The organism is Methylothermus subterraneus (assembly GCF_054656915.1).
The window spans coordinates 1-56,456 of the sequence record NZ_BAAHXK010000005.1; the positions used below are offsets into that span (position 1 = coordinate 1).

The window sequence follows — 56,456 nt, forward strand, 5'->3', positions numbered from 1 at the left end:
GACAGAATCAGAGAACTTCAGGCTAGAAGAGTTAACCACCGCAGCCACCGCCCTATACGCATTTACCTTGCCAAACCCATAGCGGTCATTGCGTCCTAACACATAAGGAGAAGGCCCGATCTTGTCGGCTGTATCGCGTAGGATCTGTCGCACCTGAGCCTGAGTCAGATTTGGATTGGCTGCAAGCATTAGCCCCACGATTCCGGAGACTAAAGGTGCGGATGAAGAGGTACCACTGAACTGATCACTATAATCTAAGATCGTATACCCCATTGAACCCGTACGGTCGGTCGTGAAAATCGCGCGGTTTAAAAGTCCTCCCCAACTGGGCTCAAAATCCAACTCGGGTCCAAACTGGCTGTAGTACGCGCGGCAGTTGGCATCGGAACTGGCTCCTACAGCGATAGCCTCCTCAAACGCAGCCGGGTAATTCACTCCGGCTGGGACCTGTAGAACCCCAGATTGAAACGGCCCAAATCGATCGAACGTTCCATCGTTGTTCAAATCGATGAATAACTGAAGGCCATCAAAATCCTGTTCTGAGGAAACCCAGGTAAAGTAATAAAGATCCCCTGCCGGGACGGTTTTCACGATCTCCACCCAAGTAGATTGGCCATGCAATATCGTGCCTGCTTTTAACGCATGGGTAAAACACGCCCCTTCATCCGCATGCGCAGGATCGTTTACGACCGTCCAGAGGGCATCGCCGCCGGTCCGCCATTGCCAAGCCCCCGCCTCAAAGCTCTCCACCTGTCCCCCAGGAAACCAAACCCATCCCAACCAAGCTGTATCCTCTCCAGCACTAGCGATAAAATCCTTGCTGTACACCCATCGAAAACGATGGGTACCGGCAGGCAGATCACGAACAGATTGAAGTTGATAACCCGAGGCAGAGTTACCTGCCGCAAACACCACCACGCTCCCCTTGCCGCCGCGCCCAAAGTTTGCCGCATATTGGATCGCCGAGTGGATAACTGAACTTGGGGCGCCTCCACCCCAACTGTTGTTCAAAATATCGGCAAGGCTTGATGCATAGCGGATCGCATTGGCTGCCTTGACGTCGGTAAAGAACAAGTCAAACCCGATCCGGACCGGGAGAATCCGGCAAAAAGGACAAACACCCGACACGCCTAAGCTGTTGTTCCCTCGAGCGGCGGCCACCCCAGCCACAGCGGTTCCGTGATTGTCAAACAAAAAAGAAGGATTGGGGTCGTTATCGCCTGCCAAAAAATCCCAACCCCAAAGATCATCGGTCAGACCATTGCCATCGTCGTCTTGGCCGTTTAAAGATTCGCGCAGGTTACGGAAAATATTGTCTCTAAGATCTGGGTGGTTAAGCTCCACCCCATCGTCGATAACCGCAATGACGACGTTTGCGTTTCCTCTTTCTATATCCCAGGCTTGCGGGGCATCGACGTCGGCTTGAGGAGACGCTTGATTGTCTAGGTGCCACTGAAAAGGAAACAAGGGATCGTTGGGAACAAACGATTTTTTGACATCTTGGGCAAAATCTGGCTCGGCCCACTCTACGAGATCACTGGTAGGTTAGCTTTAAGGACGTACTCGTCATCGGCGGCATAGATCTTCTCCTCAACCTTTATCTTCCAAGAGGCATAGTGTTCGAGAAGCTCCTCGATTTTTTGCCCCGGTTTGAGCTTAACTACAATCTTCCCAGTTGGGAACAGGTGGGTTTTTGTCTTAGGGTCGAAAAACAGCGGGGAGACAAACTCCACCTCGGGAACAGTCGCAAGCTGGGCTATCGTTTCTTCGATGCGCGAGGAACCTTGCGCCTGCGCTTTCTGAGCAGAAGTAGCTTTTGCTGCTTGTAAATTGAGGATGGCAAATCTTTCTCCCTGAAATTCAAGTTCTTTTTCCATCGCTAAGGATTCAGGCACCCTAGCAAAGGGGCTTGTCAGATCCGCTTTGCTTACCCAAGCATGAAACTTCACCACACAACGAGTTGTGGAGCGGTGCAGCGCAATTTTTTGCCCTTGAAAGTAGTAAAAGTCGTTTGCAAAGTAATATTTGTCAGCTTTGGCACTGAACGACAAGAAACAGAAAAGCAATGGGACCACAATACCTATTCTCAGCCTGTCAACCATAAGTCAACCTCAAGTTCGTTACCTTGCCGAAGACTGACCAAGTTTCAAATACCTATGTCCCCGGATCGATGGCAAGAAAGGTTCGGCTTCGATTTTAATATCCGCCCGTGATTTCCTCGGTTTACGCAGGTCCGGATAAGCCGCTGCGTGCTTAGGCAGCGCTTCCCCAGGATCGAGCGGAATTAAAATCGCAAGCGGCGCGCTGATCATCTTGCGCGTGACCACCTTATCCTGACCGCTGCCTTGAATCCAGCACACGTTGGCTTTGATATGGGGTTTTAAGTCCTGAACGATGGCGATCGGTTCGTCTGCGCGCAGACCAGATAGCGCTTCAAGCTGTTTCTGCAAGCCGAGGCTTGGCGAATCCCCGGCGATCTCGACCAGCCTTCGGTAGGCTTCCTGACGGCTGATTTTGACAATCGATCGGGTTGCTCCCCAAGTAAAACGGATCGAATCCGGTTTCTTTAATAAGATCGGCAAATGCCGGTAGATGTGCTTAAAGTGGATGCGAGAAAACCCTTGGCTTTTTAAAATACGGCGCGCGGCTTCAGGATCGTTTTGGTTGACTTCGAGAACCGCTTGCTTGAACGCCTCTTTAGCGGCGTTGAGATCGGCCGCAAGGCGAAGAAGTTTTGGGCTGGCCCCGATGATTCCAGGGCAAATTTCGGTTTCGCGACCGTCGCGACCGTCTTGGTATTCCAGTTGCTCTAGCACTTTGCTTAAGCGCTGGCGCGCTTCCTTGGCATAATAATTTTGCTTGTTCAGGTCGAATACCCAAGCCGCAAGGCTTTCTCGGTTAAGTTGCGCGAGAAAGCGATCAAGCGCCTTTCGAAACTGGGAAAATCTGCGTACACACGCGCTTTCGGGGAGCATAGTTTGATAAAGTAATCTTGGGGTTGATTGTATTGTGTACTGATATTTAACGGCATAAGTTTTTCCTTTTCTAGAGCTTACCGTTTGGAGAAACAGTCTACATGCGGGCGACCGGTCTGGAAGTTACCTGTAAAAATTGCGGCTTTGGCTCCATCTGCCTGCCGCGCGGCCTAACGCAGAAGGAAATCGAGCAATTGGAAGATGTGGTTCAGCGCCGCAAGGTGCTGCACAAAGGAGATTTTCTCTTTCGCAGCGGGGAGGCCTTCCACGGCCTGATCGCGATCAAATCCGGGATGGCCAAGCTGATTTTCCAAGATGAGCACGGCCAGGAACACATTCTGGCCGTCCTCCTACCTGGGGAACTGGTCGGACTCGACGCCCTCTCCCACTACACCTACCGCTGCTCTGCGGTCGCTCTGGACACGTTGAGCTACTGCGAGCTCCCTGGCAAAGAAATTTCCCGCATCTGCGCCAAGATTCCAGCCCTTTTTCAGGAAATGCTTCGCCACGCCAGCGATGCCATCGGCACGCAAAGGGAACAGATGCTGTTCATCAAACGCCCGGCCAGCCAGCGTCTGGCAGCGTTCATTTTGGATCTGTCCCAACGTCTAGAGACCCGGGGATTTGCCGGCGACGAATTTTCCTTGGGGCTGTCCCGCCAGGAACTTGGCAGTCACCTGCACCTTGCTCTAGCCACGGTCAGCCGCACCCTAAAACAATTCGAAAGAGCAGGCTGGATCGAGCTTCGTTCCCGATCGGTCAAGATCCTCAACCGGCAAGCGCTCGCCGATCTTCTAACCAGCCAAGATTAGGCTTTGAGGCCGATCCCACGGCTCAACACGAACCAAGCGCCTACCCCGAGCAGCGCGATCAATCCCCCAACGAGCGCAAACGCCACGCGCACATCCACGTCCGCGCTTCCCAGGAAGCCAAAGCGGAAAGCCTCGACCATATACAGGATGGGATTGCTTAAGGAGACCGTCGCCCACGGTTCAGGCAGCATCGCCACGGAATAAAACACCCCGCCCAAATAGACCAGCGGGGTCAAAACGAAATTCGGGATGATCGAGATATCGTCAAAGCTGTTTGCGAACACGGCGTTGATCAAGCCGGCCAACGAGAACAACACCGAGGTTAAAAAAGCCATCGCCACCGCCAGGATCGGATGGGCAAGATTAAGATCGGTAAACAGCGCCGCGATCGCCAATACGATCCCCCCGATCACCATTCCCCGGGCCACGCCGGCGGTGACGTAACCGGCCAGTACGACCCAGCTCGGCATGGGGGCGATGAGCATTTCTTCGATGTGCCGCTGAAACTTGGCGGAAAAAAATGAGGAGACCACATTGGCATAGGAATGATTGATGACCGCCATCAGCACAATGCCAGGGACGATGTAGTCGATGTAGTTCACTCCGGCCACAGGGCCAATCTTTGGCCCCATTAGGGCTCCGAAAATTAAAAAGTACAACGAGGTCGTCACCACCGGCGGCAGCAACGTCTGCGGCCAGATCCGAACAAAGCGGTGGATTTCCCGCCGCGCCAGGGTACGGTAAGCGATAAAACGGCGGCCCATCAGGCGGCTTCTTGCACCTTACGCCGTCTAGTTACGCGCTGCCAAAACAACTGCTCCAGCCTCCCCTCCTGCGGGCGAATTCCGATGACTTCCACGCCCGCTGCCGTCAATCCCGCAAACAAGGGGTTGAATCCCAGCGCCCGCGGAACCTCGACCTGCAGCGTGCGCGCGTCGATTTTCGCGATCTTAAAACCGGGCACTTTGGGGGCTTGGGCAATCGGATGGCGCAGATCCAAACAAAAAGCATGAGAGTCCAACTTTTCCTGCAAGGCGCTCATGGAAGTGGACTCGATGATCTGTCCGCCGTCGATGATGGCCACGTTGCGGCATAGCTGTTCGGCTTCTTCCAGATAATGGGTGGTCAAAATGATGGTGGTGCCCTCTTGATTGAGGCGACGCAGGAATTCCCACATGGAACGGCGAACCTCGATGTCCACCCCGGCCGTGGGTTCATCCAGAATCAAAAGTTTGGGCGAATGGATCAGAGCGCGGGCGATCATCAGGCGCCGCTTCATCCCGCCCGACAGGCGGCGCGAGACCTGATCGCGGCGATCCCATAGATCGAGCTGTTTGAGCAGCTTCTCTAGCCTCAATTGCGCCTGACGGCGCGGCACCCCGTAGAAACCTGCCTGATTGAGAACGATCTGCCCTACTTTCTCGAACTGGTTAAAGTTGATCTCCTGCGGCACCAAGCCGATGCAGCTCCGCGCTCGTTCCCAGTCTTTATCCAGATCGTACCCACACACTTCCACCGTGCCCGAAGTTTTGGTGAGCAGCGAAGTGACGATGCCGATAGTGGTGGACTTGCCCGCGCCGTTAGGGCCGAGCAGAGCAAAAAAATCGCCCTCTTCCACTTCCAGATTGATCCCGCGTAGGGCTTCAAAGCCGTTGTCGTAAACTTTGCGCAGGTTTTGCAGTCTTAATGCCGCCATCTCCGTGCTTACGATGGAATAAATTTTGGCATTGTAGCAGAATAAAACTAAATTACTCCAAGAGCACTTAAACCCTAAACCGTAAGGAAACTTTGCATGAGACCGATCTTTCGCAGCACCCGGCTAAATTGGCTGTTGCTTGCCTCGCTTTGGTCAGCGCAAGCCTTGGCCATCAACTTCCCTTGGCTTGAACAAGAGCAAAAAGCGCAAGAGACGACGCCCGCTGAGACGACAACGCCTGCGCCGAGCACAGCGCAACCTCCAGCCCCTACTCTGGCGCCTATGCTGGCCCGGGTCCTTCCCGGGGTGGTCAACATCGCCACCTCAGGCAAGGTAATCATCGAGGACAACCCGCTGCTCAACGATCCGATCTTCCGCTACTTCTTCCGCGACGTTCCTTCGATTCCGCGGGAGCGGCGCACCCAAAGCATCGGCTCGGGAGTGATCGTGGACGCAGACAAAGGCTACGTTTTAACTAACCATCACGTGATCAAAAACGCCGACGTCATCTACGTCACTCTGCAGGACAAGCGACGCCTGAAAGCCAAGTTGATCGGCTCGGATCCGGAAACCGACATCGCCGTCCTCCAAGTCGAGAAAGACCGCTTGACCGCCCTGCCGCTTGGGGATTCAGACAAGCTGCAGGTAGGCGATTTTGTGGTCGCCATCGGCAACCCGTTTGGCCTAGGTCAGACCGTAACTTTGGGAATCGTAAGCGCCTTGGGCAGGACCGGCTTGGGGATCGAGGGGTACGAGAACTTCATCCAGACCGATGCCTCGATCAACCCCGGCAACTCCGGCGGCGCTCTGGTCGACTGGTACGGCAACCTGGTCGGGATCAACACCGCCATCGTTGGACCGACCGGCGGCAACGTGGGGATAGGCTTTGCCATCCCTATCAACATGGCTCGCCAAGTCATGGATCAAATCGTCAAGTACGGTGGCGTCAAGCGCGGCCTGCTCGGGGTCCAGGTGCAAGATCTAACGCCGGAGCTGGCCAAGGCCATGGGCCTTGGGGTCACGGAAGGGGCCTTGGTCTCCGGCCTGACCAAAGGCAGCGCCGCGGATAAAGCCGGGATCCAAGCCGGCGATGTGATCGTCCGCTTTGATAATCAGCCGGTCAAAGACTCCGCCTCGCTCCGCAACATGGTCGGTTTGAAGCGGGTCGGCGAGACTGCCACCTTGGAAATCATCCGCGACGGCAAGCCTATGACCGTAACCGTGACGATAGGCAAACCGCAAGCCGCCGAAGCCTCCTCCGGAGAGGTGCCCTTACTCGAAGGGGCTAAGTTTGCCAATATTCCCCAGGACCATCCTCTGTACAAGCAGGTCCACGGCGTGATCGTGACCGCAGTCGAGGTCAACAGCCCCGCATGGCAGGCCGGACTACGCGAAGGGGATATCGTGCTGTCGGTCAACCGGCAGCCGGTGCGCAACGTGGACGAGTTCCTAAAACTTGCCGCGCGCTCCCCCAACCGGCTGCTGCTGCGCATCCAGCGGGGGGATTTCTCGCTGTTTTTGGTGCTGGAAAGATAAAGGGCAAAACGCGGCGGAACCGGGCGGTTCCGCCGCCTAGCCTGTCGGTTTTTTTACACTCTTCAAGAAGAAGCACGCATCCGTAAAGATAGGGCGCACCGAGACCCGCTTCGCTTCTACTTGCCCGCGCCTGAGCCGTCTTCAAGAAGGTCGCCTTGTTCCTCCGATGTTCCAGAAAAACGTCAGAATTTTTTACAAATTTTGCGAGATTTTGTTTTACCTCTCATTCTCTGATTATTTTTTGCAATAATTTCAAATACATAAAAAAGATAGCATAAAATATGCTGCATAAAAAAAATACGAAGACATCTATCTTTAGGAAGACATTTTTAGCTCGAACAGCCACCTTATGGCTCTTGGCCGCACCGGCGGCATTCGCTGTTCCCGTCTTGCAAGTAGGAGCCCCTGCGGGCTCAGGAGACACCGGAACGTATGCCGATTACCAATTAAGCTTGACCAATCCCACAGAACAAGATACCGCCCGCACGACCGGTAACGTTATTTACGTGGCAGGTGTCTATCAGAACCAAAATGTACTCAAGCTCGGGGGCAAATATTCCGGTGGGCAAGACTGGTCAGAGGTAAACTCAGCCTACGCGCCTTTTACTTTTAATGGCAAAGGCGCAATCCTCTTGGTCGCCGTCCCTGACGGTCAAACCGGAACGTTAACTATCCAAGTAGACGGAGGCCCCTCAATTGGAGCTTTTTATACAAATCCCACTTTAAGTGGGCTATTCCCCAACAATCACGATCCGCTCAAAGACCAGATCGCCGATTTTCTGTTCTTCGACATCGGCGATTTTGCTAAAAATTCCAATACGGTGCCCGATTTTGCAAGCGAAACCGGAGCAGCAGACGGCCAGATTAAAACTATCACTTTTTCAAGCAATGGTTTTGACTGGCTGCACTTTGACGTGCTTGCCTTAGAGACAAAGGAGCAAGGAGGAGGGAATCATGTCCAAATTGTTACCACCATAGAAAATAATCCAGGCTCGCACGACGTAACCGCTTTTCCTCCTCAAGTTCCGCCTCCTCCGCCCCAACCCGCCCCCGAACCGGGTATCCTCTGGCTTCTGGCAAGCGGGCTTTTAGGGATGCGGTTCTGGTTGCGAAAAGTGTAAAAAAACAGACAAGGCAAAAACGCCGGCTCTAGGCCGGCGTTTTTTATCGCCTACGTCACTTGATCACAGAGACCGTTTGGCTGGCGCCATTGCCGGAAGTATCGACCGCATCCGCCCGGATCGTATGGGTGCCAGGACTTACCGAGCGTGTGTTCCAATTGTAGCTTAGAGAGCTTGTGTTGGTCGAGGCGACGAGTTTGCCGTCGATCAAGAGCTGTAAGCTCGCCACTCCCACGTTATCGCTGGCCGAGGCTTTGATCGTCACCTTGGTTCCGACCTTGGAACCGTCGGGTGGGGAAGAAATCGCAACACGCGGCGGAACAGTGTCCTGGACTGCGGCTTGGGTCGTCGCCTGCGCGATGTTCGAGAAAGCCGAATCCCCCACCCCGTTGTAGGCGCGCACGCGGTAATAATACGTCGTACTCGCGGTAAGACCGGTGTCTATAAAGCTCGTCGCGTTTTCCCCTAAGGTGGCGATCTGCGCGAAGCTTTGCCCGTCGAGTGAGCGCTCGATCTTGAAGCCGCTCTCGTTGCTCGCGTTGTCGATCCAGGTAAGCTGGATGCTTTCGGACTGCGCGCTCGCCGAAAGGTTGCTCGGCGCGTTGGGCGCGCTCGTGGCCTGGGCGGGGCGGAAGCTCGCTACGGTTGGCGCGGTGTTGTTCATGGAACGGGCGGTGTCTTGGTAGTTTTCCACCCCGGTGGCGTAGCCGTTGTAGTAGACGTTGGGGTTGGAGAAGTATTGGATTTGCTTCTCCCCGCTGCAGTTGTAGGACATCACGTCGCGGAACACGTTGCACACCCGATAGCCGTAAGAATAAGGATACGCCCCCGGGTAAGCCGAATTGTCCGGGTCGTGCATGTTGCCCTGGTTGTGGCCGAACTCGTGCGCCAGGGTGGTGTTGCCCAAGCAGTTGTAGCGCGAGTCGTCGTGCGAGACGGCAAAGGCGTAAGGGGCAAACGAGGTGCTCACGTTCTGCATGACAAAGCCTATGCCGCAGTAGTTGCTGTCGGCAGAGATCAGCGCCACGAGATCTGCGCCGTACTGGTCGCGCCAGGAGTGTACCACATCCATCTTGCCGTCGCTGGTTCCCTGGAGGGCATACAGCGCATCGGTCATGTTGCCGATCTCGGTGTAGCTGACCTCGGCTGTATGCACCAGGTTGAGTTGCATGTTGATCTGGCTGTTGAGATAGGCCTGATTGGTGCGCGCGATCGCATTGGCGATCTTGGCGTTGATCCCATCCACACCGCCGGCGTTGGCCCTGGCCTTGGGCGTATAGACCACCATCACGTCGACGACCGTGCTGCTCGCGGCGGCGCTGGTCTGAGGCGTTCCCGAACTTGTTTGATTGTCGGCGGCGGTACCCTGGAGGTCGGCTTCGGGAACCGGGATAGGGTCGACATGAGGCGCCACTTTATTCGGATCGATCTGGCGCACGACGTGGGTATCGCCTCCGGCATACACGATTTCGTAAGCCTGGTTTCCGCCGACCTCACCGCGCTGGACGGTTCCCATCATGGCTTTGCCGCGTACGGCCAGCACCACCTCGCTGTCGGGTTCGCCTTCGATATGGCCGATCCACACGCGGCTGCCCTTGACAATTTCGATCCGGTCACGCACCGCGGTGAGCACCGTATCGTCGAACAGATTGAGCGCCAGGTTGTCGGCATCGATCGCCGCCGGATCGAGCTGCACGCTGCGGCTGCGTCCGGGAATAACCTTGGGTGCGGATTTCAGCGGAGTCGGGACGTCGGCGGTGCTCGGATGGAAAATCCAGGGTGGTGCAGCCATCGCTGGAGTCGCTACCACTGCCAAACCCAGTCCCAGCGCGAGGCAGTACAAGACTTGTCTTTTCATCGGTTGTCCCCTTTTGCGGTTTTCGCCAAGACTCGAAGCTAAAAGTAGCAGTCAGGCGCAGGGTGGGTTGTGAAGCGCCTCACAGATCGAGAAAACTTACCGTGGGGAGAAAAGCTCAGAGTAAAAGGCAAGCTGAGTCGTTAAGCTCAGCAACGCCTGGCAAGAGTCGGCTTGGCTTCAGGCGCGCTTGAGCAATCTCAGCAACTCGCGCAAAGGGCGGGTGTTGACGATCTGGTCTTTGCTCAGCCACCCTCTTCGGGCTTGGGCGACCCCGTAGCGCATGAGATTCAATCCCAAGGCGCTGTGGGCGTCGGTGGAGATCGCCAGCTTTACCCCGATCTCGCGCGCCATCAGGCAATGCTCGCCGTTTAGGTCCAGACGCTCGGGCTGGGCGTTGATCTCTAAGATACACCCTCTTTCTCTGGCCCCTTGCATGATCCGCTCCAGGTCGATTTCGTAAGCTTGGCGCTGGTTGATCAGGCGTCCGGTGGGATGGGCGAGAATGTTGAAGTAGGGATTGTCCATCGCCCTAAGGATGCGCTCGGTTTGTTTTTTCGCGGACAAATGGAACTGGTAGTGCACGGAACAGACGGTCAGGTCCAGGTCTTTCAGGACGCGCTCGGGGAGGTCTAGGCTGCCGTCTTCCAGGATGTCCACCTCGATCGCTTTGAGCAGCCGGATCCCTTGCAGCTTTTCGTTCAAGGCGTCGATCTGCTCCATCTGCCGGCGCAAGCGCTGTTCATCCAACCCACGAGCCACCGTCAGACGCTTGGAGTGATCGGTGATCGCCAGGTATTCATAGCCCAAAGCTTTGGCGGCTTCGGCCATAGCCTCCAACGCGTCCTGACCGTCGGTCGCGTCGGTGTGGCAGTGAAGGTCGCCTCGGAGATCAGCCAGTTCGATCAGCTTAGGCAGGCGATTTTCCAAAGCAGCCTCGATTTCTCCCCGACCTTCTCTAAGTTCGGGAGCGATCCAGGGCAGCCCCAAGCTGGCATAGACTTCCTCTTCAGTCGCTCCGGCCAAGCGCTCGCCCGCGCGGAAAACGCCGTATTCGTTGATCTTTAACCCCTGCTTGACCGCCAGCGTGCGCAGGGCGATGTTGTGGGCCTTGGAACCGGTGAAATACTGGAGCGCGGCCCCAAACGATTCGGTAGGCACGACTCTAAGATCCACCTGCAGTCCGTTCTTGAGCCGGACGCTGGAACGGGTCGGCCCGTGAGAGAGAACTTCCTCGACTCCTTCGTAGGCGAGAAAGCGCGCCATTACCTCCCCGCCATCGCGAACCGTCGCCAGAATGTCCAGGTCCCCCACGGTCTCCTTCCAGCGCCTGAAGCTTCCGGCGACTTCGATCCGATCCAGCCCAGGACAGCCTTTAAGGTGAGCCAAAATCGCCTCGGCGACGCTTTCGGCTTCAAAGCGCAAAAAGCGCTTTTCCTGCAGGGCGTGTTTTTGTAAATGATTCAAGATCAGTTCCTCAGTCTTCGGACCGAACCCCGGCAGCTCCCTGATCCTGCCGCTGCGCGCGGCGCGCTCTAAGTCCTCCAGGGTTTTGATTTTGAGCAGGTAAAACAAGGTCTTGACCCGTTTGGGCCCCAACCCTTCGATCCGAAGCAGTTCTAGCAGGCTTTTGGGCGTGCGCTTTAGGACCTGTTCGAGCTGTGGCAGGCGGCCGGTCCGGACGATGGTTTCGATCTTCTTGGCGATCGCTTCTCCGATGCCGGGAAGCTCTGTCAGGTCTTCGTCTGCAGCCACCATCTCGGCCAAGCTTTTGGGATAACTTCGGATGGTGCGGGCGGCGTTGTGATAAGCGCGCACCCTAAATGGATTTTCGCCCTCAATGTCCAAAAGCTCGGCGAGCTGGTCGAAAAGATCGGCGATCTCGCTGTTACTCAGCGCCATAACTCCCCTTTCGTCTGTTACAATACAGGGCAGATCTCTCCTCTCCAGCAAGCTCATGAATCTCCCAGCGATAAGAAACCAAAGCCTCTTCCAGCGCTTGGGGAAATTGGTTCTAGCCCGTTGCCAACGCCTCTATTATCGCCTGGCCGAATCGGCGGTCGGTTCCCACAAGCGCGATTTTTTGGTCTCCGAAGTGGAAGAAGCGCGCGCCAGCCTGGAGGATACCCGAGATCAATTTCAAACCGCGCTCGACAAGTTTACGGCTTTAATTCGCTTTGACGGCGGGAATCTCGCCGCGTTCTATCGGGAACTAAAGCGGGAATTTGATCGCTGCGAACAGAAAGCCGAGAAGGTCAAAAGCCACATCTCGACCATCGAGGATCTGGCCCAGGCCCTATTTGACGAATGGGAATGGGAACTCGAGCAGTACAAGAGCCGAACCCTGCGCAACAAGAGCCGTCAAAAATTGAAATTAACCCAACATCATTGCCGGCAACTAATCCAGGCGATGCACAAAGCCGAAAGCAAGATCGACCCGGTTTTAGACGCCTTCCGCGATCAGGTGCTGTTTTTAAAGCACAACCTGAACGCGCAGGCAGTCGCCGCCTTGCAGCACGAATTGAACGTGGTCAGCGCGGACATCGCGGCGATGATCGCCGTGATGGAGCATTCGATTCGGCAAGCGGATCAATTCATGCAAGCTCTAGCGCCTGCTTCCCTACCCTCTCCCAACCGCGACGGTTCTTGAAAAAATCATGGCTGAAAGCGCCTTGCTGCTGGAATTCATCGAACAACTTCATGCGGCTCAGCAGGCCCTGCTTGCGACCCTCCCCGAGTCGAGCGAGACGGCTCGGCGGCTGGTCAATCTCACACCGTCTTTGGTCTTGGCGAGAGCGGCCTTGGAAAAGCAGCGCCTCAAAGCGGCCCATCCCGACTTGGCCTTGCAGATCGCGGTGGTCGGCCCCACCCAGTCGGGCAAGAGCAGCCTGGTGAACCTGATCTTAGGCGAGGACGCCGCCGGGGTCAGTCCGCTCGCCGGGTTCACCGTGCACCCACAGGCGTTTTTATGCGGGTTTTCCGAGACCGGTTGGCTGGATCATTTTTTCCCTGGTTTGGAACGCTTTGCGGTCGCGGATTTACCCAGTAGGGGCGACGCGCCACGTCGCCCATACTACGACTGCTACGGCGTCCGATGCATTGAAAAAAGACCGTTCGATAAGCCGTGCGCGGTTTGGGACACGCCCGATTTCGACTCGGTGCGCGCTAGAGTTTATCTTCATGGGTTGCTGCGGGTGGTGGCGCTTGCCGACGTACTGGTGCTGGTGGTGAGCAAGGACAAGTACGCCGACGAGGCCGTCTGGGATTTTCTGGCGCGGATCGAACCCCTCTGTCTCCCTACTTTGGTTTGCCTGAACAAAGTTCGCCCGGCGGATCGGGAAACGCTGATCCGCTCGTTTGCGGAAAAATGGCGCAGTAAGAGAACCGATCCTTGCCCCAAGGTCCTGACTTTAGACTACGCGGCAAGCAACGCGGAGCTTAAATTGGCCTCGGCGCCGATCCTTAGCGCGATCAAGGAGCTTCTTAGCGCTGCGGTCCGGAGACGGCCAAAGGAGGCAGAGCATACCAAAGCGCTCTTTCGCTCCTGCTTTTCCGCCTGGACCGCGCCGATCCGAGCCGAACTTGCCGCGCAGGAACGCTTTGAGCAGCTGATCGACAAAGCGCTGGATCAAGCGGTTGCGATCTACCGCGCCGACTTTTTGGATCGGTCGGTGTCTGCAACCACTACGCGCATTTTGGCCGAGCTTTTGACTCTGCTTGAAATTCCCGGAATCGCCCGCCCCATGCTCACCCTCAGGCGTTTTCTGACCTGGCCGGTCAAGACGCTGCTTAAAAAACACCACGCGCCTGAAAATACAGTCCAAGAACTCGTGGTCCTGCGCCGCGGCGTAGAACACGCCTTGCTGCAGCTTATGCTCGCCGTGCGCGAGCAGATTCAGGATCAAGACGCCTGCTTGTACTGGTGGCAGGCTCTAGACCAAAATTTGCGGGCGGCTTATCCTCGCTTGCTGCGCTTTTTCGAAGCCAACGCTTTAAGCTATTACCAAGCGTTCGAACCGCAGGTGGAAGCGGCTGCGCTTCGCCTTTACCAGCGCCTTCAACACATGCCGGCGGCCCTCAACAGCTTGCGGGCGGCGCGGGCAAGCGCCGATGCCGCCGGGCTGGTGTTATTGCTTCAAACCGGTGGGATTGGACCACACGATCTGGTGCTGGCCCCGGCGATGCTCTCGCTCACTTCGCTGCTCGCCGAAGGCGCGCTGGGCAAGTACGTGGACAAGGTGATCGCCGAGCTAAAAACGGCCCAGCTCGAGGCCGTCAAAGCGCTGATTGCCGGTCTAGGCGAGGAAATCGAAAAAGTCGCCGCTTACAATCTCGGACTGAACTTCCCTAAGAGCCTTCTGAGCGAGGTGGAAGCTTTGTTGAACAAGCGATCTTCCTATGGACTTAAACTCTTTTCTCCCGCTACTGCAGGAAAGCGCTGAAAATTTCGAGCGCCTGCGTCGGTGGATCGGGCGTTTGGTTGAAGAAGGCGCGCTGACCCAAAGTGAAGTGGAAAGCCTTGACTTAGACCCGACTCCCTCCGCCGACGATCTGTTCGATGCCCCAATCCGACCGTTGGTTGTGGCCTTTTTTGGCGGCACCGGGGTCGGCAAAAGCACCTTGCTCAACCGCCTCGCTGGGGAAGAGATCGCTCAAACCGGCATCGAACGGCCTACCTCGCGCGAGGCAACGCTTTATTTGCCCGCTCAAGGAAAATTTAAACTCCCCCCTGGATTGCCGCTTTCCAAAATTAAAACCGTTTTTCACCACAACCTAAAACACGAAATCGCCTGGATCGACTTACCGGACATAGACAGCATCGAGCTTACTAACCGTGAGCTGGTCTTTTTGCTTTTGCCTTACATCGACGTGTTGATCTACGTGGTCAGCCCGGAGCGTTACCGCGACCTAGCCGCCTGGGGCGTTCTTAAAGAGAGGAGCCAAGCGGCAGCTTGGCTGTTCGTGATGAACCACTGGGATGAAGCTTGCGAGGAGCAGATCGAGGATTTCAAAGGCCTGCTCAAGACGCTTGGGTTTAACGATCCCATTGTCCTGCGCTGCGACAGCCGCCCGGATTTTAGAGCGCGCAAACCCGACGATTTTGGCCAGCTTGAAGAAATCTTAAGGGATTTTGCGCGCACCCGGGGAACGGAGCAATTGGCTTGGAAGAGAGCGCAAAGACGCTTCTTGCAACTTACAGACCAAATAGCCGCTTTAACCGAGACTTTAGAGAAAAAATCCAAAGGGGTTTCTCACTTGCGCTCACGTTGGCGGGAGCTCTGGAAAAAAACCGTGGAGGAGGTTTCCCCCCTTCTTGCCGGATCGGCGGCGATCTCGGCGCGGCAGATTGCAGCTCAAGGGCTGAGCGCAAACTGGAATCCGGTCCTATGGGATACCTGGACCCAAAAACACTTGCTCGATGCTTTGGATCGTCTGGCCTTAGAGGCAGACCAACCGGCAATCTGCCGCGAGTTGGCCGCCTATCGCGACGAGCTGCTCAAAGAGATCGAACGCCAAGTTCGGCTGGGCTTGCAGCAGAGCCTGGCCGCTCCAGGCCATTGGTTGCAGCGGCACTTGGCGCGCGCATTGAGCGTACTCAAATACCTGCTGCCCATTTTGTTAAGCGGTCTGGCAGGCTATCAGCTGGTTTTGGGTTACTTTCGTGAGGTGTATCTTGGCATCGATTTCGCCGTTCATAGCGCGCTGATTATCGGCGTATCCGGGTTGATTCCCCACTTGGCTTGCCGCTTGTTGGAACCTTCTTTAGAGAAGGCCGCGTTTCGTGGGATTTTGCGCGGCTTGAGATTAGGTTTTGCGCACGTGGAGACCGAGGTGGAGCAACGCTTGGAGCGTGTAAGATCGCGCCTTGCGGAACTGGCTCTGGAAGGAAGGCAATTGACCGGAGTAGTTGGCGACGCGGCGCGTCGCCCCCTACTCTTGTCTCCTCCACAAGGGCAGCCGGCCTCGCCTCTCCTGGACCGAATGCTGGCGGCTACTTCGGGTAAGGGTTCTCTTGAGATTGGAACTCGATACGGAGGGGAGTTCCCTTGAGCTTTAAGGCATTTTGGAAATAGTGCAGCAGAAACCGGCGGTAAGAAAGCGGAATATCTTCGGTTCGATTGCCATGGATCACGAGCTTCGGAGGATATTTCCCGCCTTGATGAGCGAACTTAAGACGGATTTTACGCCCGCGCGTCATAGGCGGCGGATTGCGTTCTATCGCCTGGTGCAAAACTTTAGTCAAATAAGCCGTGGGTATTTCGACCCCGGCGTGTTCATACGCTTCCACCACTCGATCAAACAAATTACCCACCCCCGTTCCATGTAAAGCCGAAAGGGGAACCTTCTCGGCAAAATCGACATGCCTTAGATCCGTCTCCAACTGGAAAAAACAACGGCGTTTTTGTTCAGAGCTTAAGCCGTCCCACTTGTTGAGACCCAACACTACCGCCTTGCCTGCTTCCAAAATTAGACCGAGAAGCCGTGCGTCTTGGGTAACTACCCCTTCCTTGGCGTCGATCAGAAAGATCACCACGTGAGCCTGTTCAATCGCCTGGATGGCCTTAATCACGCTGAATTTCTCTATCTTTTCCTCAACCCGGCTTCTTCGCCGAATGCCGGCGGTATCCAGGAGCAGGAAGTTCAGTCCTCCGCGCTCGAACGGCACGGCGATCGTGTCGCGGGTCGTGCCGGGAACGTCCGCAACGACTACGCGCTCTTCTCCCAAAAGGCGGTTGATCAGGGTGGATTTACCCACATTGGGCCGCCCAGCGACGGCGACCCGGATTCGGTCCTCTTCCCAATCTTCGCCCTCTTCGAGCTCACCGGCTTGCGGCAGCTCAGCCAGAATCTTTTCGATCAAAGACGCCACTCTCAAGCCGTGGGCCGCGGAAATGCTTACCGTTTCGCCAAACCCAAGGCGCGCGAACTCAGCAAGGCTCGAGTTCGCATCCCGGCCGTCGATCTTATTGATAACCAAGATCACCGGCTTGGCATTCCGGCGCACTTGGGCGGCAATCTCTTCGTCGGCGGCGGTCAATCCTTCTCGGGCGTCGACCAGAAACAGCACCAAATCCGCCTCTTTAAGAGCCACTTGAACTTGGCGCAAAACGGCATCGTCCAACCCCCCTTTCCCTGCCGGTGAACTCGGAACTCCTGGAGTATCGACCAGCCAAAATTGGCGGTCCGTAACCCGACAGCGTCCGTATTGGCGGTCGCGGGTCAGCCCTAGATAATCGGCGACCAGGGCGTCTCGCGTGCAGGTCAGACGATTGAATAAGGTGGACTTGCCCACGTTGGGGCGCCCCACCAAAGCAACCACAGGCAAGGATTTCGTATTCAATTTATTCAATTTTCAACGCGCTTAAAGTGCCGTCGCTGGCAAGCACCAGTAAAACGTCTCCGGCGACTTGGGGCTCGGCACGGATCGGAGACTTTGCAACCCGATGACGCCCGACAATACGGCCGTCTTCTTGGGCGAGGAAATGGACATAACCTTGATAGTCGCCTACGACCAACCATGGGCCATAAGGCACTGGAGCCGTGGCCTGGCGGAGGTGGAGCTCGGTTTGCTTCCAATAGGCGCGCCCCGTAGTCTTGTCCAGTCCCCAGAGATTGGACTCAGAGTCGGTTACAAACACGCGTCGGGAAGCGACCGCCGGATTGAGATGCGCGATGATCCTTTCATTGCGCCAAAGAACATCGCCTTCACTTAAGCCGGCAGCAATTACTCCACCGTAGTTTGCCGTGACGTAGAACGCCTCGTTATTGACCGCAGGTCTTGAGTCAATGTCTACCACCTGCTCCAATTCCGACGTCCCAGTCAATCCCACAAGCGGCTTTTCCCAAATTACCTTGCCGTCGGCAAGGTTGAGCCAAGCCATCCGTCCTCCTCCAAAGCCTATAAGTACCTTGTTTCCGAGGATGGTAGGTGGACTTACCCCTCGCAGAGACAAGGGCACGCTGTGCTGGCCAAAACTCCAAATCAACTTACCTTGGGTCACCGAGAACGCAAATACCGTCTCATCGCCCGAATGGACGACGACTACGCCCTGATCGACCGCCGGCGGCGCCAAGACTTCGCTGGAAACCTGCGCAGTCCACAGAGTTTTACCCGAACTTTGCGCCAAGGCGAGGACCTCGCCTTCTTGAGTACCTAAAAGCACGGCACCATCCCCAAGCGCAGGTCCTGCGGCTAGAGGGCGACCGGTTTCAACCTCAAAAAGGCGCTGACCGTCCTGCAGACGCAAGGCAACCACTCGCCCGCGGTGGTCCGCCGCAAAAACGGCTCCTCCCGCGGAAGCCACCGTCAGGGCCAATAATTTGCCGCCATCGCCTTGCCCTATCTTTTCGTCCCAAAGAGGAACGATCTTGATTTCCGGCTGAATAGGAGTTAATGGTTTGGGCTTTTCCGCGCTTTCGCTGCCTGTGATCCAATCGAGGCTCGAGGAGATGGCGTTGCTAAACGCCGCTCCCATGGATTGACAGCCGCCTAAAAAGAAGGCCAGCGCTAAAACGAACGGGGTGGCGCTTTGTAGGGGCGACGCGGCGCGTCGCCCTACTCCCTTGCATTTATGCATTTAAATCGTTCAATTTCATCTTAAGATAGGGATGATTCCTCCCTAAGGCGATCGCTTTGCGATAAGCCTCTTTAGCCTCTTGTACCTTTCCCCAGGCAAGGTACAGGTCGCCTTTGACCTCTTCGTACTCGCCGGCGAACTCCCCAGGATCGGCGAGCAGAAGCGCCACCCCCGCTTCCGGCTGGCCCCCATCGAGCAGTACTCGGGCGAGGCGGAGCCTAGCGATATGGCGTAAGTCTTCGTCTTTGGAAGTGTTCAAGATCGTTTCCAACCAAACTTTGGCGGCTTCCAAGCGCTTTTGTTCCGCGGCGACCTTGGCCATATGCAGCCGAGCAAAATCTGCATAAGCTTTGGAGGCAAAATCGGTATCCAAGCGTTTGGCAAGACCTTCAGCCAACTCGTACTGGTTGTTGAGGGCAGCGTTTTTAAGCTGCGCATAAACTGCCGCCGCCTGTTCCAGGCATTGGGCTTGATATTCATTCCAAGCGTTCCAGGCAAAAATTCCTGCAATCCCAAGAACGACTCCGGCCACCACCGAGGTGCCGTTTTCTTTCCACCAGCGCTTCAACGCCTCGATCTGTTCTTGTTCGTAAACGTGAGCGGCCATACCCTCCCCTTTAATTTGGTTGTTTGCAAAGCTGATTGAGGAAAACAAGCAGTTCATCGCGCGAGAGAGCGCGTTGCGGCTGAGAATCGCGCAGCGCTTTGATACTCACATACCCCTTTGTCACTTCGTCCTCGCCTAAAATCAAAGCGTATTGCGCTCCCGATCGATCCGCTCTTTTGAACTGGGCTTTAAAAGTCCCGCCACCTAAATGCAGGACCAGGCGCAGATCAGGAAAAACATCGCGCAGCCATTCGGAAAGCTTAAGTCCCTCCTCCTGGGCTTGTTCTCCGACCCGAATCAAATAAAGATGAGGCGCCTGAACGGGAGTCTTGGAATCGGCAAGCAACGCCAAAAGCCGCTCCATTCCCAACGCGAATCCAGCCGCCGGAGTCGGTGGGCCGCCCAATTGCTCTACCAGCGTATCGTAGCGGCCACCGGCACAAACGGTGCCCTGAGCGATCACTTCCGAAGGCACAACCCATTCAAACACGGTCAGCGAATAATAATCTAGCCCGCGAACCAAGCGGGGGTTGATGGTGTATGGGATGCCTAAAGCGGAGAGTTGGTCGAGCAAACCCTGAAAATGGCTGCGCGAAGCCTCTCCCAAATAATCCAAAAGACGCGGAGCCCCTTCGATAAGATCCTGCATCGCCGGATTTTTGCTGTCCAAGATCCTAAGCGGGTTGGTCTTCAGGCGCCTTAAGCTGTCTTCGTCCAACGCGTCTAAATGGCCGCTAAAATAAGCGACCAGATCCTCCCGAAAATTCCTCCGCTCGCCCAAACTCCCAAGGCAATTGAGCTGCAGCTCGAGTTTTTTCTCGATTCCAAGCCGCCTGAACCAGCGCCAGCCGATTGCAATCAGTTCGACGTCCGCATCTGGCCCAGGCACGCCAAAGACCTCAACCCCTAGCTGATGGAACTGACGATATCTTCCCTTCTGGGGGCGCTCGTGGCGGAACATAGGCCCTTGATACCAGAGCTTTTGCCCTGGGGTGCGAAGCAAGCCGTGTTCGATCAAAGCGCGCACGCACCCGGCCGTCCCCTCCGGGCGTAAGGTCAAGGACTCGCCGCTTTTGTCGATGAAAGTGTACATTTCCTTCTCTACGATGTCGGTGACCTCGCCGATGGAACGCTTGAACAGCTCGGTCTTTTCCACCAAAGGCAAGCGGATTTCTTGATACCCGTAAGTCTCAAGCACCTGGATCAGCAGAGATTCCACTTGGCGCCAGCGGCAGGTCTCTCCTGGCAACAGGTCGTGCATGCCGCGCACCGCTTGGAGTTTGTAGCTCATATCCGTGACGCCTTTAGTTACCGAGCTCAGCCAAACGTCGGCGATACGAATCGGCCGCTTGCCGATCGCCTAGAGCCGATTCGATCTTTTCCCCCAATTCGAGCATCTCTCGTTCGGGCGCGCCCAGAGCCTCGTAACGCTGCAAAAAAGCCCGCGCTTTGAGGTAGTCTTGCTTGAGGAAGTACAGCTTCACCAAACCGCTAAGCGCAAGGGCGTTCTCGGAGCTTGATAAAGCCTCGCGCAGATACTCTTCGGCCTCTTCGAGCTTGCCTGCTTTGAGCGCGCACTCTCCCGCATTGGTGAGCGGAATCCAGCGTTTAACGTAGAGTCGGTCGCGCAAAGCGCGCTTGAGAAACTCAAGGCCCTCTTGAAAACGCCCTTGATGGCATAAGAAACGGCCAAAGTTGCCGACTATCCCCGGGTCCGAAGGCAAAAGCTTAACCGCAGCCTGGTGATGCGCTAAGGCTTTTTCTTGATCCCCGAGCCGCTCGTACAGCAAAGCCAGAGTACTGTGCGCGGCGGCGTTGTTCGGATCAAGCTCTAAGCTTTTGTTAAGATCTTGCGCTGCAACTTCCAGATTGCCTTCGGCTAGATACGCGGCTCCCTTTTCGGCGTAAGTCAAAGACAATTTCTGCCGCGAGTTCGCCGCGCTGCCGACGCAAGCCGCCACGATCCAGGCGATCCCTACAACCCAAAAGTGTCTCACAAGACCTCCAAAGAGTAAGGGCGACGTGGCGCGTCGCCCCTACGAGAACGCGCGGCCACCTTCCCCACCAATTGCCCGCACGCCGCCGCAATGTCTTCCCCGCGGGTACGGCGTACCGTGGTAAGAAAGCCCGAGTCTGCCAAGATCGATTGAAAGCGCAGGATTGTCTCAGGCGGCGAGCACCGGAAAGGGGCGCCCGGAAAAGGATTGAAAGGAATCAGGTTGATCTTGGCAGGAACCTGGCTGAGCAGCTTTGCCAGACGCTTGGCGTCGGCATCCGCATCGTTCACCCCCTGAAGCATGACGTACTCGAAAGTGATCTTGCGCCCCTTTTGCCTTTCCGAACCGGCGAACCGCCGGCACGCCGCAAGCAGTCGTTGCAGGGGATATTTGCGGTTGATCGGCACCAGAAGGTCGCGCAGCTCGTCGGTGGTGGCGTGCAGGGAAACGGCAAGGCTGACGTCGGAGATTTCAGCAAGGCGCTCGATGGCCGGCGCCAGTCCCGCGGTGCTGACAGTCACCCGGCGCTTAGCAAGGCCATACGCCAGATCGTCCATCATCAGCTCAGCGGCGTCGACGACTGCATCGAAATTGAGCAACGGCTCGCCCATCCCCATCAGCACCACGTTGGTGATCCGGCAATCGAGTTGGCGGAAGGCATACCACACCTGGCCGATGATTTCGGCCGCGCTCAAGTTCCGGCTGAACCCTTGCCGGGCGGTGGCGCAGAACGCACATCCAAGCGCACAGCCCACCTGGCTCGAGACGCACAAAGTGCCACGCCGCTCTTCCGGGATGAACACCGTTTCGATGCAGTTGCCGTCTGCAAGCGCCATCAGCCATTTCACGGTGCCGTCGCGAGATTCCTGGCGCCCGACGACACAAGGCAGGGTCAGGTTGAAAATCTCGCCGAGGCGAGCGCGTAAAGCCTTGCCGAGGTCGGTCATGGCCTCAAATTCGGTGACCCCGCGGCCGTGAACCCACTTGAGCACCTGGCGCGCCCGGAAAGGCTTTTCCCCCATGCGGGCGAAAAATTCCTCTAGTTTACTGCGGCTCAGGCCGAGCAAGTCGACGCGGGTTGGCTCAGATTCTGCCAAAACGGGGATAGATCTCATCTTCTTTAAAGAAAAAGGCAATCTCAAAAGCTGCGCTTTCTGGCCCATCGGAGCCGTGGACTGCATTGGCTTCTATGCTGGTGCCAAAATCCGCACGGATCGTGCCCGGGGCGGCCTTCTTCGGGTCGGTCGCGCCCATGATCTCACGGTTCTTGGCGATGGCATCCTCGCCTTCTAAAACTTGAACCACGACCGGACCGGAAGTCATGTATTTGACCAAGTCCCTAAAAAAGGGTTTATCTTTGTGAACTGCATAAAAACCTTCGGCCTGTTCCTTGCTCAGCTGCAGCATTTTCATGGCCGCGATCGCCAACCCTGCGCGTTCGAACCGGCTTAAGATCTCACCGACGACGTTTTTGGCCACAGCATCCGGTTTGAGAATGGACAAAGTGCGTTCTATCGCCATGAATTCCCCTTATTCGTTCGATAAAGTTGAAAATTCTAACCGAAAAATAGATGTTCATCCTAACGTTGCCAGATACCCTGGGTGTTAGACGATTCCATCGTATAATAATGTTTTTGAAATAATGCACGAATATGGCTGTCAAAACCCGCCTCCATCGCAGCGAACTTGCCGTTCCGGGCAGCAATCCGAGAATGCTGGCCAAGGCGCCAAACGCGGGTGCGGATGTTGTTTTCCTCGATCTGGAAGACGCAGTCGCTCCCGAAGACAAAGAACAAGCGCGACGCAACGTCATCGAAGCGCTCAACACTTTAGATTGGTCCCGATGTTCGGTGACCGTCCGCATTAACGGGTTGGATACGCCCTACTGCTACCGCGATGTGATCGACGTGGTGGAACAGGCCGGCAGAAAGCTCGATGCGATCTTGATTCCTAAAGTCAACCGTCCAGAAGACATCAATTTCGTCGCGACCTTGCTGTCTCAGATCGAACAGGCCAAAGGACTCAAACCGATCAATCTGTACGCCCTAATCGAGACCGCCGCCGGCATGGACAATGTGCGTGAAATCGCTCGCGCCTGCCCCGAACGCTTAGAGGCCTTAGTCTTTGGCGTAGCCGATTACGCTGCCTCAATTCAAGCGAGGACGACCAATATCGGCGGCATCAACCCAGATTATGCGGTGCTGTCCGATCCTCTTGAGGACGGCAGCAGGCTGCGCCATTTCAGCGACCCTTGGCATTACGCTTTGGCGCGGATGGTAGTCGCCTGTCGGGCCAACGGCCTGCGTCCTATCGACGGACCCTTCGGCGACATCCACGATACCGCAGGCTATTTGGCGGCCGCCCGGCGGGCGGCGGCGCTGGGCTGCGAAGGCAAATGGGCCATCCATCCTTCCCAAGTTCCCTTAGCCAATGAGGTTTTTACCCCTTCGGCGGCCGAAGTCGAGCGCGCTCGGAGGATCTTGGAAGCGATGCAACAAGCCGCCCGCGAAGGCAAAGGGGCTGTGGCGTTGGACGGGCGCCTAATCGATGCGGCTTCAATTCGGCTGGCCCAAAATCTAATCGCTAAGGTCGAACAGATCGATCGCGGAAAATCTTAAATCCAGGAGAGCAAAGCGGTGAACATTCACGAATATCAGGCCAAGGAGCTGCTTCGTTCTTACGGTGTCCCCGTTCCAGCCGGGAACGTCGCCTATTCCGATCGCCAAGCGCAGGCAGTGGCCGAACAGATCGGCGGGGACGGATGGGTAGTAAAAGCGCAAATCCATACCGGCGGGCGAGGCAAGGCCGGCGGCGTTAAACTCGCCCAATCCTTGGAGGAAGTCCGCAAGATAGCCGACGAAATGATCGGCAAAACTTTGGTGACTCCTCAAACCGGGCCCAAAGGCAAAGTGGTCCGGCGCGTATTGGTGGAAGAAGCGGTTAGTCCGCAACGGGAATTGTACCTTGGGTTGGTCATCGACCGGCGCAGCCAACGCATCACCATCGTGGCTTCCGCGGAAGGAGGGGTAGAGATCGAGGAAGTGGCGGCCAGGAGTCCGGAGAAAATCGTGCGGGAGGCGATCGACCCGGCCATCGGTCTGCGCGATTTTCAATGCCGTAAGGTCGCCGCCGCCATTGGCCTGCGCGACAAACATCTAATGGCGCAGGCGGTGCGCCTCATGCAGCGCATCTATCGCCTGTTTCGTGACAAGGATGCCCTCCAGGTGGAGATCAATCCTCTAGGCATCGTCGGCAGCGAGCCAAAGCTGGTTTGTTTGGACGCCAAATTCAATTTCGACCCCAACGCCCTTTTCCGACATCCGGAAATCAACGAGCTGCGCGATTTGGAAGAGGAAGACCCGCGGGAGGTGGAAGCCTTAGGTCACGGGCTCAACTACATCGCTTTAGACGGCGATATCGGCTGCATCGTCAACGGCGCCGGCCTGGCCATGGCGACCATGGACGCCATCGTGTTTCATGGCGGTTGGCCGGCGAATTTCCTGGATATCGGGGGCGGGGCCTCGCCGGAGAAAGTGCAAAACGCTTGTCGGATCGTGATTCAGGACCAGAACGTCAAGACCTTGTTGGTCAATATCTTTGCCGGCATCAACCGCTGCGATTGGATCGCTACCGGTCTAGTCCAGGCTTACACCAGCTTGCGCATCGACAAGCCCTGCGTCGTGCGCCTTGCAGGAACGAATGTAGAGGAGGGGCTAAGGATTTTGACCGACTCGGGTCTTGCTTTCGTAAAAGCGAGCAATCTGGACGATGCGGCGGCTAAAGCCGTCGCCATCGCTCATGGGAGGAACGTATGAGTATTTTTGTCAACCGCCATTCGCGGGTGATCATCCAGGGATTTACCGGCCAACACGCTACGTTTCACGCCAGTGAGGCGATTCGGTACGGCACTCAAGTGGTCGGCGGCGTCACCCCGGGCAAGGGAGGAAGTAAGCACCTTGGATTGCCGGTGTTCGATACAGTTGCTGAAGCGGTTTCAGAGACGGGCGCCGATGTCTCTGGGATTTTTGTGCCCCCAGCGTTTGCTGCCGACGCCATCATGGAAGCGATCGAAGCCGGGATCCGGGTAATCGTGGTGATTGCCGATGGCATCCCGGTGCAAGACATGATTCGAGTGCAGCGCTACCGGCTCGGACGCGACTGTCTGGTGCTTGGGCCAAACACGCCTGGAATCATCACTCCTGGAGAGTGCAAGGTGGGGATCATGCCTGCTGGAATTTACCGTCCAGGAAGAATTGGGGTAGTGTCGCGGTCCGGGACGCTGAATTACGAGGCCGTCGAACAATTGGGCAAACTGGGTTTGGGTCAATCCACCGCAGTTGGCATCGGTGGGGATCCGGTCAACGGCACCGACTTTGTGACTGTGCTCAAAGCCTTCGAGCAAGATCCGGACACCGATGCGATCGTCATGATCGGCGAAATCGGCGGGCCGCAAGAAGTCGCCGCTGCCCGCTGGGCCAAAGAAAATATGCAAAAGCCGCTCATCGGTTTTGTGGCGGGGGCCTCGGCTCCACCGGGGCGGCGCATGGGGCATGCTGGGGCGATCATCGAAGGTGAGGAAGACACCGCCAAAGCCAAGATGGACGCGATGGAGGAGCTTGGGGTATACGTGGTCAGAAATCCCGCCCGGATCGGCGAAACGGTTTTAAGGGCGCTCAAGGAGCGCCTAGGATCTGCAGTTTCTGGCTGAACTGCGCCCAATCGTTTTTAGATAAGCAGCTGAACTCGACTTGAGGCAACCAATCGAGAAACGCTTCGTCGACGATCCCGCGGTTTTTAAGCTCGACCGGATCGCAGCTTTCTGGCGCTTTGGATTTTACCAACACGAGGGAATGGGCGCAAAGCCTTCCCGCCAGCCAAGCGGCTAGGCTGTCTGAAGTCACCGCCCAATTCGATGGCACTTTGGCGCGATCCAACTCGGCTACCTCCGGCAGCCATACCGCGGTTTTGCCTCGGTTTAAGACTCCCGCGATTTGTTCGGTTCTCGCCAGTTCCAGACGCGCCTCCAAGCCAAGAAACAATAGACCGGTTTGGCGCATGGCTAGGATAGCCATGCAGTGAGCGATACGGTCGTCGATTCGCCAGCGCTTTTGCAGTTTGTGGATCAGGTCCTTGAAGCGCCCACCGCCCGGCACGATCACCACCCTGCCTGCGCCGTATTCGGCTAAGACAAAGAGCCACTCTTTAAGGCTTGGGTCCTCCATGAGGCTTCCGCCGAGCTTAACCACCCACATGGGAAATGCGAAATTGCGAAAGCACTCGAACCAAGGCCGCCGCTTTGTCTAAAACTTCTTGGTATTCGGCTTTAAGGTCGGAGTCGGCGACGATCCCACCGCCGGCCCAGAAGCGAATGCGGCGGTCTTTAGGAGAGTACACCAAAGTGCGGATGGCGATGTTAGTATCCATGTTGCCATCGAAACCGATATAGCCAATCGCCCCGCAGTAGACGCCGCGTCGAGTCGGCTCCAGTTCCTCGATGATCTCCATGGCCCGAATCTTGGGCGCCCCGGTAATGGATCCTCCAGGAAAGCAGCCGCGCAGCAAATCTAGGCTATGTTGCGACTCTTTGAGCTCACCGACGACTGTACTGACCAAGTGATGAACCGTGGCAAAGCTTTCTACCCGAAACAGTTCTGGAACTCGGACAGAACCCAGCTTGCAGGTTTTGCTCAGATCGTTGCGCAACAAATCGACGATCATCAGATTCTCGGCGCGATCTTTAGCGTTGCTTAACAGATCTTCGATCTGAAATAAATCTTCCTCCGGGTTCAAGCGCCTAGGACGAGTACCTTTAATCGGTTTGGTCTCTACCCTCCCCTGCTGCACTCTAAGAAAGCGCTCGGGGGAAGAGCTGAGCACGCAAAGTTGCGGCAACCGCAAAAACCCGCTGAAAGGCGCCGGATTCTCTCGCCTTAGGCTCAGATACACTGCCCACGGGTCGCCGGAAGCCTGGGACTCAAAACGCTGTGCGAGGTTAACTTGGTAACAATCGCCCTCGCGGATGTAACGTTGCACGCGAGAAAATGCTTTGGCATAGGCGTTAAAGCTTAAGGCGGGTTGAATCGGAGTATGCAAATAGAAGCCGCTGCCGATTCTTGGCTCACCCCGGCGCAAATTGCGCAAAAGCTTTGACCATAGCCTACGCACCTGCGGCGTGGAACGCGCTACTAAAAAAGCTTGCTTTTGAAAATGGTCGATCACCACCGCCCAGTCGTAGATTCCGATCGCCATGTCGGGGACAGCCCCGGTGTCTTCAGCTATCCGCGGTAGCTTTTCCAAGCGCCGTGCTAGATCGTAAGCAAAGTAACCAACCGCCCCGCCACAAAAGGGAAACCCGTAAGGGGTTGGTAAAGGCTCGCCAAGGCACTTTTTAAGCAGCTCAAATGGGTCCTCCGGAGACAATCGAATGCCGTAGGCGTCTCGGATCTCGGTCAGGTTGCCTCGGGTAAGTAAGGTGATCGATGGACGGGCGACGATGAAGTCATAGCGGCCTTTCTGGTCTTGCGGGAAACAACTATCTAGGAACATCGCCCAAGGTTCGCCCGCCCAAGGGGAAAACAAAACGCTGCTGTCTTGCCGGTAAGGAAGCTCTGCAATTAAGAAACCCGGCTTCATGGGGAGTTCGGCTTGGTTTAAGCGGCAATGGTTTTCAAAGAATCTTAACAGGAATGTGTCCACTCCCCAAATGGGATGCAAGCAGGCAGGCTAAGGCCGCGGCTGGGGCGCAGTCAGCAACGGAAAACCCCTCTTCTTGAGGATCTAGGTCGCAGTCGAAATACTCCGAGATGTCCCAGTATTGTAGGCTTAAACGCTGGGCGATAGTTTTGGCCAGGAATCTGCCTACGCCGGCACCGATCAGGATCGTTTTGGCCGAAAGGCCGCGGGATAGCTGGCGCAGGCAAGCTCGGGTGAGAAGTTGGAGTTGGGTTTCGTGGAAGTATCTTGCAAGTTCCCGCCAAGCGTTGTCTGGGGCTGCTTCCCGATCGAGGCCGATGGTGCGTGCTAAGCGTTGCATGCTGGCGGCTTGGGTTTTAGGTCTGCCGTCGGCTGTTTCCGCTTGATCGGCGTAGCTTGGAAGTAAGTTTAGGATCCGGTAAACATCTGCAGTGGTGGCAAAGTGTTCGGCTATCAAAGGTAACCATTCGCCGTTGAATGGTGCGGTTTGCGCTAATGCCATTAACGGGGTCCTAACGACGCCGGTATATATCAGTTCACCGTGGCGGAGTCGGGAATGGTCGTCGTTTCCTCGGTGGTTTGATTTTCCTCGATAGATTGGGATTAGGTCGCAGGTGGTGCTGCCGATGTCTAGGCATAGGATCGGGTGGTTGGGGTTTTTTTGGGAAAGGTACGTTGCGGTTGTTTTCCAGTTATTTGAGGCTATTTCTTTTGTTATTGGGTTTTTGAGAAAAAATGATAACGGTATAAAATTTTCGTTGGCGAATAAAAAAACCCGGCTCGTTTCAACCCTCTTCGAGAAAGCGCTCAACAAGGACTCCACTCCCTGCTGGCGATTGTCAAACCAATCGACCATCTCCCCCGTCATGGTCAGCCCATGGACGCAGTCCTCTGGTAAACCCGCCAAAACCACTTCTAGTGCTTGATCGAAATGACTCAACCCCCGCCAGAGCGGGCAGCTTACCTGCCAGACTTTTTTGATTTTTCCATTCTGGGCTAAAGCCGCTTTTAGATGCGCTCCGCCTAAATCCCAACCTACCTGAAAACTCATGCGCTTACCCAAACAGTCTGACTAACAAGTTGCTTGCGGCAGCTCGCAATTTCTGAGAGCGAGGCTTTGCCTGTGGCCAAATCCACGATCCACTCTCCAACCGATCTCCCTAGCGCTTCGCTAAGCCCGGCATAAGACAAAGTCAAGCGCGGGTTGATCTCCAACACCCTCGCCCCCGTCGCGGTCATTATAAAATCCACTCCGGCGTACCCCCAAAGCCCTGGAACGGCGCTTGCAATCCTTTGGCACAGCGCTTGCAAATATCCATCCAGATGCGGCGAAACGTTGACCTCACAACCTAAAAGGGCAAAACCACCCTCTCGATTCTGCACGACCTGTCGGTTGACGCTCAGAAGCACCGCCTCCCCGCCTGCAAACAATGCGCTCAGACTCATGGGTTCGCCAGCCACCCACGGCTGCAATAAGAAATCTTCCGGAAAACACGCTAACTCTCCCCAATCCTTAACTAAGGCCGCCCCTTCGCAACCTACCCCATCACGCGGCTTGACTACCCAAGGCGGCGGCACCTGGGCAGTAAAATCTTTAATCAGCCACCCGGGAACGCATTCCACCCCAGCTTGCATAAGGGTACCCAAAGTGGCTAGCTTATCGCCGGCAAGCCTCACCGCCTGCGGGGATGCCCCAAGCAATTTTTTTCCCGCAGCAAGCACTTGGCGGCTCAACTCCATCAAAACCCCTCCTGTTTCCGGTGCGGTTAGCCATACCATCTCTGCCTGAGCCAAAGCCGCCTGCCAAGCGCGCGTAAAATCCCTTACCGGCATCAGCTCCGCTGCTTGACATTGCGGTAAAGCGGCAGGCGCAGGTAGACGCCAGTCGCGTAGGAGCATCAGCGATCTATTCGCCAGATCCTTAAGCTTGGCGTTTACGATTACCTCCCCTTCACGCGACAGTTCCACAGGCAAAGATTCTGTCGCCAAGCCACCACCGGTAATATATTCGACTACCAAGATCGTCATTGCTAAAAACGAATGCAGTTAATTCCGGTTATAGATCTTAAGGGAGGGCGTGCAGTCATGGCTATTGGCGGTCAACGTCAAAACTATCGGCCGCTGGCTACGCCGTTGTGCCCTACTGCGGATCCTCTAGAGGTGGTTTTGCGCTTTTTCACTTTGGCTTATTTTTCTGTGTTGTATGTCGCGGATTTGGATGGGATTTTGGGGGAACAAAAAGATAACGGCATAATTATCGCGCGCTTACAAAAGGCGTTTCCGCATCTTCATTTTTGGATCGATCGAGGCTGGCCGCCCATCGCGCCCAGCGCTAACGTTATACCAGTGATTGGCAGCGAATCGTTAGGTGAGGACTGGAAAGCCAAGCTTGCAGCGCTTCAAGGCCCCTGGATCTTGTCTTTGGACTTTGACGCTAAGGGATTTTTGGGACCTAAAGCGCTGTTGGAAGAGCCTGAATGGTGGCCTAAGTCAATAATCCTGATGACTTTGGCTAAAGTAGGCCGCCGTTCCGGTCCGGATTGGACACGGTTAGCCGACTTCCAACAGCGCTATCCCAACATAAATTGGATCGCCGCAGGCGGTATTTGCGCTCCTTCCGACTTAACTCGGCTAGAAGCGCTTGGCATTCGCCAGGCCTTAGTAGCCAGCGCTCTGCATTACGGCCTGATCCAGTTTAATAGGCAATAAAAAAGCCGCCGTTTTCCCCACTTGAAACGGCGACTTTTAGCGCAGGCAATTTCTTTTAGTCGTGAGCCGCAAACGGGTGATGCACAGTTTTGGCTTTCTCCACCACTTCGGCCGGCGAAGGTTTGCCTGCAACTGCGTTCTTGATCGCTTCTTTAGTCGCTTCGTAATTGTAATCCTGGATTTTGGCGTCGTCTTGCGCCAGCCAATGAATAAACACTCCAACACAAATGAATAGATCATCCGCCTCGTCCAGCGGGATGGTGCCATCCCGAACGCAATCGGTCACCGCCATAGCCACACCCCGTTGTGCCGGACCAAACATCTGCGTTGCCTGCCTGGCGTTCTTGATGGTCACCTTGTTAAACATCACTGTTGCCGGCTTACACATCAAGTTCGGGGCCACCACCGCAAGCAGCGCGCTATGGCCGGTTTTATTGTTGGTCAGACAATTGGCAAACGCGGTTTCCGCCGCGCTGCCACGCGGACCGATGATCAAATCGATGTGCGCTACCTCGTTGCCTTCACCCTTTAAGGACTCGCCAATGAGCATCTTGTTGATTTTTGCCATTCCTGCTGCTTCCTCTTTGGTTGACGATGAAAATAGTGACAGAAACTTACTAATTAATGACATGCCTGCTCTCCCCCATCGAGCACTTACCCCGGCGATCCCACCAGTTTCTCCAAGCGCGCAGTCAACAACGTGGCAACGGTCAAATCCGCGGTCGTTCCAGGATTAATGCCCAGCTGCTTGAATTCCGCGTCCACCGCCCTAAGCTGCGGTAAAACCTCGCCATAATCCTTAGCTTGAACCAAGCATTGGGCCAATTCGGCCACGCGCGCTTGGATCATCCCGGTATAGCGCTGGCCGAACTTGCGAACGACATGGGTGTCGGGAATGTGGTGCAATAACCCCAAAAACACCGCCACCGTTGCCAGGCGCTCATCCTCCCATCGCAAAGTCGCATCATGATAGCGCGGAATCGTCAATTCATAAATATCTCGATAGAAAAAAGCATAGTTAAAGGCGATCCGGTCGTAGTCTGTGGCCAAGCGCATCGCTTCAAGCAAAGTTACCGACGGCGGTTGCCGAACATCTTGAGACCCTACCCGGCCTAAGCCGCCAGGGTTGGCAAGTCGAATGGCCCGATACACCCAAGCCGCATCCTCCTGCGTAGCGTGGATCAAGACCTGGCGCAACTGCGCACGCACCGATCCCCCCTTAAACTCCTGCACCGCTTTAAGCAAAGGCGCCGCAAGCAGGACGATGCCGAGGTTGGTATTGCATCCTACGGCTTTATAAGTCGCCTCGACCGCCAAATAAATGCGCTCGCCCAAAGAAAGCTTAGGCTCGCACACCCACGGCGCGCTGACTTCAGCGCTGCGGTAGAAATCCTCGGCACACATCCCATGGCCAGGCGCATCCACGCTGACGTTGCCGGGCTTTAAGCTTTCCACATCCAAGGCGCAAGCTTGAAGATACGCCTGTTGCAAGACTTCTTGGGGAATCATGCAGCCGGCGCGCACCGCCTTAGGAAATCGTCGACTAGAATCTGGGTGAGGTCCAAATCGCACACGCTTTGCAGGCCTTTCCAGGCCGGAATGCCGTTGACTTCAATAACCCAACGGCGGCCTTGAGCATCTTCCATGATATCCACCCCCGCGTAATCCATAAGCAACACCCGCGCCGAATCTTGCGCTAGACGGATCAACGAATCGTCCAGCGCAGCCGGCTCCGGACGGCCTCCTTGCGCCACGTTGGTGCGCCAGTCTGCTCCACCCCGCCGGACCATGGCCGCCACCGCTCGTCCAGCCACCACAAACACCCGAAAATCCCAAGCCGGCTGTTGACCGACGTAGCGCTGAAGATAATACACCCCCCCCGCAGGAACCAAAGCCCGTAGCGAATCCAAATGGGTATGCAACTCCACCCCTTCCCCTTGCGAACCAAACAAGGGTTTGCTCACCACCCAGTGCCCTTGCCGCAACTCTTCCTGAACGATTGCAGCGGCTTCGGCCAGGTCCTGGGTCACCCAAGTGGGAGGGGTCGGAATCCCCGCGCGGTTTAGCAGCACGCTGGTCATGCCCTTGTCCACGCTAAGTTCTATGGCGCGCGGCGGATTGTAGACTTTAACGCCCAACGCCTCGAGGCCGTGCAACAGGTCCAGGCGCAGGATCAGCTGTTCCAAAGAGCCGCCGCTGATCCCGCGCACGAACACGCCCGCCGGCAGGCGGTCGGCAAACCCCGGAAACACCACCGGCAACCGCCCGGGAACCACCTCCAGTCTCCCTTGCGCCAAAGAAGCGCAAACCGCCTCACCGCCTCGCCGCGCCAAAGCTCGTTCAAGCCGTGCCCCGTGCCAGCCGGGGTCGTCGCTCACGATAAGGTAACGCCGCTTCATGCGCCAAACGAACGCGCCAACAACGCCTCGTCCAAACGGCCAAATTGGAAGCTTGCACCCGAATCCACAGCGGTGACGATCACGCGGGCGGGACTAAACAGCATGGGATCGATCTTGAAAAAATCGCAGCCATAGTCTTTGAAGACTTGCGCAAACGGCTTGCCGTAGTCGCGCGAGGTGGAGCTCGGCAGCCGCCTAGCCAATTCTTCTGCCTCCGCCGCAGGCCCGGCGACGAACAAATGCACCTGACCGGCAAACAAAATCGCGTCGTTGGTCCGCCCCATCGCGGTGATAAAATCGGGCGCCGGCGGCGGAACCGGCGCGCTGCCTGAACCGTCCAAAACCCGCTCCAAGGGAAACCCAAGTTCGTGCGCCTTATGCATCGCGACCTCCAGCACCCGGGCTACCACCTGCAGGCCGCCAGCAAGGCTCTGCGTGGGGGTTAAAATCACGGTCAAGGCCTCTGGGCGAACACCGCAGTCGGCCGCAATCCGCAAAAGCAATTCTTCAGGCGGCAGCCTGTCCACCTCCATCACCAGCGCCGTTGTCTCCGCCCGATCTTGATAGCCAAGCTCCTTAAACAAGGCCTCTTTTCTGCTCAACGCTCTGGCCGGCCCCGATCCCAGCGCGTAAAACGCCCCCTTGCCCTGGCCATGCGCCAAGCTCCAGCCGGCGTACTGGCTGCCAAGACAAGACAGCACGGGATCGGTCGCGTGCACGTTGACCCGAAGCGGCCAGGCCGGGGTAAGCGAGCTCTGGCTCAGGGTCACGGTGCCCAAGCCCCCCATGCAAATCTCGGCGATTCGGCGCCCGGCCTCCAATCCCCCCCGTGCCTCGATCCCAGCGTCCACCAAAGTCACCCCGCCAAGATGCGAAATCTTCAGCCGTAAGGCAGCGGCATCGCGCACCAAAGACTCTACCAACGGTCGGCAAAGCGCGTTTACGCTGACCCAAGTCTGTTGCATTTTTTCTCCTTCCAAAGCTGCTTTATGACCCAAGCTTCCCGCGCTGCAAGCTGCGCTTCCACTTCCGCCACGGTCCTGCCCGAAGCGTTCACGCTGCACACCGGCGCCCCTGCCGGAACCATTGTCTCAGGCGGGGTTCGATCGGCGCACCAGGACGGCCAGCGCCAAGCCGCCGGAATCTGCACCGCCTGAGGCGCAAACACGATCTTAAACCCCTTCACCGGCACCGGGAGAAATCCCGCCACCGGTTCACCGCGGCAAACCCGAACCTGCGCCGCCAAAAGCCCTTCCGGCCAAGCCGTGTCCCAGATCCCTAGCGCTGCGCCCGGGCGGGGATTGAGCTCCAACACCTTAGGCACCCCGTTATCGAGCATAAAATCCAAACCGTGAAGGCCGCGCAAGTCCAAAGCGCGGCTTAGCCTACGGGCATAGCCGATCACTTGGCCCGCCACCTCCCGGGAAAGATCGGCGCGATTGATCGCCCCGGCGAACAGAAACGGGAAGCGCGTATTATAGTCGGCCTGGTAGAGCGTGTTAAATCCGTGCCACCACACTTGCCCCATTCCCGCAAGAAAAGCGAGCGTGTACACCGCTCCCGCCAAACGGCGCTGATAGTAGCCGTCGCCGTTTTCCCCTCGGTAGACGCTCACGCCGCGGCCCCCTTCGCCGCCGCGCTTGACCAGCCAACCCGAGGCGGCCGCAGGCGCAGTCCAAGAAACCTCTGGATACGGAATCCCCAGGCGGTCGAGCCAAGGGAAAAACGCGCGCGGATCGGTGCAGATCCGGACCACCTGGGCGCCGTTGCCGAACAAAGGACAGCGCTCGGAAAACTTTGCGATGAGCTCCGGCAGAGCCTCCATGCCGCTTCCATAAACCCAAGCTTGGGGGCGGCATTCGGCAAGCGCCAGGCTAAGCTTTTCCTCCAGCGCCTGCGGGTCGAAGCGGCCGTCGCGCTCGGGCACCCGGTACCAAGCCCGGCACGCTGAGCGGGTATCCAAGTCCGCGAACCGATCTAGGGCAACCGCCGGCCATCCCGCGCGCGCCAGCGACTGCGCCAGCATCCGCGCCGAATGGGCAACGAGCAAAAACGGACGCTCCACGTTTGCTTACTCGATCTCAGCGCCGCGATTGCGCGAAGAAACTACCATAAACCGCAATTCAGGCTGCGAGGCAAAACGCGCGCGCAGTTCTTGCTCGACCTGAGCCGCGGTTTTTGGATCCGGCAACAGGCAAAACCCGGTCGGTCCCCACGAACTCTGGCCCAAGCCCATCCACCCTTGGCCCTCCAGCCAGGCGAGTGCGCTGGCGACCGCCCGGCTGGCATAGCGCCCGTTCTGAGCGGGGGCAAAGTATTCGCCGTTGGCCCGCTGTAGCGCCGCCAGGAAAGCGCAAAAATCGTCGTAGTGGGCTTCGGCCACCGCCGGCAGGCCGCGAATTACGAGCTGATAACACAGCTCTGCCGCCGCCGCGCGCGGGAAAGGCGGCAGGGCCGCGAAAGCCTGGCGCTCGCGCTGGCCGGACAAGCCCTGCAGGCGCTCGTCAAAAATCAACAGCCAACGCCAGTTTTCGGGCACGGGCAAGCGCGCCAGGCAAGGAGGGGTCAAAGTCGCCGCCGCCCGCCCTCCATCGACGATGAACCCGCCGCCCTCAAAAGCCGCGATGCCGATTCCGGAACGCTCCCCGCGCCCGCTCAGCCAGGCGACTTGGCGCACGTCCAAAGGGCTTCCCCAAAAGCGCGCCAGCGCCACTCCTAAGCCCAAAGCCAACTGCGTGCCGGAACCGAGCCCGGCGTGCGCCGGAATTTGCGCGAGCACGTGGATCCGCACCTGCTCGGGCAGCTGCAGCCGCCTTAACAAGCCTCGCGCCACCTGCGCTACACGCGCGCCGGCGTGGCCGGTGATGGTCAAGGTCGGGGCGGCTGTCACCTCGATCTCCGTTGCGATTCCCTCCAATGCCACCCCGACGCTGCCAAAGCGGCGCCCAAGATGCCCCTTAAGGTCTAAAAACCCAAGGTGCAGACGCGCCGGCGCCCGCACCCGCACCTTGACGCTCTTTGAGAGCGCCGCCGGATTCTGAGAAGGTGCTGAAAGATCGGATTCTACCGAAGACAACGTAACGCCCTCGCGCCCAAAGAAGTTTTAAGTTACCGGATTTATTCTGGCAAAAGCAAAGGGAAAACGGAGCGTCGGTAAAGCGTAGGTTCAGCCACAAGCGCTACGCTATTGGTTCACATAGCCTTCAAGGAGGTCGATATGCGCTTAAAAACGGTCCTCATCGCCCTGTTTCTGGCGGGCGCCTTTGCCGCCCGGAGCGGCCAGGCCAGCCATCCTCCCGGATTCTCGTTGCAAATCTACTCCGCGCCTGGCTATTTTCGCCTGCACCCTCATCACCCTCACTACTATCCCAGATACTGGCACGACCATGGTCACAGGCGCTTTCGCTTCCCCGGTCCAGATTATTACGCGCCGCGCTACCGGTACGGTTATTATCCACCGGGGCTGAACATCAACTGGCGCCGCTTCCGCTGCGACTGAGGCGATCGGCCAAGCGGGTCGGCTCGGGCAGCCGAAAGCGCGTGGTGCACGCCAGCACCCAGTGGACGGCGCCGGTCAGGCTGATTCGGTGCCCAGGGGAGACGTAGATGGGCTTGACCCCAGGGCGAGTGCGCACGACCGCACCCACCGTCTCCCCGCGATCGACCAGCGGCACCCAGGCGCCGCGCTGGTCGGGGACCGGATCGTGGTGGCCGACAAGACGGGTCTTGCCCACGCCGACGGTTGGGTGATCCAATAAGACCCCCAAGTGACTGGCGATTCCCAATCGCCGCGGATGGGCGATCCCCTGCCCGTCGCACAAGATCAACTCGGGCAAGCGCGGCAATTGCGCCAGCGCGGCAAGGATAGCCGGCAACTCGCGGAAAGACAGCAGCCCGGGAACGTAAGGGAAACCGACGGGAAGCTGCGCCTGCGCTTTAGCCTGCAATTGCAACCCAGGAAATCCCAAAACCGCCGCCGCGGCGCAAGCGTACCGGCCTTGCCTCGGAAACCCCACGTCCACCCCGCCTATGGCCGTTATCTGCGGCAAGGCGTCCTCGATCCTCACTAAAGCCCTCAGCCGCTCTTGAATAGCGACAGCTTCCTTGGGAGAGACGTCCCAGCGATGGCAGTGACGGAGCGTAAGGCCGTTCAAAGTTCCCTGCGGCCCATCAGAAGTGATACCCGAAGTTGTCCCAAAACCGCTGCCGGAATTCCTCCATGGTGAAGCGGTGGTTCTGGGTTCCGGCGTTCTCGACCTTGATCGCCCCCATGAGCGAGGCGATCGCGCCGATGGTCTCCCAATCGTAGCCCTCCAAAAGCCCGAAGATCACCCCGGCACGATAGGCGTCGCCGCAGCCGGTCGGATCCACCACCCGCTTTGGCTTGGCCGGCAAAATCTTAAGCGGCCGGCGGTCGACGTACACCAAAGACCCCGCCGCGCCTTGGGTGACCACCACCGCGTCCACACGTTCGGAGATAAGCTCCGGGCTCAGCCGCGTTTTTTCCTCGATCAGCTTGGCTTCGTAGTCGTTGACGATTACCCAGGTCGCCAGCTCGATGAAACGGATCAGTTCGGCGCCGTCGAACATGGGGGTTCCTTGCCCTGGGTCGAAGATGAACGGAATCCCCGCCCGGTGAAACTGCTCGGCGTGACAAAGCATGCCCTCGCGCCCGTCGGGAGCCACTACACCGAGGCGAATGTCGACGTTCTCGGGCACGCGGTTGAGATGGGCGTAGTTCATCGCCCCAGGATGAAAAGCGGTAATCTGATTGTCGGCCAAATCGGTGGTGATATACGCCTGGGCCGTGTAGGTCCCTTCGATTTCCTTAAGATAGCGCAGCTCGATTCCAAGCCGCGCCAAGTGCTCCCGGTACGGGCCAAAATCCTCGCCCACCGTGGCCATAGGGAGCGGCTCCTTGCCGAGGAGCTTCAAGTTGTAAGCGATGTTGCCGGCGCACCCGCCAAACTCGCGCCTGAGATCGGACACCAAAAAAGAAACGTTTAAGATGTGCACCTGATCCGGCAAGATGTGGTTTTTGAAATAGTCGTGGAACACCATGATGGTGTCGTAAGCCATAGAGCCGGTAATCAACGCGGTCATTTGCGCTTTCCCCTTCAGTCCAACAAAACGAGCCCCCACACCAGCAAAGCCAAGGCGATCGCGAGCAGCACGCTCGCCGACGCAATGTCTTTGGCGTAGCCGGCAAGCGGATGGAAATCCGAACCGACGCGGTCGACCACCGCTTCCACCGCCGAGTTGAGCGTCTCAAAGATCGGGACCAAAAACGCGCTGCCGATAAGCAGCGCGCGTTCTACCCCATTCTCCCCCAGCCACCCCCCAAGCGGCAAAGCGACCAGCAAAACCGCAATCTCTTGCCGGAACGCTTCTTCTTTTTGCCAGCAGGCGCGCATCCCCGCCACCGAGTTCCAAAACGCCGCGATCAGCCGCCGAATGCCCGTAAATGGCTGCTTTTTTCTCAGGTCTTCTCGCCGCTGGCGCATGCGTTCTCCTCAAAGTAAAAACAAGCCTCATTGTAGCTTAGCCGCAGAACGCATCCAAACGCTTAGGCTCTAAACTTGTTTGCCTTCAGACAAGCTGCTAGGATGGGCAACGAAATGCGTCGTCTCTTTTTCTTTTGGGTCTTGCTGTGGCTCGCGCTGCCGGCGCCTGCGGCAGACGAGGCACTGAACGAAGCGCTGCTGCAACAAGAGCAAAAAACCCTAGAAGCGGCCAATCTTCCTGAAGAACAGCGCAAAAAAGCGCTCGACCTGCTCGGGCAGGCAAGTCAATCGCTACGCCAGGCGCAAGCGGCTCAAAGCGCCCGGCAAGCGATCGAGCAAGCGGTACAAGAAGCCCCAAAACGCCTCAAGGAAATCCAAAAACTTCTCAAGCAGCCGGACAAAATCGCGCAAGATCTGCCCCTGCTCGACCTCAGCCGCCCATTGGAATGGCTGGAAATCCAGCGCGCTGCCGAAGAAAGCGCGTTAAGCAAAGACCAAAGCGTACTCGAGCAAAAGGAACGCGAACTGACCGAGCTGCTGGCGGCAGCCACCACTTCCGGGCCGCAGATCGCCACCTTGGAGCAAGAGTTGACCGAAGTGACATCCGAGCTCAAGGCGGTCGCAGACAGCCCGCAAACCCCGTTGGACCGCGCCCGCCGCCTTTCCCTCGAAGCTCGCCGGATCTGGCTGCAAGCGGAACTCGAATACTTACGCCTGCGCCAGGCCAACTTGGCGATCCTCACCGAGCTGCGCCGCGCCGAGCGCGACCTGCTCGCGCTCCAGGTAGCCGCGCGTCAATCCCGCGCCGAGCGCCTCCGCCAAGCCATCCAATCGGCCCGCGAACGCCAGGTCTTAAGCGGGGCGGGTGAAGCCAAATTGGCGCTCGAAGCCGCCGAACCGGAAATAAGAGAAGACCTAGAAACCAACCTCTCGCTCTGGAGCGAGCTCGAGAAGCTCCTTGAGGAGAGCGCCAAGCTCAAGCAAAACGCCCAACAGCTCAAACAGCAGCTCGACAGCCTGCAGGACGACTTTGACAAAATCCAGCAGGCCATCGCCATCGCCGGCACGGACGAGGCCATCGCCCGCCTGTTGCTGCGGCGCCTCAGAAATCTGCCTTCGCTGACCGCTTTCCGCCAGGAAGCGCAAGCTCGCCAGACCCAACTGGAACGGGCCATCACCCGCCGGTTCGAGATCGAAGAAGACTTACGCCAGCTCGGCGACCCAAACCGGCTGATCGAGACCAAAATCCGAAAGCTCCCCGCCGCAACCAGCGAAGCCCGCCGCGCGGTCTTAAAATTGCAGTGGCAAGTCGCGTTGCAAAACCGCCGCGAAGCCCTCAAAAACCTGCAGCAAGAATACACCCGATTCTTGAGCGCGCTGTCGGAGTTGGAGGCGATCGAAAACCAGTTAACCCAACTGACCAAATCCTACCGCGGCTACATCGAACAAAAGCTATTGTGGGTGCGCTACCGCGGCGGCTTAGGGTCTTTTAACCCCCTCGCTTTCTTAACTTCCAAAGCGCTCCGGGAAACGGGGGCTCTGGTCTTGAAGAAGATCGCCGCCGAACCGATCCTGCCTGCCCTGCTCCTCATCGGCACCGCCGCGCTTTTCGCTTTCCGCGCGCGGATTCGGCGCGATCTGGAAGAACTTGCCCAGCGCACGCGCAGCATTCGCACCGACAACTTTCGCAACACCCTGCGCGCGTTGGCAGACACCGCGCTTTTAGCCGCTCCGGCACCGCTTTTGCTCTTCGGCATGGGCTTCATCTTAAAGCCCAAAGCGGCTTTGGACGATCCGCTAAGCGCTCTGGCCCAAGGCCTGCTTGCCGCCGGCAAAGCGGCCGCCGTGCTTGGCCTGCTGCGCCAGATCTGCCGACCGGAAGGGCTCGCGCATCGCCATCTGCGCTGGCTCGCTGCGACGCGCGAGCAGCTTTGGCGCCAGCTCTTTTGGTTTACTCCCCTGGCGGTCACCTCAGGCTTCGTGATCGCCGCCAGCGGCGGGATGGCGCTGACGCCGCCTTCATTGGGCATCGGCCGCTGGACTTTCGTTTTGTTGATGCTCACCACAAGCGCGCTCAACTACCGCCTATGGCGCCGCAACGGGCGGATTCTCTCCGAACTGGCCACCGTCAAGCCCAGCTGGGTCGTCAGCTACCATCCCCTGTGGTTTCCGGCGATCGTGCTCGGACCGATTGCGCTGGCTTTGGGCGCAGTAGCAGGCTATTACTACGCGGCCCTTTATTTGGCCGCCCTTCTTTCCAAAACCTTCGGGTATTTCGTCGCTTTGATGCTGGTCAAAGACTTCCTCCTACGCTGGCTGTACGCCGCGGAAAGGCGGCTGCGCTATCAGGAAATCCTGCGCCGACGGGAGGAACTCAAAGCCGCCAAAACCCAAACCGAGCTGCCGCCGGTGGAAGAGCCGGAAGTCGATTTCGGCCGCCTGAGCGAACAGACCCGACGCCTGTTCCGGATCGGCTTTTTCTTCGCCGCGCTCGGCGGCTTGTGGCTGATCTGGAAGGACGCGGTGCCGGCGGTCGCCTTCTTGGAAAACATCACTCTGCCGATGACGACCACCAAAACGGTGGGCGGAGTCGCCAAGGAGGTTCCCTTGACCTTGGCCGACGTGGTCACCGGAGTGTTCCTCGGCGTTTTGACCGTACTGGCGGCGAAAAATTTGCCTGGGCTGTTGGAGTTTGCGCTCCTGCAGCGCCTGCCCATGGAAAAAGGCGCGCGTTACGCCTGGAGCGCGCTGACCCAATACCTGATCGCGGCCGTCGGGGTTTACCTGATCTTTTCTTCGCTGGGAGTGCAATGGACGGACATCCAGTGGTTGGTCGCCGCCTTGTCGGTGGGTGTTGGGTTTGGCCTGCAAGAAGTGGTAGCCAACTTCATCAGCGGCCTGATTTTGCTGTTTGAGCGCCCGATCCGCGTCGGCGATCTGGTGACCGTAGGCAACGTCACCGGCACGGTTTCCAAAATCCGCATCCGCGCCACCACCATTCTCAACTGGGACCGGCAGGAACTCATCATCCCCAACAAAAACTTCATCACCGGCGAGTTCATCAACTGGACCCTGACCGACACCATCAACCGGGTGCGGATCGAAGTAGGGATCGCCTACGGCTCGGACGTCGCTTACGCCATGCGGCTGATCGCCGAGGCGGCCGCAGAACACCCCGAAGTCCTCGCCGATCCCAAGCCGCTGGTCAGTTTCGAGGGGTTCGGCGACAACGCCCTGCTGTTAGTGCTCAGAGCCTATTTGGGCGCGCTCGACAACCGCCTGGCCACCATCACCGACCTCCACCAGGCCATCTACGCCAAGCTCAACGCCGCCGGCATCGCCATCGCGTTCCCGCAGCGCGACGTTCACTTGGACACCCCCCAACCTTTGGAAGTCAAAATCGTTCCCTCATGAACCTATTAGTACTCAACTGCGGCAGCTCCTCGATCAAGTTCGCCGGTTTCCGCGCCTCGCCTTTGACCAAAGCAGTGTATGGGCAAGTGGAGGCAATTGGCACCCAGGCGGCGCGCCTGATCTTAGAAAAAGCGGACGGCAAAAAAGACCTCGCCTGTCCGGGATGCGATTACTGGCAGGCCTTGAAAACCATCGCCCAATTGGCAGCGCGCGAAGGCTTTCCTGCGCCAGAAGCCGTAGGCCATCGCGTGGTCCACGGCGGCGAGCGCTTTCAATCTCCGGCGGTGATCGACGAAGCGGTCCTTGCCGCTCTTGAGCAAACCCTGTCCTTAGCACCGCTTCACAACCCGGCCAACCTCGAGGGCATCCGCCTAGCGCGCCTGCTCTGGCCGCAAGCGGTGCAAGTAGCCGCGTTTGACACGGCCTTTCATCACACGCTGCCGCCTTGGGCCTACGCTTACGCGGTCCCGCAAAGCTGGTACGCGGACTTGAAAATCCGCCGCTACGGCTTCCACGGCCTGTCCCACGCTTACGTCGCCAAGCGCGCCGCCCTCTACTTGGGAAAACCCTTAAGCTCACTCAAGCTCATCAGCTTCCATCTGGGCAGCGGCGCTTCCGCCTGCGCCATCTCAGGCGGGCAAAGCGTCGATACCTCGATGGGATTTACCCCCTTGGAAGGCCTGGTAATGGGCACGCGCTGCGGCGATCTCGACCCGGGCGTCTTGCTGCACGTGCTGCGCCGACGCTCTTTTGCGAGCGAAGCGCTAGAGCACGCCTTAAACGAACAAAGCGGCCTTTTGGGCCTTTGCGGCCACCGCGACATGCGGCAGGTGCACCAAGCCATCACGCAGGGCGACGAGCGCGCCGTACTGGCGTTTCGGGTGTTTTGCTACCGCATCAAGAAGTACCTGGGCGCGTATCTGGCGGTCTTGGGCGGGGCCGACGCGGTGATCTTCACCGGCGGGATCGGCGAGAACGACCCCAAAGTGCGCGAGGAAAGCCTGTCCGGCTTGGAGCGCCTCGGGATCGCCGTCGATCCAGATAAGAACCGCCAACCGCGCGCCGAGGTCATAGAAATTCAATCCAAAAAGGCTACCATTCCGATTTTGGTGATCGCGACCGACGAAGAACGCGAGATCGCCGAGATTCTCCTCCAATTCATTTAAACGGAGACCGCCTATGACCCAGCCTGCCCTGACCGCACAAGAACTAGAAACCCTCCTCGCCTACTGGCGCGCCGCCAATTATCTCACCGTCGGCCAAATCTACCTGCTCGACAATCCTTTGCTCGCCGAACCACTGCAACCTAAGCACGTCAAACCCCGCCTGCTCGGCCACTGGGGGACTTGCCCCGGTCTGAACCTGATCTACGCGCAGCTCAACCGCGCCATCTGCCGCCACGACCTCAACGCCATCTTGCTCTGCGGCCCAGGGCACGGGGCGGCGGCGGTGCTCGCCAACGTCTATCTGGAAGGCACCTACAGCGAGTTTTATCCGGCGATCACCCAGGACGCCGAAGGGCTACGCAATTTCTTTCGCCAGTTTTCTTTCCCCGGCGGGGTCCCCAGCCACTGCGATCCCCACGTGCCCGGCTCCATCCACGAAGGCGGAGAACTCGGCTATGTGCTCGCGCACGCGTTCGGCGCTGCGTTCGACAATCCCGACCTTTTGGTGTGCTGCGTGATCGGCGACGGCGAAGCCGAGACCGGCCCCTTGGCCGCGGCCTGGCACAGTAACAAGTTCCTAAACCCCAAGACCGACGGGGCGGTGCTGCCTATCCTCCACCTCAACGGCTACAAGATCGCCAACCCCACGGTGCTGGCCCGGATTCCTAAAGAGGAGCTGCATCGGCTCTTGCAAGGCTACGGCTATAAGCCCTACTTCGTCGAAGGCCAAGACCCTGCCTTGGTCCATCAGGCGTTTGCCGCCGCGCTCGACCAGGCGTTGTTGGCCATCTTGGCGATTCAACGCCAGGCCCGATCTGGTGGACAAGTTGCCCGGCCGCTTTGGCCGCTGATCGTGCTCAAAACCCCCAAAGGTTGGACCGGTCCCAAAACGGTCGACGGTCAAGCGGTGGAAAACCATTGGCGTTCGCACCAGGTGCCGCTCTCCGATCTTCATCAACACCCCGAGCGCCTTGCGCAACTCGAGACCTGGCTCAGGAGCTATCGGCCCGAAGAGCTGTTTGACGAACGCGGTTCCCTACGCCCGGAGCTGCGCGCGCAGGTCCCCAAAGGCGAAAAGCGCCTGGGCGCCAATCCGCACGCCAACGGCGGCGTGCTCCTCAAAGACCTGCGCCTGCCCGATTTTACCGCCTATGCGGTTCCCGTGCCTAAGCCAGGGGCAACGCAGGCCGAGGCGACGCGGGAGATGGGAAAATTCTTGCGCGATGTGATCCGTCAAAACGCCGACCTCAAAAACTTTCGCCTGCTGGGACCGGATGAGATCGCTTCCAACCGCTTAGACGCCGTGTTCGAGGCCACCGACCGGGTCTGGCTAGGCGAACGCTTAGGCGGCGACGAACACCTCTCGCCTGAAGGGCGGGTGATGGAAATCCTCTCCGAGCACACCTGCCAGGGCTGGCTGGAAGGCTACCTGCTCACCGGCCGCCACGGATTGTTCGCTTCCTACGAAGCCTTCATCCACATCGTCGATTCGATGTTCAACCAGCACGCCAAGTGGCTGCAGTCGGCCAGCCGCGTTTCTTGGCGAAGGCCCATCGCCTCCCTCAACTATCTGCTCACCTCCCACGTCTGGCGTCAGGACCACAACGGTTTCACCCATCAGGATCCCGGTTTTATCGACCTGGTGGTCAACAAAAAATCGGCCCACGTCCGCGTCTATTTTCCGCCCGATGCCAACTGCCTGCTGTACCTCACCGATCTGGTGCTGCGCAGCCGCGATCGGATCAACGTGATCGTGGCCGGCAAACAGCTTCAACCTCAATGGCTGAACATGGACGCGGCGATCCGTCACTGCACCGCCGGTATCGGCCTCCTCGAGTGGGCGAGCAACGACCAAGACGGAGAGCCCGACGTGGTGCTGGCCTGCTGCGGCGACGTCCCCACTCTGGAAACCTTGGCGGCAGTCGACCTGATCCGCCAACACCTGCCGCAGCTCAAAGTGCGGGTCGTCAACGTGGTGGACCTGATGACCTTAACGCCTCCCGAAGAGCACCCCAACGGCCTACCGCACAAGGATTTCGACACCCTGTTTACCACCGCTAAGCCCATCGTCTTCGCCTACCACGGCTATCCCTGGTTGATCCACCGCCTGGCGTACCGCCGCACCAACCATAAAAACCTCCACGTGCGCGGCTACAAAGAGGAAGGCACGACCACCACGCCCTTCGACATGGCGGTGCGCAACCAAATCGATCGCTTTCACTTAGTCATGGACGTCATCGACCGCGTGCCCAAGTTGGGCTACCAAGCCGCCCATCTCAAGCAGAGGCTGCGCGACCGCTTGATCGAGCACCAACGCCACATCGAACGCACTGGTCAAGACTTGCCGGAAGTTTTAAACTGGCAGTGGCCTTATTAAAGGAGCACAAGCGATGTCGCAAAACCCGCTCGCGGCCAAAATGGCCAGAATGCACCAGGCCCTCCAGACCCTGCGCCAGCAATACCCCACCGAGACCCAGGCGTTTTCCTATTTCTTTCAAAAAGCCGAATCGGGCGCGGCCTTGAGCCGCAAGCACAAGGAGCTGATCAACGTCGCCCTGGCGGTGGCCAGCCAATGCGATTGGTGCATCGGCGTCCACGTCAAAAGCGCAATCCAGGCCGGCGCCAGCCGCGACGAGATCGTCGAAGCCGGGTTCATGGCGGTGATCATGCATGGCGGACCGGCGCTGATGTACATGACCCCCTTGCTCGAAGCGTTGGACCTGTACGCGGGGGAAAGTCCTGCAAACGCGCCATGACCGCCATCACCCTCGATTCCCTCATCGCCCGCGCTCGCACTCATCCGCCGCTGCCGATGGCGGTGGTCGACGCGGCGGAAACGTACGTGCTGCAAGGCGCGTGGGAAGCCGCGCAGACGGGGTTGATCGTTCCGATTCTGGTCGGCAATCCCTCACGCATCGCCGCGCTCGCCCGAGAGCTCGGCTACGACTTGCAGGGCGTGCCCATCGTGGCGGCCGAAGGGGAGGAGGACGCAGCGCAAAAAGGCGTCGAGCAGGTCTTGAGCGGCAAGGCTTTGGGCTTGATGAAAGGTTGGGTCCACACCGACGTGCTCATGCACCCGGTGCTCGCTCACCTGCGTACCGAGCGCCGCGTCAGCCACGTGTTCTTAGCCGAACTTCCCACCTACCCTAAACTCCTGTACGTGACCGACGCGGCGATCCACATTGCCCCCGACTTAAAACAGAAAGCGGCGATCGTGCAGAACGCGGTGGACTTGGCGCACCTTTTAGGCGTCTCCCAGCCCAAAGTGGCGGCTTTGTCGTCGGTGGAGATCGTCAAGCCCGAAATCCCTTCGAGCATCGACGCCGCCTGCCTGAGCAAGATGGCGCAGCAGGGTCAGATTCAAGGCGCGATCGTCGACGGACCACTGGCGTTTGACAACGCCATTTCCAAAGACGCCGCGCGCATCAAGGGAATCGCCAGCGAGGTGGCCGGCGAGGTCGACATCGGTGCCCATCGTCCTCCCTTCGCGCTCCGACCCGCCTAAAGGGCGGCTGGCTTCGTGCGCCATCGCCGTGCTTTTGACCCATCGTTAGGCTATATTTGACTGCGCGGTGGAAGTTCAAGGTGAGCCGTCATGAAACTGCTTTTTTCGCTGTTGGCTGTACTGCTGTCGGGCTGCGCCAGCATGCCGCCCGAGCTTCAAGGGGTGGCCGAAACGCCCAGTTTAGCCCAGGTCAGCGCCCAACCAGACGCCTGGAAAGGCCGCACGGTACGCTTAGGGGGGGTGATTTTGGTGGTGGAAAACGAACCCGACGCCACCTGGATCCAGGTTTTGGCCAAACCTTTGGACCGGATAGGCCGCCCGCAAGAGGACGCCGACCCTACCGGCCGCTTTTTGATCCGCACCGATCGCTTCTTGGATCCGGCCATCTACACGCGCGACCGCGAGATCACCGTGGTGGGCCAGATCACAGGAACGATCGAGCGCACCATCGGCAAGCGCAAAGTCGAGCTGCCCGAGGTCCACGCCGAGCGCTGGCACCTGTGGCCAAAGCGAGAAAAAATCCAGGCGCCGGTTTATTATCCTTACTGGTGGTATTACCCTTACCCCCTGTACTACCGCTACTGGCCAGGATACTGGTGGTAAGCGCTTAAAAATCGCGCTCGAGAATCTCCCGCGCGCGCCGGCACAGCTCCCGCCCGTAGTCTACCCAGATCCCTTGTCCCCAGTAGCGGAAGCAGCTGGTCTGGCACACCAAGAGGTGGAACAGGGCATTGCGGTAGCGGGGATCGCTGGTGGGAACCCCGGCCTCGATCACTTTTTCGTAGAACAGAGCGCTGACCTCGTCCATGGGCTTGAGCAAAGACTCGTAGCCGCGCACCCAGGAGATGTCGTTGGTCCAACTGCCGCCTTCCATGTGAAAACCGTGGTGCTGGTGGCGCAGGCGCTCGATCACCTGGGCAAGCCGCTCGTGGCCGTCGCCGGGTTGGAAATGCTCCCACAGAAGCTTTTGGTGCCTAGGCTGCAGCACCGGCAGGTCGTGTTCGGTGATGCCTAAGGAAAAAAGGTACTCTAAGTACTCGCTCACGTTGACGATGGGCGTGCGGGTCCCGGAACAGGCGCGCACCACCTCCAGGTATTTGGGCGGAAACTCGTTCATCATCACCCCGCCGTTTTCGCCGTCGGCGATCTGGGTGACCAAAGGCGGCACCTTGCGCCCAGCCAACTCCTGGCGGGTCAGCCCTTGGGCCTCGTAGTACGGCTGCATCTGCGCCACCAGTTTGGTGTCGCTGCCTTGCGTTTTGAGGATGGCGATGATCTCGGCGGTTTCACCTTGGCAGTTGCGGCACACCAAGCGGTGAGGAAGGTGCTTGTGCACCGGAAAATGCCCGGTCTCGGGCTGTTCGACTGTGTGTTCCTGCACCAGCACCCACCGATACCCGCAATCGCGCAAGGTCCGAACGAACTCGTAAGCTACGTCCGGGTGGTTGGGAAGCGCCATCTCGGGAGGCGAAAACCCCCGCACCCGCGCTAAGGTTTCCAGACCGAAGATTGCGGCAAAGTGATGCTGCCAAGCGCGCACGTTGAGGCGGAAATCCTGCACCGGGGTCGAGGGGGCGACCGCGTGCCCCCAGGCGGTGCCGAGCCACTCGGCCGCATAAGGAAAGTCGTGAGCCAAACGCTTCAAGGCGTCGAACACGTCATCGAGTCCCATCTTGCGCAGCCCATAGAGCAAGGTGCCGGAATAATCCAGTCCCGTCCGCGGTTGCCTGCCCTCGTGTTCAAGCTGGGGGATAAACTCGCCCATGCGCTTGTAGCACCAATGAAACACCGGCGCGTTGTGGTTGTCGCCGATCCCTGGGTGTTCCATCATGTACTGTAGGTTGCTGATGATTTCTGCGCTTTGAAGGTTTTCTCCGCCGGCGGGAATCAGCGGCTGGTGCATGTGCAAGGCGATGGCAAACGCGCTTTCGATCCGCTCGAAATCGACCCCGCTTTGGCCCAGATACAAAGGCTCTTGGCTGTTTTGTAAGGCGGCCTGGATCAAGGCTTCGTGGCCGCAAAGGTTCGGCAAACCGTCGACGATCTCCGGCAGTGGCTCGCTCATGGCTCCTCCTCAACTCTGTAAATACCGTTCGGCCGCTTCAAGGCTTGTTCGGGCCGCTTCCAGATCGCGCTCGGCGCGTTCCACCCAGGCCTCGCCCCAGAAGAAATTGCAGCTGGTCTCGGCGCGCAGCAGGCGCCACAGCGCCTGTTCCAGCAGGTTCTGAAATTCCATTTCCCGGCGGCCGAGCTCGTTAGCGCGCCGGCGCAGCGCGTGCACGCGTTGGCTCAGCTTCCAGATCGCGCGCAGCCCGTCCTTTTGCCGCTGCGATCCGGTCCATTGGATAAAGCCGCGGCCGTGATGCCAACCGGTGTTCCAGGCTCCGGTGTGGACCTGGACTTCGCCGTGGACGCCGTAGCGATCCAGATACTCATGGATGAAAACGGGCCGCGGGACGGCACAATCGCCGCGCGCCCGCTCGAGCAGCGGCACATAAAACGCCGTCCAAAAGTTGGCCCCGTAAGTGACGTTGCGGAACCAGCCGCCGTTGTCGCCGTCGGTACAGGTGGTCACTAGCGGCGGGGCGTCGCACCAGCGCGTGCGCTCCTCCACCTCGCGGCAGAACCACTCCGGCTCCATCCCGGACTCCTGGGCATTAGAGAGGTCGCGGTCGCGTACGATCACGACGATCTCCGCCCCGCCGTAGCAGGCCACGTGCGGACGGTACAACAGCTTGGGCCAATCCATGGGCGTGACCGGCTCGACGTGTTCGCTGTCGACGAGCACGTAGCGATAACCGAGGGCTTTGAGCAGCGGGATGAGCTCCATGCAGAACCCCATCTCCGGCGGCCAAAACCCTTGGAAGTTTTCGCGCCAGAACAGGTGCCGGCCGATCCCTAGCCAGCGGCTAAGCTGCTCGCTCCAGTCCTCTGGCGGAATCAGCGGCAAGACCGGATGGTAGTAGGCGGTCCCTAGGATCTCAAACAGCGCGGTGTTTTGGTAATACCAAAGCAGCGAACCGACATCCACCGTGCCGTACACCATCGCCTGAAAGGCCGGATCGGCCAAGGTCTCAAGCAAAGTCCCCGAAAGCGCAAGGTGCACGCGGGCGATGTCCTCGTAGCCCCACAGGCTACGCGGGATGCGATCCAAGGCGAATAAAATTTCCTTGGCCTCCCAAGGGTTCTTCTCCCACAATTCCTGTAGGTTCCCGGCCGGCTGGTGCAGATTCAAGACCAAAGCGTGGTAAGTCGGGCGCATGATTTAGGCCTCGAGTTTTAAGGCCATTCTAACGCCTCAGGCTCAGGCGCAACAACAGCGGCATCACCCAGAGGGTCAAGAGGGTCGAAAAGCCCAAACCCCAAACGATGCTCGACGCCACCGGCCCCCACAACAGGGATTGGCCTCCCACCCCCAAAGCCAAGGACAATAGCCCAGCAATGGTCGTGCCGGAAGTGATGAGGATCGGGATCAGGCGGCGGCGGGCCGCGTAAATCGCCGCGTGCAAAGGACTCATGCCGAGCGCGATGCGGTCGTTGGCCGCGGCCACCAGCACGATCGCCGAATTGACCGCGATGCCGGTCAAGGCGACCACGCCGTAGAGGGTATAAAGCGATAGCGGCAAACCGGAAACCACCAAACCCAGCAACACCCCGGCGATCGCCAAGGGCAAGGCGGTCAAAACCAACAGCGGTTGGAAGTAGCTCCGAAACTGCGCCGCCAGGATCAGATAGATGAGCGCCACCCCCAAGAGGAAAATGCGCCGCAGCGCGCTTAAACTCTCGCGAATGTCGTCCAGCTCCCCGGTAAGATCGAGCTCGACGTTCGGGTACCGCGCCGCGACCTGTTGCCAGGCGGCCAAAAGCTTCGCGTTGGCCTGCTCGGGATTGATGCGCGCGCGGTCGATGTCGGCCTCCACCGTCACCGCGCGCACGAACTGATAATGCCGGATGTAGCCTTCTTGAGGGCTGAGCTCGGCGTGCACCAACGCCCCCAAAGGAATTCCCCGACCATCGCGGCTCACCACCTTGAGCCGCAACCAATCGTAAGGATCGGCAAACGCCTTAGGGGAAGCGCGCAAGATCAAATCGAGCGCCTCACCCCCCCGCCGCGTCGCGCCTATCCACTCCCCTTCCCCCAACAGGCGCACGGTGCGCCAAACTTCGCGCGCGTCGACGCCTGAGCGCGCCAAGGCCTCGCGGTCGAGGCGAAACGTCAAGGTCGGCCGCCCCGGGCTGCGATCGTCGCTGATATCGCGCACGCCCGGGATCGCCGCGAGGATCTGCCGCACTTGCGTCACCGCGGCATCGAGCTGGAGCAAATCTTCCGATTTGACCTTCACGTTAATGGGGCGCTCGGCAGGGGGTCCGCCCTGGACGATCAGAAACGAGATCTTGGCCTGCTTGGCCAGCTCCTCCAGCTTGGGACGCAGCCTGTCCACCCACTCCTCGGTCGTCGGTTCGTTCTCCGCGCGCGGCCACAAGGACACGATCACCTGCCCCAGGTGCTCGCCGTAGAGCGGCTCCACCTGGGTAAACTTTATTCCCGCCACCGCCGTCGCAGCGCGCAGCGCGCTCTCGGGGATGATAGCTTCCACGCGGCGCCTGGCTTCTTCCACCGTCTCTAGAGTCTGCGCCAAGGGCGTGCCCACGGGCAGGTCGACGTGCAGATAAAACAGGCGCATGGTATCGAAGGCAAAAAACTGCACCGGGATCCGGCCGAGGGCCAGCAGCGCCCCGGCCGCGGCGAGCAGCAAAGCGAGCCAACCGGCCGTCCATCCCGGCCGGCGAAAGCTGCGCACCAAAAGCTTGCCGTAAATCCGGCGCAGCCTCCGCGCCATCCGCTCGCGCCAGCTGCGGGGCTGGGCGTCAAAGGCAGAACTCATGGCGAGGATGTGGCTAGGCAGCATCCAAAACGCCTCGATCAAACTCACCCCTAAAGCCACGGTGACGACCATGGGGACGATCTTCAAAAACTCGCCCAGGACCCCGGGCAGCAGCATCAGCGGCAAGAACGCCGCCACCGTCGTCAGCACCGACGCCAGAACCGGCGCTCCCACTTCTTGCACGCCGCGAAACACCGCCTGCCTGGGGGGCAAACCCTGCACCAGCTTGTCATAAACCGCCTCCACGATGACCACGGCGTCGTCGACCAGCATCCCCAGGGCGATCACCACCCCCAAAAGCACGCTCAAGTTGAGGGTCGAGCCCCCCAGGGCCACGCCGATAAAGGCCCCCGCCAGCGCAAACGGCAACCCCAAAGCGACCAAAAGCCCAAGCCGCCAGCCCAGGAATATGCCCACTAAACCCAACACCAGCCCAAAGCCGAGCAAGGCGTTCGACTCCATGATCTTTAAGGCGCGGCGGGTCTCGTCGGTCTGGTCGTCCACCAACGCCAGCTTTAGACCTAAGGTTTGCAAAATGGGGTTGCGCTCGGCAGCGAAGCGCTCAAGGCGCGCCACCAAATCCAGGGTGTTGGCGTTGGCCTTTTTGGTTATGGACAACAGCACCGCCGGCTGGCCACGATAACGCGCCAGGCTCTCGGGCCGTTCCGTGGTCAGGCGCACCTTGGCCAGCTCCTTGAGCGGCACAGTGCGACTGGCAAGCGCCAGAGGGAGTTCGGCGATCTCTTGAGGCTCTTCCGAGCGCCCCTGGAAGCGGGCTAAAAATTCGCGTCCGGCGGCCAGGAAACGGCCGGCGACGACGTCGCGATACCAAGCGCCGATCTGATCGGCCAACTGAGTTGGGGCAAGGCCCTGCGCCGCCAGAGCGAAAGGGTCGAACTCGACGTGGATCTCAGGTTCCTGAAACCCGATGGTCAAAACGCGATCGACCCCCTCTACGCGCTCCAAAGCGCGTTTTAGGGCAAAGGTTTGCGCCCGCAGGACCTCCCCCCCCACCGGACCGTAAAGCGCCAGCATCGCGGTTGGAAAGCCGTTGGAGGAGGTGATTTCGACGATGTTGGGGGTGCGCGCCTCTTCGGGGAGCTCGGAGGCCGCCCGGTTTAGAATCTCGCGGCGCACGTCGTTTATCCTTTTATCGAAGGTGCGCGCGTCGATGCGCGCAAAGCGCACCAAGATTGAAGAACGCCCCTCGCGCGAGCTTGAGACCACATAGCGGATATCGGGGATGGTGCGCAAAGCGTCTTCCAAGGGGGAGGTCACCTCCCGCTCCACGTCCTCGGCCGTCGCCCCCGGATAAGCCGTCCAGATGTTGACCCAGTTGAAGTTGATTTCGGGGTCGCGCGCCCGCGGCAACTCCAGATAAACCCAAAGCCCCACCGCCAACACGATGAGGAAGCAAAGATTGCTCAACGGCGCGTTATCGACCAGCTTCTCGTACCAGCTCACCGCCGCTCCTGCGTGCACCAAGGCGCCGGCCGATCCTCACCCACCGACCACGCAAGCTCGGCGTGACCGCGCGCGGCGATCAAGTCATCCAAATCCAGCGCCAAAGGCAAAGTGCGTCCAAGCTGCGCCTGCGGTAAAGGCAAAAAGCACGGCAAAGCGTCTGCCTTCTTGACCCATACCCCGAGCGTGCCGCGAAAGCTCGCCAAGGCCGTTGCCGGAAGATGCGGGCGCAGATCGCGCCAGATCAGGCTCCCTGCCGTCCCCGCTTCCGGCGCTTCGCCTTGGAAACGCAAGCGCACTTTGACCTCCTGCGACTTAAGCTCGCGTTGCGGCACATGCTGCAAAAAGCTAAGAGCGTATCGCCGGCCGTCGGTGGTTTGCAAATCGAGGCGATCGGCGCTTTTGAGCTGAGGCAAAAGCTCCGCCGGCACAAAAGCCACCGCCTCGCGCGCTTCGGCCATAAGCTGAATCAGACTCTGCCCCAAATTTACCCAATCGCCGGGGCTAACGCTGCGGGAGACGACGAAACCGGCAAAAGGCGCACGCACATAGCGGTGCTCAAACCGCCAAGCCGCCTCCTTCAGGTCAGCCTGCTGGATTTCCAGTTCGCGCGCCCGAAGCGCCAGCCGATCGTGCGCCGCGTCGGCGTCTTCGCGCGCGATCAAGCCCTTCTCGCGCAAGCGCTGGGCTTGGGCGTACCGCCTTTGCGCCTCCTCGAGGTTTGTCTGCGCGGCGGCCAAAGCCGCCTGCGCACGCTCTAAAGCCAAGCGCAAGGGCGTCTCTTCGAGCTGCACCAGGATTTGACCGGCCTCGACCCGATCGCCTTCGCGCACCTCGACCTTCTCGACCTTGCCGCTCACCTCAGCCGCCAAGCGCGTTTTGTCCAGCGCCTGCACGTAGGCGGTGGCGCGCTGTTCGGGATAGACCGCCAGTTCCCCGTAACGCTCCCACACCACCTCCTCGGCCCAAAGCGGCAAGAGCCAAAGCAAGCCTCCCAGACCGCTAATCCAGCGCATACCCTTGGCATCCTCGCAAAAATACCGCCACTGCCTGCTCCACCCAGGCTCTGAGTTCCTCTTCGGAAGGCGGCGCCCTCATCCCGAGTTCGAATTCGTTGATCGGACCGCGCAGAAGATTGAGAAAATGCCCAGCGAGCGAGCGAGCCTCCATGCTCTTTGATAAATGCCCCACGCGCTGATGCGCGCTCAAAAACTCCTCCAGGCGCGCGAGCGTGCGTCCTGGGCCGTTGCGATAAAACTCCGCAGCCAGTTCGGGGAAACGCCCGCCCTCGGCGAGAATCTGGGCGCGAAGTTTTAGCACCTCCGGGCGAAGGATGCGGCGCAAAAACTGCTGTCCGAATTTTTCGAGCGCCGCGTCGAGCGGGCAGTCCACATCGGCCGGCAGACGAGCGACGAATTCATCGCTTATCCTGCGGACCACGGCGCCAAAAAGCTGGGCTTTGCCGCCGAACTGGCGATAAATCGTGCGCAGCGAGACGTGCGCGCACCGCGCCAAGGTCTCCAGGCTCACCGCGCTATAGCCGTGCTCGGCAAACAAGCGCAGCGCCTCATCCAACAGGAGATCGCGCCGCAGGGCGGCCTCGCCCTTGCGCGGGCGCCCAAGACGGGGGCTGGGCATAGCGTACAAAAACCTTGGAAAAAATGAAAAGAAAGCTTATCTTATTTTATTATTTTTCGCGAGGTAGGGCAAAGATGCGCTGGGTGCTTTGGGGCTGGGTCCTTGGCCTTTTGGCGTGCTCGCGCCAAGAGGCGCCGCCTGCCCCCCTTCCCCCCCGCGTGCAGGTCGAGACGCCCGTGGTCCGCGAGCTGGCCGAGTGGCAGGAGTACCCGGGGCGGCTGGAAGCGGTCGAACAGGTCGAGGTGCGCGCGCGCGTGGAAGGTTATTTGGAGCGGATCTGTTTTCAGGCGGGGCAGAAGGTCCAAGCTGGCGACCTGCTCTTCGTCATCGACCCAAGGCCCTTTCAAATCCGCCTCAACCAGGCCAAAGCCAAGCTGCAAGCGGCCAAGGCACAGCTTGAGCTGGCGGCGAGCAATCTAAAACGCGCCGAACGCCTGCTGGCGCAGAAATTCATCGCCCAGGAAGACTACGACGCAAAGCGCGCCGAGTTCTTGGCCGCCGAAGCCGAGATGGAAGCGGCCCGGGCGGAAGTTGAAGCCAGGCAATTGGATCTTTCGTTCACCGAGGTGCGCGCCCCGATCGCTGGGATCGCCGGGCGCGAGCAGGTGACCGTGGGCAATCTGGTCAAAGGCGGCGGAGCCGACGCCACCGTGCTCACCGTGCTCGTGCGCACCGATCCCCTATACGTCTATTTCGACGTCGACGAGCGCGCAGCGCTTGGCGTCCCCGACCGGCTGCAGGCCAAGGTTGAAGTCGGGTTGGCCGAGGAAGAAGGTTTTCCCCATCCTGCGCGCCTGGATTACGCCGCCCCGCGCCTCGACTGGCCTTCGGGCACGCGCACCTTGCGGGCGGTGCTTCCCAACCCCGAAGGCCGCCTCGCGCCCGGACTCTTTGCCCGCGTGCGCCTTTACCGCAGCGCGCCAAGAGCCGCGCTCTTGGTGCCCGAACGGGCGGTGGTGAGCCACTTGGCCGAAACCGGGGTGTGGGTGGTCGAACAAGCCAATACGGTCGCTTTCCGTCGCGTTGAGCTGGGACCCAAGGTCGACGGCCTACGGGTGATCCGCCAGGGACTGGAGCCAAACGCGCGCGTGGTCGTCGAAGGCGGGCACAAACTCAAGCCGGGCATGGCGGTCCAAGCCGATGGGACGCTTTAGCCACTTCTTCATCGACCGGCCGGTTTTCGCCGCGGTCCTGTCCATCGTCATCGTGCTGCTTGGGCTTTTGGCGCTCCTTGCCCTGCCGCTTACCCAGTACCCGCCCCTGGCCCCGCCGACCATCGTCGTCAGCGCCCTTTTTCCAGGCGCCGATGCGCAGACGGTGATGGAGACGGTGGCCACGCCCTTGGAGCAGGAAATCAACGGCGTCGAGCGCATGCTCTACATGAGCTCCAACGCCGGCAACGACGGCTCGCTCAACTTGACGGTCACCTTCGCGCCCGGCACCGACGTAGACATAGCTCAAGTTTTGGTGCAAAACCGGGTTCAACTGGCCACCGCCAAACTGCCGGAAGAAGTGCGCCGGCAAGGGATCCGCGTCCTAAAGCGCAGCCCCGATTTAAGCTTGGTGATCAACCTGATCTCCCCGGACGGCCGCTACGACAGCGATTATTTGAGCAACTACGCCCTCACCCAAATCCGCGACGTGCTCGCCCGCCAGGCGGGGGTAGGGGAAGCGGCGATCTTCGGCGCCCGCGACTACAGCATGCGCCTCTGGCTCGACCCGGAGAAGCTTGCCTACTTCCAGCTTACGCCCATGGACGTGGTGCGCGCGGTGCGCGAGCAAAACGTGGAAGTGGCTGCCGGCGCGGTCGGCAAGCCTCCCCTTTCAGGTTCCGCCGACTCTCAGTACGCCATCCTCACCCAAGGCCGGCTCAAAAGCGTGGCGGAGTTTTCCGCCATCG

The 56,456-nt window shown here is 58.8% G+C and carries 50 protein-coding genes and 1 pseudogene (1 of these 51 running past the window's edge); 19 read left to right on the plus strand and 32 right to left on the minus strand.

The window, feature by feature from the left end; genetic code table 11:
- The 3 genes from ACYQ3M_RS05565 to ACYQ3M_RS05575 all read right to left on the minus strand — a co-directional run.
- The coding region (locus ACYQ3M_RS05565) for a S8 family serine peptidase (protein ID WP_460035073.1) at nt 1-1,467 on the minus strand (1,467 nt) is incomplete at its 3' end.
- Between the two features lie 59 nt (nt 1,468-1,526).
- A complete protein-coding gene (locus ACYQ3M_RS05570) occupies nt 1,527-2,102 on the minus strand; it encodes a hypothetical protein (RefSeq protein WP_460035074.1) in 576 nt (191 codons plus the stop codon).
- A gap of 18 nt (nt 2,103-2,120) precedes the next feature.
- A complete protein-coding gene (locus ACYQ3M_RS05575; RefSeq protein ID WP_460035075.1) occupies nt 2,121-2,975 on the minus strand; it encodes a DNA replication terminus site-binding protein in 855 nt (284 codons plus the stop codon).
- Nucleotides 2,976-3,076: 101 nt separating this feature from the next.
- Here ACYQ3M_RS05575 and ACYQ3M_RS05580 point away from each other — a divergent pair, with 101 nt between their 5' ends.
- The gene (locus ACYQ3M_RS05580) at nt 3,077-3,787 is read left to right on the plus strand and encodes a helix-turn-helix domain-containing protein (protein ID WP_460035076.1); all 711 of its coding nucleotides are present in this window, start codon (nt 3,077-3,079) and stop codon (nt 3,785-3,787) included.
- On the opposite strand, the gene ACYQ3M_RS05585 is transcribed toward ACYQ3M_RS05580, so the two are convergent.
- Nucleotides 3,784-4,551, minus strand: a complete 768-nt coding sequence (locus ACYQ3M_RS05585; RefSeq protein WP_460035077.1) for an ABC transporter permease — start codon at nt 4,549-4,551, stop codon at nt 3,784-3,786. The genes ACYQ3M_RS05580 and ACYQ3M_RS05585 overlap by 4 nt on opposite strands.
- Entirely contained in the window at nt 4,551-5,483 is a 933-nt protein-coding gene (locus ACYQ3M_RS05590; protein ID WP_460035078.1) for an ABC transporter ATP-binding protein, read from the minus strand. Before ACYQ3M_RS05590 ends, ACYQ3M_RS05585 begins: the two co-directional genes overlap by 1 nt.
- Nucleotides 5,484-5,579: 96 nt before the next feature.
- Here ACYQ3M_RS05590 and ACYQ3M_RS05595 point away from each other — a divergent pair, with 96 nt between their 5' ends.
- Together ACYQ3M_RS05595 and ACYQ3M_RS05600 are read left to right on the plus strand one after the other, a co-directional pair.
- Nucleotides 5,580-7,019: a DegQ family serine endoprotease gene (locus ACYQ3M_RS05595; RefSeq protein ID WP_460035079.1), complete on the plus strand. Its 1,440-nt coding sequence runs from the start codon at nt 5,580-5,582 to the stop codon at nt 7,017-7,019.
- A gap of 281 nt (nt 7,020-7,300) precedes the next feature.
- Nucleotides 7,301-8,140, plus strand: coding sequence for a choice-of-anchor N protein (locus ACYQ3M_RS05600; protein WP_460035080.1), 840 nt, complete (start codon nt 7,301-7,303; stop codon nt 8,138-8,140).
- Nucleotides 8,141-8,195: 55 nt separating this feature from the next.
- Here ACYQ3M_RS05600 and ACYQ3M_RS05605 read toward each other — a convergent pair whose 3' ends face one another.
- Nucleotides 8,196-9,998, minus strand: coding sequence for a reprolysin-like metallopeptidase (locus ACYQ3M_RS05605; protein ID WP_460035081.1), 1,803 nt, complete (start codon nt 9,996-9,998; stop codon nt 8,196-8,198).
- Nucleotides 9,999-10,175: 177 nt separating this feature from the next.
- On the minus strand, nt 10,176-11,897 hold the full coding sequence (polX, locus tag ACYQ3M_RS05610; RefSeq protein ID WP_460035082.1) for a DNA polymerase/3'-5' exonuclease PolX: 1,722 nt from the start codon (nt 11,895-11,897) through the stop codon (nt 10,176-10,178).
- 55 nt (nt 11,898-11,952) lie between these two features.
- On the opposite strand from polX, the gene ACYQ3M_RS05615 reads away from it, so the two are divergent.
- Genes ACYQ3M_RS05615 through ACYQ3M_RS05625 form a run of 3 tightly spaced genes read left to right on the plus strand, consistent with a single transcriptional unit; the run spans nt 11,953 to nt 16,046 of the window.
- Complete coding sequence (locus ACYQ3M_RS05615) at nt 11,953-12,645, plus strand: DUF2959 domain-containing protein (RefSeq protein WP_460035083.1); 693 nt, start codon at nt 11,953-11,955, stop codon at nt 12,643-12,645.
- Nucleotides 12,646-12,652: 7 nt separating this feature from the next.
- The gene (locus ACYQ3M_RS05620; RefSeq protein WP_460035084.1) at nt 12,653-14,437 is read left to right on the plus strand and encodes a GTPase; all 1,785 of its coding nucleotides are present in this window, start codon (nt 12,653-12,655) and stop codon (nt 14,435-14,437) included.
- Nucleotides 14,394-16,046, plus strand: a complete 1,653-nt coding sequence (locus tag ACYQ3M_RS05625) for a GTPase (protein WP_460035085.1) — start codon at nt 14,394-14,396, stop codon at nt 16,044-16,046. The genes ACYQ3M_RS05620 and ACYQ3M_RS05625 overlap by 44 nt, the downstream gene beginning before the upstream one ends.
- A gap of 28 nt (nt 16,047-16,074) precedes the next feature.
- On the opposite strand, the pseudogene der reads toward ACYQ3M_RS05625, so the two are convergent.
- From der to ndk, 7 genes and pseudogenes are all read right to left on the minus strand, one after another.
- A pseudogene (der, locus tag ACYQ3M_RS05630) lies at nt 16,075-17,322 on the minus strand (ribosome biogenesis GTPase Der); the annotation flags it as partial.
- A gap of 16 nt (nt 17,323-17,338) precedes the next feature.
- Nucleotides 17,339-18,574: an outer membrane protein assembly factor BamB gene (gene bamB / locus ACYQ3M_RS05635; RefSeq protein WP_460035086.1), complete on the minus strand. Its 1,236-nt coding sequence runs from the start codon at nt 18,572-18,574 to the stop codon at nt 17,339-17,341.
- Complete coding sequence (locus tag ACYQ3M_RS05640; RefSeq protein WP_460035087.1) at nt 18,567-19,181, minus strand: YfgM family protein; 615 nt, start codon at nt 19,179-19,181, stop codon at nt 18,567-18,569. Before ACYQ3M_RS05640 ends, bamB begins: the two co-directional genes overlap by 8 nt.
- A 10-nt stretch (nt 19,182-19,191) precedes the next feature.
- Nucleotides 19,192-20,472 carry a histidine--tRNA ligase gene (gene hisS / locus ACYQ3M_RS05645; RefSeq protein WP_460035088.1) on the minus strand — a complete coding sequence of 427 codons (1,281 nt, stop codon included), beginning with the start codon at nt 20,470-20,472 and terminating at the stop codon, nt 19,192-19,194.
- A gap of 13 nt (nt 20,473-20,485) precedes the next feature.
- On the minus strand, nt 20,486-21,178 hold the full coding sequence (pilW, locus tag ACYQ3M_RS05650; RefSeq protein WP_460035089.1) for a type IV pilus biogenesis/stability protein PilW: 693 nt from the start codon (nt 21,176-21,178) through the stop codon (nt 20,486-20,488).
- Nucleotides 21,175-22,293 carry a dual-specificity RNA methyltransferase RlmN gene (gene rlmN, locus ACYQ3M_RS05655; RefSeq protein WP_460035090.1) on the minus strand — a complete coding sequence of 373 codons (1,119 nt, stop codon included), beginning with the start codon at nt 22,291-22,293 and terminating at the stop codon, nt 21,175-21,177. Before rlmN ends, pilW begins: the two co-directional genes overlap by 4 nt.
- Nucleotides 22,262-22,699: a nucleoside-diphosphate kinase gene (gene ndk, locus ACYQ3M_RS05660; protein WP_460035091.1), complete on the minus strand. Its 438-nt coding sequence runs from the start codon at nt 22,697-22,699 to the stop codon at nt 22,262-22,264. Before ndk ends, rlmN begins: the two co-directional genes overlap by 32 nt.
- Nucleotides 22,700-22,830: 131 nt before the next feature.
- Here ndk and ACYQ3M_RS05665 point away from each other — a divergent pair, with 131 nt between their 5' ends.
- The 3 genes from ACYQ3M_RS05665 to sucD are packed head-to-tail and all read left to right on the plus strand — an operon-like array spanning nt 22,831 to nt 25,886.
- Nucleotides 22,831-23,796 (plus strand): HpcH/HpaI aldolase/citrate lyase family protein, encoded by a 966-nt coding sequence (locus ACYQ3M_RS05665; protein WP_460035092.1) that lies wholly within the window; start codon nt 22,831-22,833, stop codon nt 23,794-23,796.
- 18 nt (nt 23,797-23,814) lie between these two features.
- Nucleotides 23,815-24,993 carry an ADP-forming succinate--CoA ligase subunit beta gene (gene sucC, locus ACYQ3M_RS05670; RefSeq protein WP_460035093.1) on the plus strand — a complete coding sequence of 393 codons (1,179 nt, stop codon included), beginning with the start codon at nt 23,815-23,817 and terminating at the stop codon, nt 24,991-24,993.
- Nucleotides 24,990-25,886: a succinate--CoA ligase subunit alpha gene (gene sucD, locus ACYQ3M_RS05675; RefSeq protein WP_460035094.1), complete on the plus strand. Its 897-nt coding sequence runs from the start codon at nt 24,990-24,992 to the stop codon at nt 25,884-25,886. The genes sucC and sucD overlap by 4 nt, the downstream gene beginning before the upstream one ends.
- Here sucD and ACYQ3M_RS05680 read toward each other — a convergent pair.
- Genes ACYQ3M_RS05680 through ACYQ3M_RS05695 form a run of 4 tightly spaced genes read right to left on the minus strand, consistent with a single transcriptional unit; the run spans nt 25,852 to nt 29,899 of the window.
- Complete coding sequence (locus tag ACYQ3M_RS05680; RefSeq protein WP_460035095.1) at nt 25,852-26,430, minus strand: amino acid kinase family protein; 579 nt, start codon at nt 26,428-26,430, stop codon at nt 25,852-25,854. The genes sucD and ACYQ3M_RS05680 overlap by 35 nt on opposite strands.
- A complete protein-coding gene (gene pabB / locus ACYQ3M_RS05685; protein WP_460035096.1) occupies nt 26,417-27,811 on the minus strand; it encodes an aminodeoxychorismate synthase component I in 1,395 nt (464 codons plus the stop codon). Before pabB ends, ACYQ3M_RS05680 begins: the two co-directional genes overlap by 14 nt.
- A gap of 34 nt (nt 27,812-27,845) precedes the next feature.
- Nucleotides 27,846-28,922, minus strand: coding sequence for a hydantoinase/oxoprolinase family protein (locus ACYQ3M_RS05690; protein WP_460035097.1), 1,077 nt, complete (start codon nt 28,920-28,922; stop codon nt 27,846-27,848).
- The gene (locus ACYQ3M_RS05695) at nt 28,919-29,899 is read right to left on the minus strand and encodes an ATP-grasp domain-containing protein (RefSeq protein ID WP_460035098.1); all 981 of its coding nucleotides are present in this window, start codon (nt 29,897-29,899) and stop codon (nt 28,919-28,921) included. The genes ACYQ3M_RS05690 and ACYQ3M_RS05695 overlap by 4 nt, the downstream gene beginning before the upstream one ends.
- 12 nt (nt 29,900-29,911) lie before the next feature.
- Between ACYQ3M_RS05695 and ACYQ3M_RS05700 the strand changes: the two genes are divergently transcribed.
- Entirely contained in the window at nt 29,912-30,580 is a 669-nt protein-coding gene (locus ACYQ3M_RS05700; protein WP_460035099.1) for a HisA/HisF-related TIM barrel protein, read from the plus strand.
- Nucleotides 30,581-30,635: 55 nt separating this feature from the next.
- Here the strand turns inward: ACYQ3M_RS05700 and fae are convergent, their stop codons facing one another.
- The 6 genes from fae to ACYQ3M_RS05730 form a co-directional block, all read right to left on the minus strand.
- Nucleotides 30,636-31,148, minus strand: coding sequence for a formaldehyde-activating enzyme (gene fae / locus ACYQ3M_RS05705; RefSeq protein WP_460035100.1), 513 nt, complete (start codon nt 31,146-31,148; stop codon nt 30,636-30,638).
- An 86-nt stretch (nt 31,149-31,234) separates the two neighbouring features.
- Nucleotides 31,235-32,089, minus strand: coding sequence for a triphosphoribosyl-dephospho-CoA synthase (locus tag ACYQ3M_RS05710; RefSeq protein ID WP_460035101.1), 855 nt, complete (start codon nt 32,087-32,089; stop codon nt 31,235-31,237).
- Nucleotides 32,086-32,979 (minus strand): ATP-grasp domain-containing protein, encoded by an 894-nt coding sequence (locus ACYQ3M_RS05715; protein WP_460035102.1) that lies wholly within the window; start codon nt 32,977-32,979, stop codon nt 32,086-32,088. Before ACYQ3M_RS05715 ends, ACYQ3M_RS05710 begins: the two co-directional genes overlap by 4 nt.
- Nucleotides 32,976-33,944, minus strand: a complete 969-nt coding sequence (gene mch / locus ACYQ3M_RS05720) for a methenyltetrahydromethanopterin cyclohydrolase (protein WP_460035103.1) — start codon at nt 33,942-33,944, stop codon at nt 32,976-32,978. Before mch ends, ACYQ3M_RS05715 begins: the two co-directional genes overlap by 4 nt.
- Nucleotides 33,920-35,044 (minus strand): ATP-grasp domain-containing protein, encoded by a 1,125-nt coding sequence (locus ACYQ3M_RS05725; protein WP_460035104.1) that lies wholly within the window; start codon nt 35,042-35,044, stop codon nt 33,920-33,922. Before ACYQ3M_RS05725 ends, mch begins: the two co-directional genes overlap by 25 nt.
- Before the next feature lie 6 nt (nt 35,045-35,050).
- Nucleotides 35,051-36,055, minus strand: coding sequence for a beta-ribofuranosylaminobenzene 5'-phosphate synthase family protein (locus tag ACYQ3M_RS05730; RefSeq protein ID WP_460035105.1), 1,005 nt, complete (start codon nt 36,053-36,055; stop codon nt 35,051-35,053).
- A 141-nt stretch (nt 36,056-36,196) separates the two neighbouring features.
- On the opposite strand from ACYQ3M_RS05730, the gene ACYQ3M_RS05735 reads away from it, so the two are divergent.
- On the plus strand, nt 36,197-36,478 hold the full coding sequence (locus ACYQ3M_RS05735) for a hypothetical protein (protein ID WP_460035106.1): 282 nt from the start codon (nt 36,197-36,199) through the stop codon (nt 36,476-36,478).
- Here the strand turns inward: ACYQ3M_RS05735 and nfi are convergent.
- The 3 genes from nfi to ACYQ3M_RS05750 are packed head-to-tail and all read right to left on the minus strand — an operon-like array spanning nt 36,450 to nt 38,483.
- Entirely contained in the window at nt 36,450-37,133 is a 684-nt protein-coding gene (gene nfi, locus ACYQ3M_RS05740) for a deoxyribonuclease V (RefSeq protein WP_460035107.1), read from the minus strand. The genes ACYQ3M_RS05735 and nfi overlap by 29 nt on opposite strands.
- A gap of 16 nt (nt 37,134-37,149) precedes the next feature.
- Nucleotides 37,150-38,082, minus strand: a complete 933-nt coding sequence (locus ACYQ3M_RS05745) for a carbohydrate kinase family protein (protein ID WP_460035108.1) — start codon at nt 38,080-38,082, stop codon at nt 37,150-37,152.
- Between the two features lie 14 nt (nt 38,083-38,096).
- The gene (locus tag ACYQ3M_RS05750; protein ID WP_460035109.1) at nt 38,097-38,483 is read right to left on the minus strand and encodes a diacylglycerol kinase; all 387 of its coding nucleotides are present in this window, start codon (nt 38,481-38,483) and stop codon (nt 38,097-38,099) included.
- Between the two features lie 114 nt (nt 38,484-38,597).
- Here ACYQ3M_RS05750 and ACYQ3M_RS05755 point away from each other — a divergent pair, with 114 nt between their 5' ends.
- The 6 genes from ACYQ3M_RS05755 (at nt 38,598) to ACYQ3M_RS05780 (ending at nt 47,171) form a co-directional block, all read left to right on the plus strand.
- The gene (locus ACYQ3M_RS05755; protein ID WP_460035110.1) at nt 38,598-41,897 is read left to right on the plus strand and encodes a mechanosensitive ion channel domain-containing protein; all 3,300 of its coding nucleotides are present in this window, start codon (nt 38,598-38,600) and stop codon (nt 41,895-41,897) included.
- A complete protein-coding gene (locus ACYQ3M_RS05760) occupies nt 41,894-43,063 on the plus strand; it encodes an acetate/propionate family kinase (protein WP_460035111.1) in 1,170 nt (389 codons plus the stop codon). Before ACYQ3M_RS05755 ends, ACYQ3M_RS05760 begins: the two co-directional genes overlap by 4 nt.
- A 13-nt stretch (nt 43,064-43,076) precedes the next feature.
- Nucleotides 43,077-45,440 carry a phosphoketolase family protein gene (locus ACYQ3M_RS05765; RefSeq protein WP_460035112.1) on the plus strand — a complete coding sequence of 788 codons (2,364 nt, stop codon included), beginning with the start codon at nt 43,077-43,079 and terminating at the stop codon, nt 45,438-45,440.
- A gap of 13 nt (nt 45,441-45,453) precedes the next feature.
- Nucleotides 45,454-45,819 carry a carboxymuconolactone decarboxylase family protein gene (locus ACYQ3M_RS05770; RefSeq protein ID WP_460035113.1) on the plus strand — a complete coding sequence of 122 codons (366 nt, stop codon included), beginning with the start codon at nt 45,454-45,456 and terminating at the stop codon, nt 45,817-45,819.
- Nucleotides 45,816-46,568: a bifunctional enoyl-CoA hydratase/phosphate acetyltransferase gene (locus tag ACYQ3M_RS05775; protein WP_460035114.1), complete on the plus strand. Its 753-nt coding sequence runs from the start codon at nt 45,816-45,818 to the stop codon at nt 46,566-46,568. The genes ACYQ3M_RS05770 and ACYQ3M_RS05775 overlap by 4 nt, the downstream gene beginning before the upstream one ends.
- A 90-nt stretch (nt 46,569-46,658) precedes the next feature.
- Nucleotides 46,659-47,171, plus strand: a complete 513-nt coding sequence (locus ACYQ3M_RS05780) for a Slp family lipoprotein (RefSeq protein ID WP_460035115.1) — start codon at nt 46,659-46,661, stop codon at nt 47,169-47,171.
- A 4-nt stretch (nt 47,172-47,175) separates the two neighbouring features.
- Here the strand turns inward: ACYQ3M_RS05780 and ACYQ3M_RS05785 are convergent, their stop codons facing one another.
- From ACYQ3M_RS05785 to ACYQ3M_RS05805, 5 genes are read right to left on the minus strand one after another with little or no spacing between them, the layout of a single operon-like run.
- Nucleotides 47,176-48,633: a glycosyl hydrolase family 57 gene (locus ACYQ3M_RS05785; RefSeq protein ID WP_460035116.1), complete on the minus strand. Its 1,458-nt coding sequence runs from the start codon at nt 48,631-48,633 to the stop codon at nt 47,176-47,178.
- Between the two features lie 9 nt (nt 48,634-48,642).
- Nucleotides 48,643-49,830, minus strand: coding sequence for a glycoside hydrolase family 57 (locus ACYQ3M_RS05790; protein ID WP_460035117.1), 1,188 nt, complete (start codon nt 49,828-49,830; stop codon nt 48,643-48,645).
- Nucleotides 49,831-49,858: 28 nt separating this feature from the next.
- Nucleotides 49,859-52,918, minus strand: coding sequence for an efflux RND transporter permease subunit (locus ACYQ3M_RS05795; protein ID WP_460035118.1), 3,060 nt, complete (start codon nt 52,916-52,918; stop codon nt 49,859-49,861).
- Nucleotides 52,915-53,934, minus strand: a complete 1,020-nt coding sequence (locus tag ACYQ3M_RS05800) for an efflux RND transporter periplasmic adaptor subunit (RefSeq protein WP_460035119.1) — start codon at nt 53,932-53,934, stop codon at nt 52,915-52,917. Before ACYQ3M_RS05800 ends, ACYQ3M_RS05795 begins: the two co-directional genes overlap by 4 nt.
- Nucleotides 53,921-54,556, minus strand: coding sequence for a TetR/AcrR family transcriptional regulator (locus tag ACYQ3M_RS05805; protein WP_460035120.1), 636 nt, complete (start codon nt 54,554-54,556; stop codon nt 53,921-53,923). The genes ACYQ3M_RS05800 and ACYQ3M_RS05805 overlap by 14 nt, the downstream gene beginning before the upstream one ends.
- A gap of 74 nt (nt 54,557-54,630) precedes the next feature.
- Here ACYQ3M_RS05805 and ACYQ3M_RS05810 point away from each other — a divergent pair, with 74 nt between their 5' ends.
- Nucleotides 54,631-55,710, plus strand: coding sequence for an efflux RND transporter periplasmic adaptor subunit (locus ACYQ3M_RS05810; RefSeq protein ID WP_460035121.1), 1,080 nt, complete (start codon nt 54,631-54,633; stop codon nt 55,708-55,710).
- A protein-coding gene (locus ACYQ3M_RS05815; RefSeq protein WP_460035122.1) for an efflux RND transporter permease subunit crosses the window boundary here: on the plus strand, nt 55,697-56,456 show its beginning. Its footprint extends 2,357 nt past the window's final position; only the first 760 of its 3,117 coding nucleotides appear in the window; its start codon is at nt 55,697-55,699; the stop codon falls past the right edge of the window. The genes ACYQ3M_RS05810 and ACYQ3M_RS05815 overlap by 14 nt, the downstream gene beginning before the upstream one ends.

Bases quoted from the DNA above. Each gene is read 5' to 3' on its own strand.
- ACYQ3M_RS05570 (WP_460035074.1), bottom strand. From the start codon at position 2,102: ATGGTTGACAGGCTGAGAATAGGTATTGTGGTCCCATTGCTTTTCTGT.
- ACYQ3M_RS05575 (WP_460035075.1), bottom strand. From the start codon at position 2,975: ATGCTCCCCGAAAGCGCGTGTGTACGCAGATTTTCCCAGTTTCGAAAG.
- ACYQ3M_RS05580 (WP_460035076.1), top strand. From the start codon at position 3,077: ATGCGGGCGACCGGTCTGGAAGTTACCTGTAAAAATTGCGGCTTTGGC.
- ACYQ3M_RS05585 (WP_460035077.1), bottom strand. From the start codon at position 4,551: ATGGGCCGCCGTTTTATCGCTTACCGTACCCTGGCGCGGCGGGAAATC.
- ACYQ3M_RS05590 (WP_460035078.1), bottom strand. From the start codon at position 5,483: ATGGCGGCATTAAGACTGCAAAACCTGCGCAAAGTTTACGACAACGGC.
- ACYQ3M_RS05595 (WP_460035079.1), top strand. From the start codon at position 5,580: ATGAGACCGATCTTTCGCAGCACCCGGCTAAATTGGCTGTTGCTTGCC.
- ACYQ3M_RS05600 (WP_460035080.1), top strand. From the start codon at position 7,301: ATGCTGCATAAAAAAAATACGAAGACATCTATCTTTAGGAAGACATTT.
- ACYQ3M_RS05605 (WP_460035081.1), bottom strand. From the start codon at position 9,998: ATGAAAAGACAAGTCTTGTACTGCCTCGCGCTGGGACTGGGTTTGGCA.
- polX (WP_460035082.1), bottom strand. From the start codon at position 11,897: ATGGCGCTGAGTAACAGCGAGATCGCCGATCTTTTCGACCAGCTCGCC.
- ACYQ3M_RS05615 (WP_460035083.1), top strand. From the start codon at position 11,953: ATGAATCTCCCAGCGATAAGAAACCAAAGCCTCTTCCAGCGCTTGGGG.
- ACYQ3M_RS05620 (WP_460035084.1), top strand. From the start codon at position 12,653: ATGGCTGAAAGCGCCTTGCTGCTGGAATTCATCGAACAACTTCATGCG.
- ACYQ3M_RS05625 (WP_460035085.1), top strand. From the start codon at position 14,394: ATGGACTTAAACTCTTTTCTCCCGCTACTGCAGGAAAGCGCTGAAAAT.
- bamB (WP_460035086.1), bottom strand. From the start codon at position 18,574: ATGCATAAATGCAAGGGAGTAGGGCGACGCGCCGCGTCGCCCCTACAA.
- ACYQ3M_RS05640 (WP_460035087.1), bottom strand. From the start codon at position 19,181: ATGGCCGCTCACGTTTACGAACAAGAACAGATCGAGGCGTTGAAGCGC.
- hisS (WP_460035088.1), bottom strand. From the start codon at position 20,472: ATGAGCTACAAACTCCAAGCGGTGCGCGGCATGCACGACCTGTTGCCA.
- rlmN (WP_460035090.1), bottom strand. From the start codon at position 22,293: ATGAGATCTATCCCCGTTTTGGCAGAATCTGAGCCAACCCGCGTCGAC.
- ndk (WP_460035091.1), bottom strand. From the start codon at position 22,699: ATGGCGATAGAACGCACTTTGTCCATTCTCAAACCGGATGCTGTGGCC.
- ACYQ3M_RS05665 (WP_460035092.1), top strand. From the start codon at position 22,831: ATGGCTGTCAAAACCCGCCTCCATCGCAGCGAACTTGCCGTTCCGGGC.
- sucD (WP_460035094.1), top strand. From the start codon at position 24,990: ATGAGTATTTTTGTCAACCGCCATTCGCGGGTGATCATCCAGGGATTT.
- ACYQ3M_RS05680 (WP_460035095.1), bottom strand. From the start codon at position 26,430: ATGTGGGTGGTTAAGCTCGGCGGAAGCCTCATGGAGGACCCAAGCCTT.
- pabB (WP_460035096.1), bottom strand. From the start codon at position 27,811: ATGAAGCCGGGTTTCTTAATTGCAGAGCTTCCTTACCGGCAAGACAGC.
- ACYQ3M_RS05690 (WP_460035097.1), bottom strand. From the start codon at position 28,922: ATGAGTTTTCAGGTAGGTTGGGATTTAGGCGGAGCGCATCTAAAAGCG.
- ACYQ3M_RS05695 (WP_460035098.1), bottom strand. From the start codon at position 29,899: ATGACGATCTTGGTAGTCGAATATATTACCGGTGGTGGCTTGGCGACA.
- ACYQ3M_RS05700 (WP_460035099.1), top strand. From the start codon at position 29,912: ATGCAGTTAATTCCGGTTATAGATCTTAAGGGAGGGCGTGCAGTCATG.
- fae (WP_460035100.1), bottom strand. From the start codon at position 31,148: ATGGCAAAAATCAACAAGATGCTCATTGGCGAGTCCTTAAAGGGTGAA.
- ACYQ3M_RS05710 (WP_460035101.1), bottom strand. From the start codon at position 32,089: ATGATTCCCCAAGAAGTCTTGCAACAGGCGTATCTTCAAGCTTGCGCC.
- ACYQ3M_RS05715 (WP_460035102.1), bottom strand. From the start codon at position 32,979: ATGAAGCGGCGTTACCTTATCGTGAGCGACGACCCCGGCTGGCACGGG.
- mch (WP_460035103.1), bottom strand. From the start codon at position 33,944: ATGCAACAGACTTGGGTCAGCGTAAACGCGCTTTGCCGACCGTTGGTA.
- ACYQ3M_RS05735 (WP_460035106.1), top strand. From the start codon at position 36,197: ATGCGCTTAAAAACGGTCCTCATCGCCCTGTTTCTGGCGGGCGCCTTT.
- ACYQ3M_RS05745 (WP_460035108.1), bottom strand. From the start codon at position 38,082: ATGACCGCGTTGATTACCGGCTCTATGGCTTACGACACCATCATGGTG.
- ACYQ3M_RS05750 (WP_460035109.1), bottom strand. From the start codon at position 38,483: ATGCGCCAGCGGCGAGAAGACCTGAGAAAAAAGCAGCCATTTACGGGC.
- ACYQ3M_RS05755 (WP_460035110.1), top strand. From the start codon at position 38,598: ATGCGTCGTCTCTTTTTCTTTTGGGTCTTGCTGTGGCTCGCGCTGCCG.
- ACYQ3M_RS05760 (WP_460035111.1), top strand. From the start codon at position 41,894: ATGAACCTATTAGTACTCAACTGCGGCAGCTCCTCGATCAAGTTCGCC.
- ACYQ3M_RS05765 (WP_460035112.1), top strand. From the start codon at position 43,077: ATGACCCAGCCTGCCCTGACCGCACAAGAACTAGAAACCCTCCTCGCC.
- ACYQ3M_RS05770 (WP_460035113.1), top strand. From the start codon at position 45,454: ATGTCGCAAAACCCGCTCGCGGCCAAAATGGCCAGAATGCACCAGGCC.
- ACYQ3M_RS05775 (WP_460035114.1), top strand. From the start codon at position 45,816: ATGACCGCCATCACCCTCGATTCCCTCATCGCCCGCGCTCGCACTCAT.
- ACYQ3M_RS05780 (WP_460035115.1), top strand. From the start codon at position 46,659: ATGAAACTGCTTTTTTCGCTGTTGGCTGTACTGCTGTCGGGCTGCGCC.
- ACYQ3M_RS05785 (WP_460035116.1), bottom strand. From the start codon at position 48,633: ATGAGCGAGCCACTGCCGGAGATCGTCGACGGTTTGCCGAACCTTTGC.
- ACYQ3M_RS05790 (WP_460035117.1), bottom strand. From the start codon at position 49,830: ATGCGCCCGACTTACCACGCTTTGGTCTTGAATCTGCACCAGCCGGCC.
- ACYQ3M_RS05800 (WP_460035119.1), bottom strand. From the start codon at position 53,934: ATGCGCTGGATTAGCGGTCTGGGAGGCTTGCTTTGGCTCTTGCCGCTT.
- ACYQ3M_RS05805 (WP_460035120.1), bottom strand. From the start codon at position 54,556: ATGCCCAGCCCCCGTCTTGGGCGCCCGCGCAAGGGCGAGGCCGCCCTG.
- ACYQ3M_RS05810 (WP_460035121.1), top strand. From the start codon at position 54,631: ATGCGCTGGGTGCTTTGGGGCTGGGTCCTTGGCCTTTTGGCGTGCTCG.